The sequence below is a fragment of the Rossellomorea arthrocnemi genome, assembly GCF_904424705.1.
GTDB classification, from domain to species: Bacteria; Bacillota; Bacilli; order Bacillales; family Bacillaceae_B; genus Rossellomorea; species Rossellomorea arthrocnemi.
Window position 1 is genome coordinate 1 of the sequence record NZ_CAJGBF010000023.1, and the last position, 50,411, is coordinate 50,411.

A 50,411-nucleotide genomic window follows, 5' to 3' on the forward strand; every position below is an offset into this window, starting at 1 on the left:
TGATTTATATCCAAGATGGCCATCCAGATACTCGGTGACAAGTTTTAGTTTAAATTCCTCACTATATTTAGCCATAAAAACACCCCCAAAAGTTAGTTGTCTACTCTAACTTTTGGGGGTCGATACCTTCGCGGTCTCTTCTGGCAATATTTTTAGTTAACCTCTATGGAGTCATTTTCTTTGAAGTCATCCAAAGAGTACGAAGTGATCATGTGATTTGAAATGGTATAGAGCTGATCGTCAATATAGAGCAGTCTCTGAACCTGGTCTTCCCACTGTTCATAATACTCTTTGCTTTTACTTCCTTCATCCGTCAGCTTTGATTTCAATACAATCCCGTTTTCAGGAGTGATTTCGTAAAGGAGGGCGCCTTGATAGTCGAAATCCAGTTCATGCTCACTGCCCCCCTTTTCCTCGTAAACGGAAATCGGGAAGCCATATAGGTCTCTTGAGGGCTCATGAAGCAAGGCTTTGTGGTCCTCCAGCAAGTTAGAATGGGTCCCGGCCCCTCCGATGATTTCGGTATCGGTTTCTTTCGGATGATGAAAATCTGTAATATCAAACAGTGAAATTTTCATCCCCTTACGAGTGATTCTCGGTTCGATACTGGCTTCTTTACCATCGTTCACCACTTTCGTATCAAATCCGAATCCGATCAGGTGCTGATCATCAATCGGATGAAGATAGGTGCTGAAACCCGGAATCTTTAATTCCCCCAAAACCTTTGGATTTGTTGGGTCTTCCGTATCGATGACGAATAAAGGGTCAACTTGTTTAAAAGTGACCATATAGGCTTTGTCTCCCATGAACCTGACAGAATAGATCTTCTCCCCCCTCGCCAAATCTGTTACTTCCCCTACTTTCTTCATGTTTTCATTTAATATATAGAGAGCATTGGACGATGGTGAGTCACTGTTCCACACTTCCCCGTCCGTGGTGGCAATCCGAAAATGATCCTTGTGTTCATCCATGGAAAATTGGTTTAATACTCTCCCCTTTACATTTCCTGAAGAGGTGTAGGTGATCTTACCAGCCTGAACAGCAAATTTATATATGTCCGTGTCGGGAGAAGCCCATTTTCCCTCCTCATATTTTTCTACGGCGATATACAGGTTCTCCTTCGACATATACACTGTATCTCCACCTCCAAGATAGGATCCGACCGTAAGGGGGTCTTTCGGATTTTCCATATCCAAAGCCGTCAATAAAGTATAGTTTGGAGAAGTTGATTTCGGAAAATACTTGATGTTTTCTAATGGAATCGCCTCCATCTCATCCCCTGTCAAACTATCACTTACCCTCGGTCTTAAATCAAGGCCATCGTCCTGTTCAAGCATCCAGTAGTTTGGATACATGTTGGAAATCAAGTAGACAGTAGAATCCATTTTCCTCGACGCTTTATATTGTCCCTCAAGCTCTACTTTTCTCTGAAGGGACGGCTTATCTTTATTTGAAACATCATACAAGAACGCTACCGTCATGCCCTCTACCGGCATAATTTTAGACTGGGTTTCTTTATCACCTTCCTTAAGAGGCGGTGACCAGCTGTTTCCAATGACTAGCACTTTGTCTCCATTCAAGAAAATATGGTGCGGCTGAACATGTTCTTTGAACGTAATGGTGGATACCACTTCCATCACAGGCTTAACCTTTGTAATCAATAGCTTCCGGTCGGTCAATTGAAAGATATACTTCCCATCTGTTTTAACCGAATCCCCCTCATCAACGCCTTTAACCTGATTATTCGTTGCAGAAAAATCTGAACCAGATTGAGATGATTCACCTGATGCGCTATCCTCTGAAGACTGTGACTCCAATTTTTCTTCCCTTCCAAACAGAGAAAATCTCGTATTTTCCTTATTCAATTTTATAACTTCCTTGAAGTAGTTCGTCAGGTCTTCCCCTGATTGAATCCTCGGTAATTGAGTGGTGACAGAAAAGGGGATCTCTGTGTCCCCGGCATATGAAAGTCCCCATTTGGTTTTGACGTTTGGAGAAATATGAAGTGTGAATGCTTGAGGTTCAGAAGGGTATCCTTCTTTTGGTGCGTGCACCTGCAATGACTTCCGGTCTTTACCGAGCTTTAGAGTGACATTGACTTCACTCCCATCAGAGCTTTTGACAAAAATGTTTTGCGGCGTCACAGTCTCTTTCTTTAAAGGCGTGGAAAATTGTAAATTCCAGGAGTCATTCTCCATTAAGAGATGGTTTCCTGCCCAGCTTCCCTCGGCCTTTACAACAGGTCTTTGACTATACATAACCGTTCCGATACCGACCAGCAGTACAACACCAAGAACAATGAGCAGATACGTTTTCTTACTCATAGTATGACCCTCCTATATGTCCTATTTGTTGATTAGACGTCAAGGATTACGAATAGTTACATGGAGGTGATAGGTTAAAAAGGGCTGTTTTCGTAAACATTGTTGCTTTTGGATGTAGCGTGTGGCGGTTGATTTCCGCTAAAGGTGCTCGCTTTCCGCGGGGCTGGCGGTGAGCCTCCTCGGCTTCGCTTTTGCTGAGGAGGCTCGGCCGAACGTCCGTGGAAAGCGGGACTGTTCCCTTCACCCTCCTGCACCACAACTTAAATGACAGAGCATTCGCAAACCTTAGTTTGAATATGAATAGCAACCCTCTTTGCAAAAACAGCAAAAAAAGACCTTACACAAGCAAGGTCCGTCCCTCTATCTCATTCGTCGGGCACTGGCGTTCAGACGTGCGTTCCGGATGACCTGGTTGATGACTTCCGAGAAGATGAGCCCGATGGCGATGGAGCCTGAGATCATGAAGGCTTTGGCTGCCAGGTTGATGGCTGCATTGTAATCGTTTTGAACGAAATTTCTCATAGCATCGTACGCAAGTCCCCCGGGTACGAGGGGGATGATCCCGGCTACAGAGAAGATGATGACGGGTGTTTTGTACACTTTCGCAAACACCTGACTAACTACAGCCACGACAAACGAGGCAAGTAACGTGGCAAAAACGGTGTCTGCTTCATTTAAGCTCATGAGTATGTAAATGATCCAGCCCAGCATTCCGACAATTCCGCATTTGAAAAGGGACTGCTTTGGAGCATTGAAGATAATCCCGAATGCAGCGGCGGAAATGAAGCTGGTCACTAATTGTTCGATGATGAGCATTCCCTTTTCACTCCAATCTATTGAAAAATGATCTACCATTTATGTTAATGTAAACACGACGGCAATGCCTGTCCCAATGGCAAACGCGGTTAAAAACGCCTCCGCACCCTTTGACAGGCCCGAAACAAGATGACCCGCCATTAAATCCCGGACTGCATTGGTGATCAGGAGACCGGGAACAAGGGGCATCACAGATCCAATGATGATCTTATCCAATTCCTGACCTGCACCGAGCTGGACAAATCCGTAGGACACCATGCCGATGATAAAGGAAGCCAGAAACTCTGCGAAGAACTTTATCGGAACGAGGCGGTGTAAATAAATGAGGCTCGTAAACCCGACACCTCCTGTAATCAGAGCTGGAATGAAGTCCTTCCACATCCCCTGGAACATGATGAGAAAACATCCACTTGCGATCGAAGCCGCAGCTACTTGAATCAGGAAGGAATAAGATAAATCGGACTGATCCAGCTTCTCAAGGGCATTATATGCTTCTTCAAGGGTAAGATGCCCTTTACTGATCTGCCTTGAAATGCTGTTCACGAGGGTCACTTTCTCAAGGTCCGTAGACCTCTCATTTATGCGGATCAGCTTTGTTTTGGTCGGTTCTGAGGTTTCAATCGAGAAGATGATCCCAGTAGGGGTCACATAGCTGTGAGATTCCGATATCCCATAAGAAGCGGCGATGCGCATCATCGTGTCCTCGACGCGATACGTCTCTGCACCACTTTGCAGCATGATCTTACCCGCCAGCAGGCTAACCTCCATTATGTCATATCTTCTTATCATTTTTGCTTCCATAGAATCTCTCCACACGTGCTATTTTTTGAATAGGTCTAGTTTATAGGAAAGCAGTAGTGTAAGCAATGAAGAACGGGATGATTTTACTCATATTTAATGAAAGGAAAGGGAACTCGCCCGTTGATAAGGAAGAATGGGGAATGAAGGGAATCTGCTCGGGGGACCTTGATTAAGCTGGCAGTCTGTTTATGGGCTGATTTTCTCCTTTTATGAGCTGAGACAAAAATTTAGGAGCCAGGTTTCTAATTTATGATCTTCTTGTGGATACTCTTTAGCTTTATTCCGGATCCTTCGTGTAAAACCTTCTCTTCCCCTTCTTTTTAATAATTATATACAAACCTGTAAGGAGCACAAAACCAATCAATACAACCACTTGATAGTCTTCGATCATTTCGAGGACTGCATCTTTTTCCCCATCATATAGTTTTCCTATACTCAGAAACAGGAAAGTGGATGGAGCAATACCGAGCATCGTGAGAAGGGAGTATGCCCTCACGTCCATTTTCGCCATACCCGCAAGGATAGGGATGACGTTTCCAATATGAAGGGGACTGGCAATTGCCACGCTCCAAACCCCGTAACGTTTGAACTTATCCTGGGCTGCTTTAAGTTTCTCGAGCTTCTGTGGCTTGATCGTCTCTTCCATCTTGTCTCCCAGTTTTAAACTGATGTAGTAAGGAATATAGCTTCCTGTCGTGTATAGAAGGCTTCCCACTAAAGAAATCATCACCAATTCCATCCACGATAAATCGAGGATAAATCCCATGGTCACGATAAAAAAAGTGCCAACAAAAGGAAAAGCACTTCCTTCAATAAATAGAGAAAACAATACACCCCAAATCCCCCACTCTTCCGCTATATTCATAATCCATTCTCCCATTAGGCTCACTCCCGTACGTTATCTTATTTTTAGTATAAATAAGTTCCGTTACTTCCAACAGAAGCCCGGGAAGTAATCCTCTATCAGTCTTGAGGTGTATTGACAGAAAAAAACCGGTCCTTATGTAAAGGACCAGTCGATGTGACTTTATGATGCCTTTCGGCTGATTTCCTGATGATGCGACGGTACCTTGATTAATCTCGGTGCCATATTGACGATAATCACCAACACAATAGAACATAATAGAGCTGAGCCCAGCATTGTGATTCCATTCGCAATGAAAGAGAAGAGTAGCGGAGACATCTCATCCGGGGCATACTCGGCAAAGAAGACGAACCCCGCAATGAAATGCCAGAAATAGCGGGCAAGACTTCCTGCAAATGTCGCAATCACTACCCAGAGAATCGCTTTGGATCGTCTGTTGCTCCCTAACGTGTTCTGTATCGTCCCCGTAAACGTCCCGGCAAGACCAATGAATGCAAAGGCGATGAAGTACTCTATCACCATTTGAACCGGTGTAGCAATCCAGGCATCCCCAAGGGAAATCTGCAGGATTCCCCATACGAAGCCCCCTATCATTCCGGCTTTCCATCCCCTTCGATAGGATAATAGAAAGATCGGTACCATGGCAATTGAAATAGAGATACTTGGTGATAGCTTAATGGATGGCAGCATATCAAGTATCACGGCGAAGGCAGCCATCAATGAAGCTTCAAGCAATACGACAAGTCGAATGTTTTTCATAAAAAAATCCTCCTAATGTAATGAAACGAAACCATAAGGAGGGAGAATGCATCAATCTAAACAGGCAAGAAAATACCTATTTTCCACATCCCTACGCTAGTCCTAACTAACAGGTTCAGAGGGTCAGAACAGATTGTTCACTCTCAGCTTTCGCTCCCCTTGTGGTACCGTTTATTTAGTTGTTATGATTTATTATACATGAAGAATGATTGTTTGAAAGTGTGAAAAGTTTTTTCTTTAAGGTGTCTCACTCAGGGGGTCATGAAGGATGATGACGGGCATCGATTTAGGGGTGACCATGAATCCATATACTTTTCCATTTTTGTCCTTATACGCTACAGAATAATCTCCAAACTGGGGTGAGAATTCGACGTTTTGGTATTCAAGGTCAAGATCCTGATACTTCAGGCTTACATACAGGTTGGTGGCGATTCTTGCCGTCAGATGTTGTACAGTGGAAATCCGGTTGGCTACTATTATGAGGATGATTGCTAAACCGAGTAACATGACTTTCTTTGTCCTGGTCAATCTGATCATTCATCTAGCCCCCTTTTAATTCTTCATGACTACTATACTCTTATACTTTCTATTATATACCTATTCACTGAACCATGACAAAAGAGCTACTTTCTTTAGCAGCTCTTTTTAAATCTCTAGTGATTTCAAAAACGTTTATAACTTTCATAAGGGCTAAGTTGTTAAATTCATTGCATGGTGTTCACTGTCTTAAACAACTGTTTAAGCTATTCAGGTCAGTCCTATCAATATTTATGACTACTAATCAAACGTTTGTTTAGTTGTCTAACATCCTTATAAGTCGTGAGATTTGACTGTGTAGTTCGTCGATGGGAACAAAGCGTGCTTTTCTGAACATTTCTTTTCCATCTACAAAAACGATGATGACGGGCACGGTGAAGATGGAATATTCCCCTGCTATTTCCGGGATTGCTTCTGCATCGGCAAGGAGAGGTATCACAGATTTAAAATCCTCCAAAACCTCTTCCACCTGCGGCAGGAGTGCATGACAAACAGGGCAGTTGGGTCTTGATATGTATAGGAACACCAGCGTTTCAGCTTCCAGTTTCCACTTAATGGTTTCTAAAGAATGGACTTCTTCCACTTCCGAGTCTCCTTTCTTTGTAAAACTCTTACCGCTTGGAATCAACCTTTCCGGTCACGATACACATACACCTTACCGTTGGACGGTCTCCTAAAGGATGGTCCTGTAAACCCACGCTTTCGCAATTCCTTCCTCATAAACATCATGATTCCTCCATGACCTACAATGAGCACATCTTTTCCTTCCTGAATGACCTTATCGACCACAAGACTGATTCTCTCTTCTATTTCCCGCCTGCTTTCCGGCTGGGAACGATGATTAAACCACCAGGCGATTCTGATGATGGACAAATGAACAAAGAGTGGAAGTTTCTTTTTATAACGAAATAAAGGAGATAACCTGATCTCCCGCAGCTCTTCCAAAAATGAGATGTCCCCGTTATAAATAGCTTGAGCCGTTATTTGTGCCCTGGATAAGTCACTAGAATAACAGCTTTTCCAATCGATGTCTTTGAGATCCACTTTATTTTCTTCTACACCTGAGGCATCGTATTCTTCCACCCACTTCATCAACTCTTCACTCGTTACAAATGAAGCCGGATACCCCCTTTTCACTTTAAAGTGCCTTATGAGACCAATCTTCAATATATATCCCCTCCCCTATCCATTATACAAGTTTTTGGAAGAGAAAAAGCATGCGCTCTTTGACGCATGCTACACTTATCCTATTATCCTAAGGAAACATCAAGAATCATCATCACGACGAAGCCCAGCATAAGTCCCAGTGTCGCCAGGTCCGTACTTCCTGAAGATTGTGACTCAGGAATCAGTTCTTCGACGACGACAAATATCATCGCTCCCGCCGCAAAAGCAAGGGCATAAGGCAGAAGAGGCTGCACCATCAGCACTGCAGCGGCCCCGATCACAGCAGCAATCGGCTCTACGATGGCTGATAACTGACCATAATGGAAGGATTTCAAACGGGACATCCCTTCACCCCTGAGCGGGATGGAAAGAGCAGCCCCTTCAGGCATGTTCTGAATCCCGATTCCAATGGCTAAGCCGATGGCTCCCACTAAGGTTGCATCTCCAATACCGAGTGATGCGGCTCCAAAGGCTACACCGATGGCGAGACCTTCAGGAATATTATGGAGGGTGATCGCCAGAAACAACAGGGTGGATTTTTTGAATTGGGTTGGAGGTCCTTCGGCTTTTTCCGATTCGTTCCCCAAGTGTAAATGGGGTACGACAAAGTCTAAAAGTCTAATAAAAAGGCCGCCGAGTAAAAAGCCAATGGCAGGGGCCAACCATGGAATTTGGCCGTTTTGCTCACTGAACTCTATCGATGGAGCCAGCAGGGACCAGAACGAGGCGGCAATCATAACACCTGCCGCAAACCCGAGCATCATGTTCAATGTATGTTTTTCAATTTTAGTGAAGAAAAAAACAGTGGCGGCTCCAAGTGCAGTTAACCCCCACGTCACCAGCCCACCGAACAGCGCCTGCGTCGTCGGATTAAACCCACTTAACCAGTCTATGAACATACGAACCACGCTCCTCCGATCAAACATTTTAGAATACTACCATCTTGCATCAAGGAAACTTTCTTTGTCAAAGGAAATGTCATTCACCTATTTACCAGAGCCCATCATTTTTCTATATATATGTCATTTACTTCAAATTGTGTATGTATCGTCTATATTTCCCATTCACACATAGGGACTATACCAAAAACGCCCCTGCCTAAAAAAGACAGAGACTAAAACTCCTTATTCATCCCTAATGACTGTTTTCCATAAGATCAGATTGACGCCGAATAAAACGATAAGATAGAAAGGGATACCGAACGGAATTTGCAGAGCGAGGTAATGCAACCCCAAAAACACACCCACAATAAGATAGAATGGGAGGACCTTCCAGCTGTCGCTTTGCTGAACACCTTCGAAGCTCTCGGAAAAAGGCAGTGCTCCCCTCATTAAACTGAGACAGATAACAGTGAATATACAGGCACTAATAAAGACGATGACCATCTCAGGGATCACCCGGTAACCAAATAGAATGATAAAGACAATGCTTATCAAGGCAAACAACGGAAGGAACAGCTTCATAAGGAATGCTTTCAATGTCCCTTTGTAGATGGAAGCCCTGCTAGAAACAGGTGCTACTTTGTAAACCCATGATCCCTTGTATTTCCCTGAATAACTGAGCATCATCACTACAGTGGGAATGACGATGAAGCTTGAGTAGATGGATAAATACATACTTGAAGTCAGTAAATCTTCCCTCGATCCGTCCATTAACCCATTGAAGATGAATATAAACGGCATGATAATGGCAAATCCAAGGGCAGGATACACCTTCAACTTAAATTCCCTTTCATTTTTCATCATATAATGGGCGAAACGATAAAACGCCCGTTCTTCGTGCGACCTGAATAATACCTTCATGGTGCCATCCCCGAATTGGAAATGTGTTTTCCTCTTTTTACCTCCATGTGAAGATAATTTCTGAAGATTCTTCTCAAAGGTCGGCAATGCTTTCACGTAAACGATTAGGGAAAGAATTGGAAATAGTACCGCGATACATGAAAGAATCAGGATCATCACGTGGTGGTTACCGTTCAGCATCCATTCAAACGGCGCTGCGAACCAGATGGGAGGCAGAAAGATATTCCACCAATCTGGTGTAAAAGAAATTGTTAAATCGACAAATTCAAACGATCGTGCCACAATCTGGTATCCCACTGCAAGTCCAATGGATAATCCGATCTGAACATAGTTGATAATGTCTTTCAGCTTTTCCCCATCGAAGTATTGGAGAATGAAATAATAGAGCATGGCTGTAAACACCACAATGAGTATGTTCATCAGAATGATCCCTGAAAGGAATAATAAAAAGAATGGAAGACCATGATTGATCAACCCTACAAACAAAGGAATCGCTGTCAAAGAACCTGTCAGGAAAAACAGATAAATAAATACGTGAAGCGTTTTAGCCAGGCTGATGGTTTTTCTTTCAACAGGCTTGGTAAAGAGAATCGTATGATCCCTGATGTCCAGGATGACTACTGAGAAATCGGAAATCATGGAGGTCATCACGATGAATATGAGCACAGTAAAAGTGATACTCATTTGAAAGATGTATTGATCTCCCATCAGCATGAAGGGAATGACGAATAAACCAAACAGTGCATACACCCAAAGGGATTTAATAAAGCGGTTTTCATCCTTCCCTTTCTTCCTTCCCTGCTGCTGAAAGATCGTAGGCACGCGCCTTTGATCCATCGTAAGTTTGACTTGTAGTATTTTTCTCAATAATCGGTAATCGAATCCAAGTTTTGTAAACAACCACTGAAACCAATCCAGAAACAGAAGAGTACGAAATTCCTTCATCCCTATACCTCTTGCACAACGGAAACAATTTCCGCTGCCGTTTCCTTATGTTCATTAAACCCGGTTAATTGATTAAAAATTTCCTCAAGAGATCCTTCCATATTCTGATTCTTTAATTCTTCAAAGCTTCCATCAGCCACGATTTGTCCGTTATGGAGAAGAACGATGCGATTGCTGATTTTTTCCACAACATCCATGATATGCGAGGAATAGAATATGGTCTTCCCCTGCGTGGCAAGCTGAGCGAGCAGCTCTTTGAAAATCATAACCGAATTGGCATCCAACCCGTTGATGGGTTCATCGAGAAATAATACATCAGGATTATGTAATAAACTCGAGATGATCAGAATTTTCTGCTTCATCCCTTTTGAGTAAGACGCGATTCTCGATTCGTATACTTCAGAAAGTCCAAACAAGCCGATGAGTCTCTCCGCTTTATTCTTGGCCGTTTCCTGTTCCATTCCATATAACTCACCCATGAAAGTGAGGTATTCTTCTGCTGTCAGGTTATCATAAAGATCCGCCATCTCCGGCACATAGCCGATCCGTTTCTTGTAATCTACGGAACTTCCAGATATATCTTCACCAAATAGCATCACCTGTCCGGAATACTCCTCTTCAAGACCGAGGATGATCTTGACGGTCGTACTTTTCCCGGCACCATTCGGACCAATATAGCCGATAATCTGTCCTTTATACACATCCAACTGGACACCTTTTAATACTTCCTTGCTCCCAAATCTCTTCTTCAAGTCCTTGATCGATAAAATCGGTTCTCGTACGTCCATATGAATCCCCTTTTTTTCTTTAGATATGCCTATATGCTAACATAAATTCCATATTATGGTCAGATAATATGGAATTTACCCGCTTTACTTCGTACTCTTACACAGCACCCCATTCCGAAATAATTTTCAATTCCCCCCTTCCCAAATTGGCAGAACCTATTATATACTTTAGCTGTATTAATACGCATAGTACACTACACACAGTCGGGAGGGTGGATATGTTTGAGCTTGATTTAAGAAGCCGTAAGCCTATATATGAACAATTGGTTGATAAATTGAAAGAATTCATCATCAACGAAGTGCTTAAGCCTGACGAACAATTACCTTCCGTTCGTGCCCTGGCACAGCAACTGACCATAAATCCAAACACAATCCAAAAAGCCTACAGGGAACTCGAAACTCAAAGGTTCATTTATTCTGTTAAAGGACGGGGTAGCTTTGTTAATCCTTCAAGTCACATTCAAAACGCGGAGAAAATTATGAAAGTAAAAGAAGAATTGTCTAAACTTTTATCTGAGGCCCTTTACTTAGGAATCACAACGGAAGACTTAAAGCAGATGATTGTGGAAATCGAGGCAACGATTGGAGGTAATCAAATTGATGATCGAGATTAAATCCATAACCAAAGCCTTTGAAGGCGCGGAAATCATACATGACACCTCTTTCTCAGTTCAAAAAGCTTCGATTTACGGCCTGCTTGGATCAAATGGAGCAGGAAAGACCACATTACTGAAGACCATTGCCGGGGTGCTGAAGCCTGAAAGCGGTGAGATATTAGTAAATACACAGCCCGTTTATGAAAATCCATCGACGAAAGAAACCCTGTTTTTCATTCCTGATCAGCCGTTTTTCTTTGCTCATTATTCATTAAATCAAATGGCACGATTTTACCGGAACACTTATAGCCGATGGGATGATGATCGATTTAAGTCATTGAGCAGCTTATTTGGAATTGATCCTTATAAAAATCTTCATAAATTCTCAAAAGGTGTTCAGCGTCAGGCGGCTTTTATTCTGGCCCTTTCCACACAACCTGAAGTACTTATCCTCGACGAACCGATGGATGGCCTTGATCCGGTGGTACGAAAAAAAGTCAAGAGTGTGCTCATTACTGAAGTAGCAAACAGGGACATGACCATCATCATCTCCTCTCACAATCTCCGGGAAGTGGAAGATATTTGTGATCATATCGGCATATTGCACCAAGGAAGATTTTTACTGGAGAAAGAGCTCGATGAGTTGAAGTCAGGCATTCATAAAGTACAGCTGGCATTCAGTGGACACATTCCCGAGAAGCTCTTCGGTGAGCTCGAACTCCTGCATAAAGAGAACCGGGGAAGTGTATCACTCTGCATCGTCCGGGGGGACGAACAACATGTGAAGAGCTTGATTCAGCCTTACCATCCGGTGATCTTTGACTTGTTGCCCCTGACACTTGAAGAAATTTTTGTTTATGAAATGGAGGACGTCGGATATGCCATCCAAAACATCATGGATCAATAAGGAAGTCATCACCCTGTGCCTTCGGAATGCAGGTTGGGTGGGCATTGTCTATTTTATTGGTCTTCTTTTTTCTTTACCGGTCGATATCATCGGTCAATTATCCAACGATAATCTATCTTATCCGATTGCCATTTACGATAATCTTTTTAAAATGCAATATCCGATACAAATGGGCTTGATTCTGTTTATTCCCGTGATTCTCTCCTTGTTCCTGTTTCGGTATCTGCACGTGAAGCAAGCCGGGGACTTCATGCACAGCCTCCCGATCCACCGCAGGAAATTATTTTTTCATTTTACAGGGACGGGATTCGGACTTCTTATCATTCCGATTCTACTGAATACATTGATTTTACTTTCTCTATATTCATTTACAGAACTTCCTCAATATATTGAGGTTCAAGACATTCTAGTCTGGTGCGGCATCACGACGCTCATGAGTTTGCTCCTGTTCACCGCATCTACATTTATTGCCATGATAACAGGGCTGACCGCCGTTCAAGGTGCGCTGACCTATATCCTGCTCTTATTGCCGGCAGGGATGTTTATACTCATATGCTACAGCTTGAGAAATCTTTTATTTGGATTTCCTGAGGACTACTTCTTCGATGTTCAGATCGAGAAATACTCCCCACTCATTAAGACGGTTTACCTTGAGAACAAACTCTTCTCCAGTACAGATGTATTATTATTCATCATAATCACTCTCGCATTCTATGGTTTATCATACGTGCTATATAACGTGAGAAAAGTGGAGGCTGCCTCCCAGGCTATTGTGTACCCGTTTTTGAGACCGTTGTTCAAGTATGGAATCTCTTTCTGTTTCATGCTGATCGGAGGAATGTATTTCAATGGAATCTATCAATCTCAAGGATGGACATTATTCGGGTATTTCATTGGTTCATTCATCGGTTACTATCTCGGGGAAATGATTTTACAGAAACATTGGAGAGTGTTCCGTCACTGGAAGGGCTATATCGGATTTGTCCTGCTCATCGCTCTTCTCGGCCTTTTCATTCAGTTTGATCTATTCCACTATGAAAAGAAGGTCCCTGAACTGGCTGATGTGGAGAAAGTCCACGTGAGCAATACTTATTATTCCCTTACAGACAACCCTGAGAATCTTATTCAGGACCCCTTCATCAAGGATCCAAAAACGATTCAAGCTGTTTTGGATCTCCATGAGGAAATTGTGTCCACACAAACACATGGCACGCAGGCAAATGAGAAGATGGAGCAAATCTTTCTCTATTATAAGATGAAAGATGGAAGCAAAATCATAAGGAATTACCTGATCAATATCGAAGAAATACAATCTCAATATGCTTCTCTTTATGAAATGAAGAATTATAAGGAGAACACCGAACCAATTTATAGCGTTGATTCAAATAAGGTCGATAAACTCACCATCTATAAAGAAGTCGGCAGCAACCCCGGCATCACCATTTCCTCTCCCGAAGAAATCCGTGAAGCCATCGATATTCTAAAAGAAGAAACCTACCATGAGTCCTTTGAGAATCGTGACAGGGTCAACCTTTATAACGTTGAACTTCTTTTATCTGATGACAAGTGGGCACATGCATCCATCAGCCATGACAACAAGAAATTGATATCATGGCTACGGGAGAAAGGATATTTAAAAGATATGAAAATAGCCTCGAATATTGAGTGGATATATGTGACAGAACAAGCCAATATCAGTGAACAGTCCTCTCAAACGATTGAACAAACGATCACAGATTTGAAAAAAGAAGAAAAAGGAATCGAAATAAAGGATGCAGGTCGGATAGAATCCATTATGACTAAGCTTGTGTATGATCAGGTAAATAGTGAATACACCGTCATCATCAAGTACCAGAACGAGGGTGAGATCCGGACTTTCGGCTTACAAAAGAAAGATGCACCTTCCTATATCAAAAAAGAAGTGAATGATTGACACTAGAAAGTCGAGGTGACCAAATGGATACAATGGAAACTACATCATCTCCTCTTACACTGGAGGAGATGTATAAACAATTTCATAAGCTGATCTATCACATTGCTTATAACATCACCAAGGACGTGCATTTATCTCAGGATGTCGTCCAAGAAACCTTTTTGAAAGCTTATGTAAAATTAGATACTCTCATGGACGGGACGAAAGTCAAAGCCTGGCTTACTTCAATCGCAAGATGTACAGCCATCGACTTCATCCGCAAACGATCTACACAGAAGGAGATCTGGATCGAAGAGCAGGAGGAACGTCAACCCATTCAGGATAACCATTCTCTGGAATGTGAAATCGACGCCAGATTCCTCAAGAGCAGCATCCAGGACAACATCAAGAAGCTGCCACTGACCCAGCAAGAAGTCATGGCATTAAAAGTCACGGAAGATCTGAGCGACAGTGAAATTGCACTCAAGCTGAATCTGTCTGCTTCCACGGTCAAAACCCGTTTTCATCGGGCTCGGAAGCATTTGTATTTCATTGTCCAAACAAAAGTATCTGCATAAGAAAGAGACTGGGATATAACGAAATCGATCCAATCTAAAGACGAACCATTCATATATAGTGGTCTTTAGAATCACTTGTTACACCGCTGCCCGCTTCCGTGGAAGACTTCTTCCTCGGGCGGAAGTCGGGTCTCATAAAAATCCGAACGATTTCGAATGATCGTTCGGATTTCTCTTTGACTAAAACACGTTTGTTCCAGTCTCATTCTTTGAATAATAGGGAATATTCAAGAGGACTAAAAGATGTATATTATGTATTAGTTTAGTAGCATTTTCGGCCTAAATCATTGACAGCCTTCCCAATAGGTTTCAAAATAGAAGAATAAGCCAATTACAAAGGGAGCATTTATGGATACTCACTCTTCTCTATTATATGAATACTTAACTGATCACGCCTTAGATTTTACTGAAGACTGGCTCAAATTTCAGGGTATTAAAAAAGGATCACATTACTCTCTTGGTTCTCCGCCTGAGGTTCAGAACAAAATCAAAGAGCAAAATTCTAATTATGTGAAGATCGTTGCAAAATGTCTATTACTCTCCAATGAAGAATCGAAGGAACTGATTTCTAACTGGACAAAGCAAACAGCGGCTGATCGCAGTAAATCCAGCACGACGTTGGATGAAGTTGTACGTAATTCAGGGGTTTTCAGAAGGGTGTATTGGACGTATGTTGAAAAATTCGTTGAAGAACAGTCCGAATTAAACATCCAATTGAAAGAGGTATTTGAGTGGGAGCGCAAAATTAACTTTGCCTTGGACTATGTGTTAGAGACGTTCACTTCGACATTCCTTGGGATCTTAATGAACAGGCTTCAGGCTCAGTCCACATTGATTCAAGAATTAAGTACACCTGTTATTTCTTTAACCTCTGAAGTGGGACTGCTCCCTATCATTGGTGATATTGATACAGACCGTGCAAGAACGATCGTAGAATCAACACTGCAGCAAAGTTCCGATGCTCATTTGTCCATGCTGATCATCGACTTATCAGGTGTGGTAATGATGGACACCATGGTAGCCCAGCAAATCTTCCATCTCATCGATGCCTTGAATCTACTGGGAGTGAAGTCTGTCATCACCGGTATCCGCCCTGAAGTTGCCCAGACAGCCATCCATCTCGGACTGGATTTCTCCACCATCCATACTGAAAACTCCCTTGAACGAATCATTGCCGATGTCATTCAGGAAAACAGCTGTTTTTTGCAAATGTAAGTTTGAATAATGGAAAAGACTGATCCAATTGAGGGTGACACCCTTCCACTGAATCAGTCTTTTTATTTTTTTCTTTTTTCCCAGAGATTATTGATTTAAAAACAGTATTCAGCACTTTCCTTTTGAAAGCAACAAAGATTACGAAAAACGTTTTTATGAAAAATGATGTGAAGCCTTATAACTTGCTTTCACCATGTACTCATGCTGAAGCAATTTCACTTCGAATAGAGTGATCGGATCGAAATATCGTTCCGGATTTGCCTTCATTTTCTTCAATGATTCCTGATCGGATGCAATATCCGATTCTGTGTCTTTAATCGTTGACTCCAATTGCTTGAACGGATCCGCGAAGAATGAATGAACATCCTGCTGAAGTGATTTCTCAAACAAATCAAACTGAAGGAAAAACTTATTGACAACCGATTCCGTGATATCCTGATAGTCTTCGTTCTCCAGATAACGCTTGTATTGATTGTACAATAACGACTTATTCTGCGGTAGTACTCCAAGAATCTTCCCTGCGCTTTTCAAGAGGAACTGAGCAGGTTTAAATCGAAGAAGGATATTCTCTTTATCGATCTGCGCCCTCGTCCCCATTCTGCTGACATCCCTGCGCCAGTCGTCAACCACTTGAAAATCACATTGTAAGACCACCCTGTCTTTCCCAAAAAGTTCGTTAAACGTTTCACTCATTTCATTCAAGTAGTCTTGACTGTCCTGAAGTTCCTGCTTTGAAAAGGCAAGCCAATCCTCCAGGGATGTTACGTAACGAGGCATGAGGTCATCTTGGATATACGCTTGGATCCTTGTATTCATCGCATCATTTAATTCCATGTGAATTTGTTTAAAGTCACTATCTTCACTGATTAATTCTGAACAGCCGCTAAGAATCACCGGGATTTGTTCAGAGATTTCCTTCTTCATGGCTTCCTTCTTTTTATGGAAAGAATCCTTGATGATGGAGACCCTCTCGCTTTGCATGTCTCCCATGTAGTTCTCGAAGCCGTTTAGACGTGTGAGGATGTCCTCATTTTTTTCAATACTTTCTTTCAACTCATTCTCGCGGTTCTTACGTTTCGAGTATAAATCCCTTAACGTTTTTCTCACTAAGTAAAATAGTTTACTTCCACGTTCTCTTTTAAGTACACCATTCTTCACCTTATAATGATCCCCCAGGAACGCCTCCACATCTTTTCTCTGCAGATGAACAGCTTCCAGGGATGAATAAGGTAATACCTCTGCTTCAGGGAACCATTCCCGGGCTTTGTTCCGTGCTGATTCAATGATTTCTTCCGTTCGATCAGAATGAGATACTTTGTCCATTTTATTTAATAAGAAATGAACGTTCACCGGCTGTCCGATTTCGGTTAATTTTCTTAATGTCTGACGGTCTTCTGCGTTAAACGGGGCATCTGCATTCAGGACATATAAGAGACCATCGGCGGCAGGATAAAAGGCTGTCAGATCATCCAGATGCCTTTTCCCAGTTTGAACGTCTATGATGGCTGTTCGATTTTTCTTCAGGAACTCAGATGGCAGGCTATATTCAACAAATGCCTCCCTCTGCATCAATTCTTCAAAGTCAGCGATGCTTTCCACTTTATGAACTCCCTGATCGTGAATCTCTTTCACTTCTACCTGTTGATCATGATAGCTGTAGATGATCGTTGAATCTTCAACTTCTCCGACACTTTCACCTAAAACAGATTGAACGAAGGTTGACTTCCCGCTAGAGGCACTCCCTGCAATCAATAGATGATGTTCGTTCAGATCCATCAACTGCTCTGCTATCCATTGGGTTTTGTAACTTACAGGCGCTTCATTCCGTTCTGACCACTGGATGACCTTATTCAAGAACAATATGATTTCTTCAAAGCGTACCTGATAAGAATCTTCTTCTAAGAGAATCATTTCCGCTTCTTCCTTCAACATTGGTTCAATGCTATAGGAAAATACATCGTTCCACGCCAAAACGGCGGCTGCCGGAAATAATGGCTGTTGATCCCTGCTCACCTTCAACCAATTCGTCAGCATGCTTGGCATGAAGCCTTCCAAGTCTTTCATAAGGTAATCACCTTCAAGGAAATCGATGTATGCATCTTGGAATTGGGTAAGGATGTCCTGCCATGTTTCATTCGGAAGAACTTCCACGTATTCAAATATTGTATTGACCGTCAGCATCCATTCGATATGGGCAGCCGGGTGGCTTCTGTAACCTGCCCAGAGAGCAGATACCAGTTCTTTAAATTGTTTACGGTCTTTTTCATACACGGTAATCAACAGATCATAGAAGTAATCCGGTGCAAATGATCTCGCATAACCTTGATCGCCATAATCTCTCAGAATCATGAACCAGGCAGGGTCCTGGGTTCGGATCGATTCCTTTACAGCCAGTTCCACTGCTTTATTCCAGTCCTCCTGATTCTCATAAAAAGTTCTCGCGAGGTCTGTCACATTGGCATAATCCGGTTCTATCGATAATGCTTTCTCAATCGTACGATAAGCTGATTGAATCTTGTTTCGTTCAATATAAAGAGAGAATAACTGAAGGGATACCTCCATGGTCAAAATCATGCTTTCCGTTTGAATAGCGGTGTATACATCCTCCGCTGAGGATAGCATTCCAAGCTCATAGTAAGAATCCGCAATGTTCTTCTTAGCCCATGGTTCCAGTTCATTCAGGATGCTCTCCCATTTGAAGATGGCTCCTTCATAGTCCCGGCTGTGAAAGTAGACTTCCCCTTGAGCATAACGTATGAATGTTAAATCATACGGTTCATTTTGTTGTTCTTCCACGAATGCTTGTCCAAGCACTTCTATTGGATGACGGGTAGTATCCTGATCTACTAAAAAAGTTCGATAAAATGACTTTTCCATTAGTAATTTTTCTTCTGTCATAATGTCCTCCGTTATATGTGGATCCCCTTTACCGGAAACCTCACAGACTTGTCTATTTCTCTCATTCTAACAGAATTTCATAAGGATAAAATTTCAATTCCTTTTCAATTTCCGATTGATACTTTCTGCCGTGAACCAATGGAATCACTTCCATTACAGAAGAAAGGACTATCTGTTACCAAAGGCTAAATACGCCTTTAAAACAGATAGTCCTTTTTACTTACCACTATTATTCATCCATCAAACTATGCAGAAGTCTGATGAACAAGCTTTTTTTGTTTTCTGCCTTCAAGGATGGCAACCACAAGGGCAACAAGCAGGAACAAGCTGGAAATTTGGAATAAGACACCTGTCTCTACATACTGAGCCAGCACTCCGAATACTAAGCCGCTTAACCCGATACCTAGGTCGATGGAAGAGAAGAACATACCGTTCGCCACCCCTCGTCTATGATCAGGCGTCATAGACAAAGTCCAGGATTGAAGGGTTGGAATCAGTGAGCCAAACCCAACTCCAAAAAGAAGACCTGCTATGATAATAAGGAAATCAGAATGGGCGAAAGATAGTACCCACATTCCGATAAAGGTTACCACAATACAGAATAAAACAAGTCCTTTAGGTCCCCGTTCATCAAACCATTTTCCGGCTACCGGTCTTGATAAGGATGCCATGATTGCATTACATAAGTAAAACAGAAAAATATGCTGTATTCCACGTTCTTCCCCAAAGATGACGATAAAGGTAACGATCGATCCGTACCCAAACGTCACCATGATCGTAATGAAAGCCGGGAACCAGCTGGATTTTTCCACTAATGAGCCAAGGTAAGAGAACTTCAAGTCTTCCTTCTTCGTTTCTTTGACAACTTGAGGCGTCTGATAATGAACGATTCCCAGGAGGACAATCGCGATGACCCCCAGCACACTTGAAGTGACGATCAGATTTGTAAAGGTCGTCACCTGGAATAAATAGATTCCGAGACTCGGAGCAATGATCATTCCGATCGTTATCGACAATCCGTAATACCCCATTCCTTCGCCTAAACGGGATTTCGGAACCACATCGACGGCCGCCGTACCATTGACCGTTGTGGACCATCCCCAGGCAAGCCCGTGGACAAAACGGAATAATAGGAAAATGAAGACCACACTCGACAATGGATAAATCACCGTAATCGCGAGTAACGAGATCACACCTATCAAGACAAGAGGCTTCCTGTCCCTGTATTCCAACATGAATCCGATGAACGGACGGCTTAACACAGCCCCGATGGAAAACAGCGTCGTCACCAATCCAATCTCAAGCCCCGATGCCCCAATCGACTTAATATAAGGCGGAAGTGTCGGAATCAACATCTGAAATGACATAAACACAAACAAATTTCCCACCATCAACATAATAAAAGACCTGGTCCATAAAGGATCCTTCACCTTCATAAAAAAACCTCCTTCCCTATCTATCAAACCCCATCCTATTTGATGGGGACATTATTTCGGATTACTAAATAATAGCACATAAAACACATTTGCGATACGAATTAAAATGGGTGAAAGTGTGTAATTTTTTTACAGAATGCGAAACAAATCAATGGGATTAAATTCATTATTAAATGGAAAATGATTTTTATCTGTTTATCGGATAAAGGCGAGGGAAAAATGCAAGCACACTCACTTAGGTTCAAAGCCTTAATCTTACTTATCAATCAGCATACTTCCAAAGCTCTTATTGAAAACACTAAGAATTATACTATAATAACAATATGGCCAAAATTTCTGAATAGTCTTATTTACGTGGCCACTCATACATATTTACTTTTCATTTTCTATAAACATACAATCCCGAATGGAGGTTATTCTTTGAATTATACGTTACGGCCATTAGGCGACCACGCCGTCGTTATCCAATTAGGCAATTCAATTCAGCAGGAAACACACGAATTGGTAAAGTCGGTAACAAATTTAATCGAAAGCCAATCTATCGACTGGCTCGTAGAATTCATTCCGGCGTTTACAACCGTCACCCTTTATTACGATCCAATCAAAATCATCGAATCGCACATGCCTTTTCAAAACACCCTTCCATACTCTGTTGTCTGTTCCGAAATTAAAGACCTGCTTTCCGAACTGACAAACGATGAAAAAACAGAACCGCGAATCGTTGATATTCCCGTTTGCTACGGAGGAGAATTCGGACCCGACTTGGAAGAAGTCGCAAACCACCATCACCTTTCCACTGAAGAAGTCATCAACATACACTCAAACGGGGACTACCTCGTATATATGATCGGCTTCGCACCCGGTTTCCCCTATATCGGCGGTATGTCATCAGAAATTGCAACACCGAGAAGAAAGTCACCACGCTTGAAAATACCCGCAGGATCGGTGGGGATAGCAGGGGAACAAACAGGCGTATACCCCATTGAAACACCCGGGGGATGGCAACTGATCGGTCGTACACCCGTAAAGCTGTTCCAACCGGACAACAACGCTTCACCAAGCTTACTGAAAGCCGGGGATCGAATCCGCTTCACACCGATTTCACTTGAAGAATATAAAGCATTGGAGGAGGAACAATGATTAATGTAATCAAACCGGGCCTCCTGACGACCATTCAGGACTTAGGAAGGTACGGTTACCAAAAATATGGCGTCATTGTAAGCGGGAGCATGGATCCTCTCGCCCACAAAATCTCGAACCTGTTGGTAGGTAATGATGTAAACGAGTCGACACTGGAGATCACTCTCATGGGACCTGTCCTTGAATTCAAGGAGACAACCCTTATTTCGATTTGCGGGGGAGATCTTTCTCCGACCATTGACGGAAAGCCGGTTCCCTTAAGGAGATCCCTGTTAATCAAAGCTGGTAGTGTCCTGAAGTTCGGTGGTTGCACAAATGGTTGCCGCAGTTATCTGGCAGTCGCAGGCGGCTTCAGTGTTAAAACGGTCATGAACAGCAAATCTACATATGTGAGGGCGGGTATCGGAGGTTTGAATGGCCGTCCCCTACAGGCAGGCGACGTCTTGCAAGCAGGTACGATCCACAAGGAATCTGCCAATATGATCGACTATTTAATCCCTTATTTGGCGGATCATGATTTTACAGAAATTGACTGGTCGATTTCGTCTGAATTCATCTCTTCCTACCAGCAGAAGCAGGCGATACGAGTCATACCAGGGACAGAGTACGAGTTATTCTCCGAGGAAAGCCGTGGACAGTTTGTTAATCAGCCATTTAAAGTATCCTCCCAATCAGATCGCATGGGATATCGTCTTGAAGGTCCGTCCCTCCATCTTGAGGAGGAATTCAATATGATATCTGAAGCGGTGGTGTTTGGAACGATTCAGGTTCCGTCGAATGGTCAGCCGATCATTTTGTTGGCTGACCGGCAAACGACAGGAGGCTACCCGAGAATGGGGTACATTGCTTCAGTGGACTTTCCCCTCATTGCTCAGACGAAGCCCGGAGGAGAAGTAACCTTCACCATGATTTCCCATGAACAGGCTCAGGAGCTATACATAGATCGTGAACGACAATTAAACCATTTAAAGCAAGGGATCGCCCTGAAATTCAACTCTTAATCTAAACGACAACAAAGGAGAGAACCTCTTGAAGAAAAAATCGAATCTCAGTCTATTGTTGGGAGCGGCGTTCCTGATGGCAACATCAGCCATTGGGCCCGGCTTCCTGACTCAAACAACCGTTTTCACTGAACAGCTTGCTGCAAGCTTTGGTTTCGTCATTTTAGTTTCCATTCTTATTGATATCGGTGCCCAGCTTAATATCTGGCGCATCATAGCCATTTCGGAAAAAAGGGCTCAGGATATCGCTAATGATGTCCTGCCTGGATTAGGATACTTCCTCGCCATCCTCATCGTGGCAGGGGGCTTGGCCTTTAACATCGGAAATATTGCCGGAGCTGGACTCGGTACGAATGTCCTGTTTGGCATTTCCCCTGAAATGGGCGCGTTATTCAGTGGAATTGTCGCTGTCGGCATTTTCCTTGTAAAGGAAGCGGGCAGATTAATGGACAAGTTCGCTCAAATCCTCGGATTATTAATGATCATCCTTACGGTATACGTCATGTTTACAGCAAATCCTCCTGTCGGGGAAGCCGTGACGAAAACATTTGCTCCCGACACCATTGATTTTCTTGCAATCATCACCCTGGTAGGAGGGACCGTCGGAGGATATATTACATTTGCCGGGGGACATCGATTATTAGAAGCCGGGATAACGGGGAAACAAGCACTCCCTGAAATCACAAAAAGTTCAGTTTCTGCCATTGGTATTGCATCCATCATGCGAATTTTTCTTTTCCTGGCAGCGTTAGGGATTGTGGCTCAAGGATTTACATTGGATCCTTCCAATCCCCCTGCCTCTGTATTCCAACTGGCAGCAGGTGATATCGGGTACAAAATGTTCGGTATCGTCATGTGGTCTGCCGCTGTTTCTTCCGTTGTCGGGGCCGCCTATACGTCGGTATCCTTCATCCGTACGTTCAGCCCGCTCCTGGAGAAATATCATAAGTGGCTAATCGTCGGATTTATTACGATTTCAACTCTTGTTTTCGTGATAGTCGGAAAACCGGTTGCCATCTTGATCCTGGTTGGATCACTGAATGGGTTGATCCTGCCGATCGCCCTGGGTGTTATGCTGATCGCCGCACATAAATCTAAAATCGTCGGTGACTACAAGCATCCTGTCTGGATGACCATATTTGGTGTGTTAATCGTCGTGGCCATGTCTTATATGGGTGTGTACTCATTGATTAAAGGCATTCCTCAATTGTTTAGTTAAGCGTAATAGGAAAGCCCCCGATTCCTGGATCGGGGGCTTTTTGAGTGAATTGATTTTGTTTTAACGGGTAGAATTTGCTTGAATAGTATCAGGTACATTCATTTATGAGCTAAAAAAAGAGACCACACCGGCCTCTTATTTCTGAATGATATTCTTCACCCGGCCAACCTGTCCATCTGCTAATCGGACTTTGATGCCGTGTGGATGATTAGATGAATTGGTTAAAATATCTTTTACAATTCCCCGAGTCAGTTTGTCTGTTCTTTGGTCCTTTTTCAGGACGATGTCCACTTCAAGACCCGGTTTAATATTGGAACGCTGTTGTCCGCTCATTGTATTCTCCATTTCTTCAGTTGATTTCTGGAAGCTTCCAGGGATTAATCTTCGTCCTTCACATCGATGTCTTCGGGAATCGGTTCGCTTAAATAATCCGCAAGCTGCCTCTTCATTTTTTCCATTTGCTCGAGGTGCTGATTAAATTGATCCCGGTACACTAAATATTGTTCTCCGTCATGGACCGCCCGTATTTTCCTTTGCTGGACGAGACCTTCAATGTACGATTCAGGCAGGGACAAATACTCGGCTGTTTCTTTAATGGTGAGATACATTGCTCTTAACCCTCACTTTTCATTCAACTAATTCGACCTTCGCAACGGCTTCACAATGCATCGTCTGTGGGAACATGTCAACAGGCTGGACCTCGGTCGTCTTATATCCCCCGTCTTCCAGGATTCTAAGATCACGTGCAAGTGTTGCAGGGTTGCAGGAAACATAGACGACACGCTTCGGCTTCATGGCAAGGATCGTATTCAGAAGTGCTTCATCACAGCCCTTTCGCGGGGGATCCACAACAAGGACATCCGCTTCAATTCCTTCTTTATACCAATCAGGAATGACCACTTCCGCAGGTCCCGCTTTGAATTCCACATTCGTCATATCATTCAACGTGGCATTTTGCTTCGCGTCTTCAATCGCCTGAGGGACAATTTCGACCCCGTACACCTTCTTGGCCTTTTGAGCGAGGAATAATGAAATCGTCCCAATCCCGCAATATGCATCAATGACCGTTTCTTCTCCTTGTAAATCCGCATACTCCAATGCTTTATCATAAAGCACTTTCGTTTGTTCCGGATTCACCTGATAGAAGGATCTTGCCGAGATCGCAAACTTAACGTCCCCTATATAATCGTGGATCACTTCTTCCCCCCATAAAGTATGGGTGGTGTCCCCCATGATCACGTTTGTTCTTTTGGGATTCACGTTATGAACGACCGATTTCAATCCTTCAATATTTTCAGTAAGTGCTTCAATGATGGCTTTCTTATGTGGAAGCTCAGGCGTCCGTGTGACCAACACCACCATCACTTCACCCGTCGTATACGCCGTCCGGGTCATAATATGACGGAGGGTACCTTTATGATTCTTTTCATCATAGGGACGGACCTCCAGTTTTTCACAAATATCTTTCACTTGTTGAATCACTTCATCATTTTTTTCGTATTGAATGATGCATTTATCCATATCAATGATTTCATGACTGCGCTTTTGATAGAACCCGGCTACAAACCGCCCGTCCTTTTCCCCTACAGGAACCTGGGCTTTATTTCGATAGCGCCACGGTTCTTCCATTCCAAGGGCCGGGTGTACACTTATATCATAAAGCTTACCAATACGCTGCATCACGTCACGGACGTTCTTTTCTTTCGCTTTCAGCTGTCCTTCATAGGTCATATGCTGAATCTGGCAGCCTCCGCATTCCTTGTATATCGGACATGGGGGGGCTTGACGAAACGGACTTTCCTTCGTGCGTTCCGTCAGTCGGCCGAAACCATACCCTTTACTCGTTTTCACTACCTTGACCTGTCCTTCTTCACCTGGAAGGGCGTCAGGAACGAATAATGGATATCCATCTACCTTTGTCACACCATTCCCGTCATGGGTCAGGTCTTGAAATACGGCTTCATCTATATAATCATTTTTTTGAACGGGTGCTTTTTTACTCACGTATATCTTCCTTTACGAATTCCTTTTTAAGACTCTACTGATTGTACCATAAATGGAGAAGGAGAATGAAACGGGATGGAGGTCCGTCCCTCTCTATGTAAAAAAGCATCGAAACAGGATTGTCGATGCTTGTTGGTTCAGGAAGAAGAGGGATTTTCCCTGTCTGCGGTCCGGATGGACTTGATGGCCTGTTTCAGATAAAACGTGAAGACTTCCCCTTTTTCTGCATCGGTCTCCTCGAGGGATTCTATGATACACTTGAAATTATCGATGAGGTGATCAGATTTCATACCCCTGCTCACCAATACGCTGTTCAGCCAGAGGGCATAATCGGAAAACACCTTCGATTCGTCAGCATTGGCAGCAGACTCCAGGTAGTTGAAATGGTGAATATTATCTTCACAGCATTTTTTCCGACCAGTATCTCCGTATTTTTCATCCAATTCCGGGTATCGATCGTACAACTTTCCAACGGCTTCGTCTATGACACTCTTATACTTATTTTCCATCAGTACGCCACCACCTTGTACCGATCGATCGACGGAATGATGGATGCCAGTTCCTGATCCGGGTATTTCTTTTCCAATTCATGAATCCGCTTATAGTCTTCACTCTGTACCCACTTCATAAAGTGTTCTTTCGTATCCCATTCCATATGGACCGTGATTTCTCCCGGCTTTTTCTCATTTTGTAAGAGCAGGAATCGTTGAAACCCTTCTGCTTCGTCTACCAAACCTGAACGGGAATGATAGATAGAAATGACTTCCTCCGCCTTTTCATCAGGAACCACAAATGTTGAATGTACGATATACATTGAACTCACCCTTCTTAGTGGAACATTGTCCGACTGCTTTTTATTCACTGTAACATAGTCAGGGAGTACCGGGAAATACAAAGAGAACAGGATATGAAAATCGCTTCTATTATTTTTAAATTTATTCAAAGACAAATGTACATTTTCTAGTTATCTTGTCAAAACTTACCGCGTTTCTTCCGATACAAAAAGGGTAAAATGGTATGTGCAACAATTCTAGAAAGAGAAGGTAGATATACATGAACCCAGACTTCTTAGTAAACCTTATCCTCGTAGGGAATGTTTTTCTTGGAGTTTTATTCGCTCTCAAGTCAAGAAGGTGGTGGCTACCATATATACTAATCGGACTCACCTTTTTAACCCTGACTTTTGGATTCGGGATATCCCTTGTGCTGAATAAGGAATCGATCCTTGCTTATTTATTTGTGTTCGTGGTTGGACAATTGATATGGGTTTTTGCCTTTGTGATTGTCGCCCATCTATTGTCCTGGATTGTACGGAAGGTGCCTTTCCGTCATAAGCAGGAGATAGGCTGGGGCTTTTTGATCGGATTCCCTTTGACTTTTACTCTGTTTTTATTCGTTTACTAGAGAAACAAACATACAAAAAAGGAATGCCACAATCGTCATGGCATTCCTTTTTTCATTATATCGCTTTATCTTCCGGCCGGATCTTATCAAATGGAACGAATACTTGCAGATGACGATACAAATTCTCGAATTCGGCTGGAAGGACCCCTCCAAGCTCTCCGTCAACATTCAGCTGCACTTTTTCTTTCGCCTTGATCTTGATTCGGTTGGCTTGTGTGTAAATGACGTTCGGATCGTTCACATGCTCTCCCCGTACTGCAAGGGACGCAATGCGGATAAATTCGGCCAGATTTGTTTTCTTCAGAATCAAGAGTGAAAATAAACCGTCATTGATTGAAGCATCGGGAGCCAGTTTCTCAAAGCCTCCGACCGAGTTCGTCAATCCGATGAGGAAGAGCATCGCTTGTCCTTCAAACAACTTTCCATCATATTCGATCGATACATCGGTCGGTTTAATGGATGGAAGCATTTCAATGCCCTTCAAATAATAAGCAAGCTGTCCCATCATGGTTTTAAGCTTACTCGGTACTTCATAGGTCAATTCCGTGATTCTTCCCCCACCAGCGATATTGATGAAATAGCGTTCATTCATGCGTCCGATATCGACTGGAATGGTCTCACCCTTCGTGATCACATCAATGGCGGAGCTGATATCCTTAGGGATGTGCAGGGCACGGGCGAAGTCATTCGTTGTCCCCATCGGAACAATCCCCAGCTTCGGCCGGTAGTCCTGTTCGGCTAAACCGTTGACGACTTCATTTAACGTACCGTCCCCACCTGCAGCCACGACGATATCATATTTGCGTTCGACAGCGATTCGTGCCGCTTCAGTCGCATCCCCTTCACAAATGGTTGCGTGAACAGATGTTTCATATCCTGCCTGCTCCAATTTGATTAATACTTCCGCCAGATGCTTTTTAAAAAGCTCCCGTCCCGAAGTCGGATTGTATATAATTCGTGCTCGTTTCATACCCATCATCCTAATCTGTATTAGTTCAAAAAACTCGTCCATTTATATACCATCTTTTAACATCATATACCAATTTAATTTATTCATGCAAAAATTGTTAAGTGGGCCGGATTTATTAAAGCGTCCACCGGTCAATATCATAACTCTTTTCATAAGAAAAATCTAATGAATTATGAAATTTCTCAAGGAGTAAACCAGTCTTTTCTGCTGACTGTTACAAAATATTCATAATGAGCCCTCCCCTGTCATGATTCTTGACAAGAAGTACTTTTCCGACACTTTATTTATTAATTTTAGGATGAAGATGGCTTAAACAAACCACTCCAAACAAAAAACCGTCCAGAATATCAACCCGATATTCTGGACGGTTAAGGGAATAGTTTAATATTTCGCTTTTGTAAAAACTGGATGGATTCTTCAAGGGACCTCATATCAAAATGGTAGACTTCCCCAATAATGTCCTTCCATTTTTCCATATCCTTCATCTGATATTCCCGGATATTCCGGTAGGTCATGACCTTCAACGTCTGGTTACGGAGAAAGTAGCATTGGTTGCCCTGGAAGCGGACGGCCGTAATTCTTCTCATGGTGATGTTATCATCAGAATCCAGGTAGGATGCTTGTATGTCTGTCTCCAATTCTTCTTCCTCGAGCGGTAACCACTCGATTGTCTTTTTCACAAAAGACTTCCCGTTTGAACGACGGTCCACTTCAAATTCACGGATGTCCTTCTGGGTGAAAATGATCTCCTCCCCGAATCCATGAAGAAGATGTTTTTGTCTCGCCTCGAGCTCGACAGGCTTCATAATGGGAGAACCATATCCCACATCAACATAAAGCTTCCGGTTCTCAATCAAAATCATCAATCCAAGGTGTCCCGGATTCACTCTGACAAATTGACAATGAAAACCTAATTTTTTCAAGAGCCTTCCAAAGTTAATGTTTAACGTAAAGCAGGTTCCCCCCCATCCTTTCTGATGGAGATTTTCTGCAAATGTCTCTAATGAGGGGACGAAGGACTCTCCCTTGGAGAAGTAATAAAATTTACTGAACGTCTCATAGGGAATCCGAATCAAATGCTGCTGAATCAGCCGCTGTAAGTAGTTTAATGTAGGGAGCTCTATTTCCATATTTAAATAGTTTACATAATTTTTCACTGCTTCCAATCGGATCACTCTTTCTACTTTTTCATCAGACAGACTGTAAACTGGTGCTGAAGAGTAAACTCATGGAGAGAATCGTAACGCCTGGACAAGAAGGTATGTAAAGATTGCAGTAACCCTTCTTTCTCCGTATCCTCTAAATGAGAGAGCCAGGAAAGGGATCCCACGCGCTCGCACCAGGACTGTAAGGTAAAATCGACCATATAATAAAATGTATAAAAATCTTTCAACGTAAATTCAGCTTGCTGCCATTCTAACAACCATTCCACGGGAAAACCATTTACTTGATTGTTGGGATCAACTTTTGCTTCCGGGGGTGTCAGATCGATATATTCATTTAAAAACGTCATCGTATCCTTGACGACTTCCTGATTCGTTAAAACACTTGAGTCGCTTACAATGAACGTTCCTTTTTCCTTCAATATCCGCTTCATTTCACTTATCGCCTTCGGGCGGTCGAATAGATGCCAGCTTCTGTGGATCATCGTGATCTCATAGTATTGATCTGGAAGATTGGTTGATTCAGCTGTACCAGTGAGATAAGGAATCTCAAGGTATTGCTTGCTTTCCAATGCCTTGGCTGTTTTTCTCAGGTCGATAGAAGGCTCGACCCCGATCACCTCGGCTCCACGCTTATGGAGTTTTCTTGTCAGGGCTCCGGTACCTGAACCAATTTCAGCCACTTTTCTACCTTCCCACACAATTCCTCTTACCTTCAATGAATCAAAAAATTGATGCGGAATATCATCACAAGACGCAGCATAACGGGAGGTCACATTACCAAAATTCACTTCCATTCACTCTCTTCCCCTATCATAATTGATTTTCACTCAACTGAACGTTACGATTTCATGTCAACTCCATCACAAACCCGCCCAACACACAACACTTCATATATACTACACACATTCTGTATCCCGACCTAAAACTCCTGCCGAGGGACGGACCTCGCTTAACTTTATATCGTCATAATTCATAATCCTTTAAATGGATCGGTTACTTTAAGAAATTATCCTGTTTCGCCCGGTGATAAACCTTATAGGAAATTATATTTCTATCATTTAATAGGGGAATTCATTTAAGAAACAGAGGTCCGTCCCTCACTACAAAAAAAAACGGTCATTTGAAATGACCGTTTGGTGTGTGGTGTTCTTTAGTTATTGGCTCCTGCTGCGATCCGCTTTACGTTTTGTTCGGCGGTTTTGGTAAGGTCTGGAGTGAATCCGTTTTTCATTCGGTGATTTTCTTCATTGAAGTAGTCTTGAACTTCCTGGTCAAATTCTATTTCGATGAGATCACGAATGTCTGTAATTCTTAGGGCGATCATAATGGATACAAGATGAGCCACCGTTAAGGATTTCTTCTTGAAATTCACTAGTTCATTGATCGTCGCCACTCTTAAACCTGTTAAGCGATGAAGATCGCCTTGAGTCAAGCCTCTTTCGCGCAGGATTTCTCCCAATTTAATGTGAATTTTATGGGGAAATTTATTTAGCGCTTCTATCACAATTGTATTTGTCTTTTGGTGAATCATGATGCTTCAACTCCTCATCCTATACCATATTAACGTGAATCAGGAGATTCGTGAACCGGGAATAAATACCATGACGAAGGGTATTTATTACCGTTTCATTTCGAGCATAGAAGAGGACACCATGAACCACGTAGGAGAAGTCGGCGAAACCAGATTCCCGAAGCCCTACATCAATACGCTTTGGACCAGGCTCGTCTTCAAGCTTTCGTACACTTCCTGCCATACTTCTTTATCCTCACTATATTGAGAGTTCAAACGTTGAATCATTTCTTTTTGTTTTTCAGGGAAAAGCTCATGATCCCTTGGCGGTAGCTTCGCCCGCTCATCATCTACGATTTTCTTCACCATGGGTGCTCTTGGCCCCCACACCAGCTTTTCATTTCCTTCGCGATCGATAAAAATAAAGACCGGGATTGCTCTCGACGTCCCATTGGTTAAATATTGGTCCATCAGTTCAAGATGTTCGTCCCGCAGGATCATCCGTACATCCAGATTGGCTGCCTCAGCCACTTTGAGAAGGATCGGGACGTTCAGCATGGCATCCCCACACCAATCCTCTGTGATGGCAATCACCCGTAATGAATGGTCTCCCAGTTGGTTCAACACCTCTATATCTTCTTCCGGAATGCTAAAGTTCTTCCGGATGGTTTCCGTATTTTCTTTGTGAACACTCATATCTTCTATGTAATCTTTAGATGTCATTCCTTTATCAAACCATTGTTCTAAGTCCATTCTTCTTCCTCCTCCAGTGTTCCATCCAATCGGAATCACTGCACACTTTTCTCGGAAAATCTCTCTCTAGCATATGCATGTTCTTCGTAATCTACAAGTGAAATCCATTTAGAAACGAACCGAAATTTCAATTGTGCGATTATGCCTGTAGGAATATAATATAAGAAAAGATACTCCGTGAACAGGTTCGAATGAACTGCTCTTGGGTGATACCCTTTCACCTGAAAAAAAGGAATAGCTTATAAGGCTACTCCTCAACTATTTTTCCAGAGGGGGATGGAAACAGGTAAGTATGGTTAGAGCTATATCTTTCATACATCTTTTCTTGACAGAAAAAAAAGCTGACTCAATTGTCAGTTTCATCCTCACATTTTTTGGTTAAATTAAATGGATATAGGATTACTCTTTTAATTGACTCACCTTAAACATCCTGTGATTTCTCAATTATTTTTGCCACTTTATTGTAGTAGTAGTTCAGCTCGACTAGGCTATCTGCCTCCTTCAGTCTCTTTAGATAATGGCTCGCTTTTTCATAGTCTTCTGGTGGCAGTTCAACCTTGATTCTTTTTTTCTTCCACTTCGCCAACAGGTTTCACCTCATTATGGTTTGGAGATCCTCCCTTAGAGGTCGGTTCGAGCTGATAATGAGATAGCTCTTGAATATAGGATGCTTTGGTACTTGCTAAATTCTGTTCGATTTTTCGTGTGATAACGGAACTTCCCCCGATTCCTGATAATAAACTAATATAGATCGCATACCAGATCGGGACTGTATCGACTACCGGCAGCACTGATAAATATCCTGCTAGAATCCCTATGATAATATCCTTTGTTGAGCCAAAAAGATAATGCTTCTCCCCTTGATCATCGATAAATTTTCTTGGAAAAGTGAAATGACCATTTTTGAAAACCAGAATATGTCCTAAGCCTCCAATACCACCCATTAACATTGGCAACAAGATCACTTCGAATAAGGACATTCTATCCACCCTCTGGAATCATTTACTATTATTATACATTATTTACAGAAAATTCTGAATAGATAATTGGACGCAATTTTGTCCACTAAAGGAGCGCCATTATGAGAAAAATTGTGATGAAAGTCTCGTCAGTCGACAAACTTCGATTTCAAAACTATATGATGCAGTTAAAAAGAGCCGAATCAAAAGTTGAAGCTGATACCTATTACCGCCTTGCCAAGCAAATTCTGGAGAAGGCGAAAAGGAAAAAAATATGACTATACCACCAAAAGAAAAGAAGAGCCATCACAGCCCTTCTTTCACAAACTTATTTAGTTGACTCCAACCGCATTATACGCAGCGTTCACACTCGATACCTCAGCACTTCCCGCACCATATAAATCTGTAGCCGCCTGCACTGCCGCTGAGCGAAGCTGGCTATAATTTGAAGATGGTGTCAAGTATTGGGTCAGAGCACGGTAATAAATCTTCCCGGTCTTGGCCGTTCCGATACCCGTCACCTTCACACCATAGTGTGTGCCGCCCTGACTTAACAGATAAGCAGCTTTATTTCCGATCCCACTATTGATATGAACTCCGCCGTTGTCCTGTGTTCCTGTGTATCTTACAGAATAGTGATCAGGATCACCGTATTTTGCCGGATCAGACATGGAGCGAAGGGCATCCCCGCTCTTATTCGGTGTATAAATGTCTTCCCCAATCTCCCAATCGGGATTATTATTGGCATCATATTCTACTAATGTTCCGAAAATATCTGACATGGATTCATTGATGGCCCCTGACTCATTTTGATAGATGAGATCGGCTGTTGTATCCGTTACAGCATGCGTCAGCTCATGTGCAATGACATCAAGCCCCCCTGATAATGATACGAATGTCGATCCATCCCCATCGCCGTAAACCATCTGTTGACCATTCCAGAAGGCATTATTATAATTTCGTCCATAGTGGACAGTCGACTTTAGTGCTGCTCCGTTCCCGTCATAGCTATTACGATTATGAGTATTCAAGTAGTAATCATATGTTGTTCCGGCATAATAATGAGCATCTACTGCAGCTGCGTCGTAACCAGCATTAAATATATTATCGCTATCTGTCCACAGTGAGCCGGGAAGTCGGGTACGGTTCGACGCATCATATGTGAAAACCCCGTCCCCTCTCGTACGATCTTGTAAGTAATAAGTAGAAGAAGAAAGGTACGTATTCAGAGATTTCGTATCCCCCAATACTCCTTTACCAGAACCGACCGTGTCCGTCCCTCCACCAGCTGCTCCGCCTCCTCCTGGTTTACCTCCTCCATTTTTTGCTTCATGAATTTCATTCACTTTGTCAAGGATTCCACCAGTGGCAGCATCCACGAAATAATTCCAATTCCCCGGCTCCGGTGCAAGGAAATTATAGTTTACGAGATACGCATAATGGGCTTTCCCCTCTTTCACATAGATTACTGATTCGGATTTCGGGGCGTATTCGTAATCCGGCTGGATGCCTACCGTTTTAACAAGATCCTTTTCACCCGTTGAAACGGCTTGCTTTTTGGATACCTTCTTTGATTGTTTCAATTCCTGTTTTGCATCCAGGTTTGCTACAGGTGCCCCGGAAAACGCTGTCAGAACACCCTCCCTGTTCACATGAGCTGTCATCACAGCACCGTAGACAGGTGTCCCTTTATATACTTGCTGAATGCGAAGATATGTAAATCCTAATTCATCTTTCTGCTTTTCTTTTACTTGGAAGGATAATTTAGCGTTACCTTTAAACTTGAAGGTCTTTTGCTTTTCCATTAAATAGTCAAATACAATCGTTTCCGGAGCCTTAGAAGAAGCCTTTGTTAATTGACCGGAAATGAATTGGGGAGTACCCATTTGTGAATTGAAATTTACTTTCTCACTCACATTCGATGCTCCAAACGCTTCCTGCGCCAATACCGGACTCATCATCAACCCTGCTGTCAGCCCTAATGCAACGACATTTTTCTTCAATTACAACACCTCTTTATTAGAATTTTCAAACTATTGAAAGCATTAATCAAACTATAGTACAAGCCTTATCCATAACGAATGTGCCCAAAGACCTGCATTTCTCATTTTTCAACCTCAGGTTAAATTACCTATACAAAATAGACTAAAATCCCTCAAATCAGGAAAACTTGAACGAAAAGAGGGACGGACCTTGAAATATTTCAAGGTCCGTCCCTCTTCCCACTAAAAAAAGCCCCCTTAAAAAACAATTTTGTTTTTTCGGGGGGCTTTTATCAATTACGATTATTAGCGTTTTTGAATTTCTTGAAGCAATAGTTTGTTTACCAGGGGCGGGTTGGCCTGGCCTTTTGTCGCTTTCATGATTTGACCGACAAGGAAGCCGATGGCGCGGTCTTTCCCGTTCTTGAAGTCTTCGATGGATTGTGGATTTGCATCCAGTGTTTCCGTCACGATCTTCAATAGTGCACCTTCGTCAGAAATTTGAACAAGGCCTTTATCTTTCACGATTTGCTCAGGGTCTCCACCGTTCTCCACTAGTTCCTTGAATACTTTCTTCGCAATCTTGGAAGAAATCGTTCCCTTTTCGATTAACTCGATCATACCTGCCAATCCTTGAGGAGTCAGCTTAACATCTTCAAGTTCTTTTTGCCCGGCATTTAAATATGCTGAAACTTCACCCATCAGCCAGTTGGATGCAAGCTTCGCATCTGCACCTGCTTTAACAGTTTCTTCGAAGAAATCGGACATCTCTTTCGTTAATGTCAGAACCATGGCATCATACGCAGGTAAGCCCAGCTCTTCTACATAGCGCTTTTTACGCTCATCCGGAAGCTCAGGGATCTCTGCACGGATGCGATCCATCCACTCTTGGTCGATGTGAAGATGCAGTAGATCAGGTTCAGGGAAATAACGGTAGTCATCGGATCCTTCTTTTACACGCATAAGGATCGTCTTGCCCGTTGATTCATCGAAACGAAGCGTTTCCTGTTGAATCAATCCTCCAGATAAAAGTACTTTCTCCTGACGGACGATCTCATACTCTAACCCTTTTTTAACAAAGTTAAAGGAGTTCAGGTTCTTAAGTTCAGCTTTCGTTCCAAACTTTTCCTGACCGATTGGACGGAGGGAAATGTTGGCGTCACAACGGAGCGACCCTTCTTCCATCTTACAATCGGAAACCCCTGTATATTGAATGATGGATTTCAGTTTCTCAAGATACGCATACGCTTCTTCCGGTGTGCGGATGTCCGGCTCAGATACAATCTCAATAAGAGGAGTACCTTGGCGGTTATAGTCGACAAGGGAATAACCGTCGCCTGAGTGCGTCAGCTTTCCAGCATCTTCTTCCAAGTGTAGGCGAGTGATTCCGATACGTTTCTTTTCACCATTCACTTCAATCTCGATCCAGCCATTCTCACCGATGGGCTTGTCGAATTGAGAGATTTGGTAGGCTTTCGGGTTATCCGGATAGAAATAGTTTTTACGGTCAAACTTTGTATCCGTTGCGATTTCACAATTCAATGCGATGGCCGCTTTCATTCCGAACTCAATGGCACGCTTGTTTACCACCGGAAGAACACCAGGATAGCCAAGGTCGATGACGTTTGTATTCGTGTTCGGCTCTGCTCCGAAATGGTTCGGTGCAGGAGAGAACATCTTACTGTCCGTTTTTAATTCTACGTGGACTTCTAGTCCGATTACTGGTTCAAAGTTCATTGATTTCACCCCTTACAGTTGTGGTCTTTTTGTATGGAAATCTGTAGCTTGCTCAAACGCATGAGCTACGCGATAAATCGTGCTTTCGTCAAAATGCTTTCCGATGATTTGCAGTCCAAGAGGCAGTCCTGTTGAAGAGAATCCACAAGGAACAGAGATTCCCGGTACCCCTGCAAGATTGACTGGAATGGTTAAAATATCGTTCGCATACATCGTTAACGGATCATCGATTTTTTCACCGATTTTAAAAGCAGGAGTCGGTGTGGTCGGTCCAATAATGACATCATACTTCGCAAATACATCTTCAAAGTCTTTCTTGATCAGTGTACGGGCCTGTTGTGCTTTTTTGTAATAAGCATCATAGTATCCAGAGCTTAATGCGAACGTCCCAAGCATAATACGACGCTTCACTTCGTCCCCAAATCCTTCTGCACGTGTCTTCTTATAAAGATCAAGAAGGTTCTCTGCGTTCGGAGTGCGGTAACCGTACCGAACACCATCGAAGCGGGCAAGATTGGCAGATGCTTCAGATGAGGCTAATAAGTAGTACGTTGAAACACCGAATTTAGAATGAGGCAGTGACACCTCTTCCCATGTAGCTCCCATGCCTTCCAATACTTTCAGTGAAGCAAGTACAGCTTGACGGGCTTCTTCCCCGACACCTTCACCTAAATATTCTTTCGGCACCGCAATCTTCAACCCTTTTACGTCGCCTGTAAGAGCTTCTGCATAATTTGGAACTTCTACATTGGCCGAAGTGGAATCATTCGGATCAAGACCAGCAATTGCTTGCAGCAAGTACGCATTGTCTTCTACGTTACGAGTGATCGGGCCGATTTGATCAAGTGATGAAGCAAATGCTACAAGACCGAAACGGGACACGCGTCCGTATGTTGGTTTTAATCCGACTGTACCTGTGAATGCAGCCGGCTGACGGATAGATCCACCTGTATCAGAACCTAATGAGAATGGCACTTCCCCTGCTGCTACGGATGCTGCTGAACCACCTGAAGATCCACCTGGAACCGTTTCAAGATTCCATGGGTTGCTCGTCTTTTGGAAACCTGAATTCTCAGTAGACGAACCCATCGCAAACTCATCCATATTCAGTTTACCGATCGTAATCGTATCGGCGTTATGTAATTTATTGATAACCGTCGCATCATAAATCGGATTGAAGTTTTCAAGGATTTTACTTGCACAGGTTGTGCGAAGACCTTTTGTGACGATGTTATCTTTGATCCCGATCGGCATTCCAAAAAGAAGCCCTTTCGATTCATCCGTACCGAGCTTCGCATCCATTTCCTTCGCTTTACTGCGGGCATTCTCTTCATCCAATGTTAGAAATGCCTTTACTTTATCTTCGACGGCATCGATACGTTTGTATGACTCGTCTACAAGATCTGTGACAGATACTTCTTTCTTATGTAAAAGCTCATGAAGCTCTGATAATTTATGGTCAAATAATGACATGAGGTCCCCTCCTTAGTCCAAGATCGATGGAACGCGAACTTGTCCATCTTGTTTGTCTGGTGCGTTCTTCAATACTTCTTCACGTGGCAGTCCTTCAACGGGCTTATCTTCACGCATAACATTCTTCATATCCAGTACATGACTGGTCGCTTCCACATTTGAAGTATCCAATTCATTCAGCTGCTCGGCAAACCCGATGATTGCATCCAACTGAGTCGTAAACTTCTTCGCTTCATCCTCTGTGATGGCTAGTCGCGCAAGATGGGCAACATGCTTTACTTGCTCTTCAGAAATTCTAGACATCTTCTTCACCTCCGTATATGTTCGAACACTCACAATACTATTGATAATACCAAAATTCGCTTCATTAAAGCAACTATGATAGGAGATAACAACGGTTAGGGGCATGGCTGATTCTTGTCCATACCCACATTCATTCTACCACGAAATCGGAGATGGGTGTGATTTTGTCAGTTAAGCTGTTTAAGACTTTCCTTCCTTATAAAATGTTCCAGATGAAAGGATATATCGTCTGTTTTAGCTGGGAAGTAACTCTTGATGGTGAATCAGGGACGATTTGAAGATGGATTCTATGATCAGTTCTTCCTTCCCGGGAGAATCATGCGGAAGTTGAGGGAATTCATGCGGGATTTGAGAATATCGTGCGGGATATGAAGGTTTTATGCGTGATATTGAACTTATCATGCGGGATATTAAATAATCGTTCCGGGATGTCGAATTTTCTTTGTGTCAATTAACTCTGATGATGCCCGGTTCCTTAGACAGCATATCTTTGTTTTTTCGGGGTCCCCTTTTTGAATGTTATCACTTAAAAAATGATGTTCGGAAGAGTTCGGAGAGATTCCCGTCGTTTTAGGTTTTGATTACTCCATTTACCATAATCACCACCTCCCAATTAAAGGAATTCGCATCCTCAAAACCGAACTAATAAAAAGAGGTGATTGTATGAAAATTTACAACTTCAAACAAAATAACGGAAAATCCATAAAACAATTCAATAGTCAAAACGTGACAATCCATCCTTTGCTGAAGCATGATGATCCATTCCAGATCGGGTATTTTTATTTAGGAGAGAATAGCGTACTCGGAATGCATCCCGCCATGTGCGATCAGCTTCTGATGATTACGTCGGGAACTGGATGGGTGAGGATCGAAGGGGAAGAGAAGGTTCTGGTCGAGCCGGGCATGGCCGTCTTTTGGCAGGAGGGTGAGATACATGAATCCGGCTCAGAGGAAGGCATGACGGCGATTGTAGCAGAAGGAAGCAAGCTCGATCCCAACCGATATCTCGCTATCAACTAATGCATTCCGTTTGCTTCCTCTCCTCCATTTGATTACCTTTAAATAGAGTACATAAATTGAGAGGATTTTCAGCATGTATCCTATTCTTACAGCCTTTGCAGCAGGAGTTATTGGCGGGTGGGTGTTCACGCTCCTTCACCTTCCCCTCTCCTGGCTGCTCGGTTCCATGGTTTCTGTCTTTCTCATCAACAAATGGACAACCCTTGAGCTCGCCTGGCCATCTTATCTGAGAGATCTTGGTCTAATCATTGTCGGCTATGCCATCGGGCAATCCTTTAGTCAAAAAACAATGGTGGAAATCTTCACTCAGCTTCCTTCCATGTTCACAATGACGGTTGCCATTATTGTCTTCAGCATGTTCCTTGCTTACATCACTTCCAAAATGACAGGGATCGGACTGCCATCAACCATCACCGGCAGTATACCCGGTGGACTTTCCCAAATGGTGATCCTTGGGGAGGAGATGAAGAGTATTGACTTAACGGTTGTGACGATTCTTCAAGTCATCCGGCTCTTGTCTGTTATCTTTGTTGTACCGTTTCTTGTCTTCAGTCCTCTTTTAGCTGGAAAAGGGACGGGTTCTGGTACTGCCGCGCGTTCTTTTGAGACACCTTCCCTTCACTTGGGGTTTGTCCTCTTTTTCATGATCGCCATCGCAGCAGGGGTCCTTGCTAGAAAAATCCACTTGCCCACCCCGACCTTACTCGGCCCGATCTTACTAATCGGCGGCTTCATGGTGGCTGAATGGCCGGTCCCACATATGCCCGGTCTTCTTATTACTTTGGCACAATTGTCTTTGGGTATTTACTTTAGTTTCATGATGAATTTCTCGTCCTCCAAAACGATGGGCAAATTTATCATATGGTCGTTATTTACTTCCCTCTGCCTGCTTTTATGCTGCGCAGGCCTTAGCTTTCTATTAAGTCGCTGGCATGACATTTCATTCCTGACTGCCTTTATCAGCATGGCCCCCGGAGGCATGGCAGAGATGGCTCTTGTAGGACAAGCCGTTAATGCAGATCTTTCCATCATTACCGGGTACCATTTGTTCCGAATCCTGTTCATTCTTTTCGTCATCCCAGCGATTTTGAAAGGGCTGTTTAAACTCTCTATCTTCCAAAAGGGCAAACAATATTAGAAAAGCTTATTTTTAATCGATGAGAATAAGCTTTTCTTATTCTTTTGCTTCGGCTTTGGTTTGGCTTCAGCGGCTTTATCACTCTTTTTCTTCACATAGATCTCTTCTTGATCAATGGCATGATCATAGGCGAGAACCAGCCCGATATCCGTTTCAATGTCCTTATTGGTGACCATGGAAAACGAAACATGATACGTATCGGCAAGCTTAATGTATTTAGATAAAAAGGTGTAGCTCATGTTTCCATTTAACAGAAGCTTCGCATCCGGATGGCTCTTCAAGCTCTCCTGAACTTCTTTGTACACTCCTTTTTCCCTCACCTGACTCTGGGTAAGGGCAATGACGATCCGCTCTCTCAGGCTTCCGAGAAACTTTCTTCTCTCATCAGGCTTGGTTTGCTTTTGTCCATACATTCCATTTTCCAGATAATCATCTATGCTTGGTTTACTCAAAAACACTGCACCTCCAAAACGTCTTATTACAGTTTCTCCTACACTATATGTTTACATGTGTCCTTTTGGTTCTGTCCCATTTTCTCTTATGGAAATGGTTTCAGGCAACTAAAAGGGTCCGCTCTATAAAGAGCGAACCCGGAACCCGATACCTTCGTTAAGGTGAATTTTTATGAAAGCGAACTCTATCATAATACCGATTGCAAGATCGCCTTCTGAACATGCAATCGATTCTCCGCCTGCTGAAATACGGCGGAACATGGACCGTCTATGACAGCTGCGGTGACTTCTTCTTCGCGGTGAGCCGGCAGGCAATGGAGAAATGTCACGTCGGAAGAAGCATGATCCAATAGCTCTTCATTCACTTGATAGCCTTTAAAATCTTCAAGGCGCTTGAACGCTTCTTGCTCCTGACCCATACTTGCCCAAACATCGGTGTAAACGACGTCAGCACCCTTGACCGCTTCTACGGGGTCATAGTTGAGCGTAAAACTCCCGCCGCTCTCCAATGCCAGATCCACCGTCTTTCCGATGATATCCTCTCTGGGTTCGTACCCTTTCGGACAAGAAACGACGACATCCATCCCAAGCTTTGCACACAGGATCATGAAGGAGTGCGCTACATTGTTCCCATCCCCGATGTACACTACCTTTACTCCTTTTAACGTCCCTTTCGTTTCCAGGATCGTGAGGACATCTGCCAATGCCTGGCAGGGATGATACGTATCGCAAAGTCCGTTGATGACAGGAACACTTGAGAACGAGGCCAACTGCGTAACCTTTTCCGTCTCAAACGTGCGGATCATGATTCCATCCACGTAAGATGACAGGACACGTGCCGTATCCTCGATCGATTCGCCTCTTCCAAGCTGGATATCACGGGAATTCAGGTAGATGGCATGCCCTCCCATTTGGAGCATTCCCGCCTCAAAGGATACCCGTGTTCTCGTGGATGACTTTTCAAATATCATACCAAGGGTCTTTCCTTCGAGGCTCTTGGATCGTGGATTCTTCTTCAAGTATTGAGAAAGTTTCAAAAGCTCATGTACCTCTTCCACTGTGTAATCCAACCATGTGACAAGATCTCTTCCTTTTAAAGTTAACGTATATGGTAAAGATGCAATATTTGATTTCATTATACTCGACTCACTCCCTGCACGGATTTTGAATGGACTAAAGGCTTTGGCTGAACATTGATTGCGCTCGTACTGCGAATGAAAGCGAATAGGGTTTCCGCTTCAGTTATGACCGATATCCCTGCTTCTAATGCAGCGATTCTTCTCTTCTTCTTTTCACCCGATTCTTCATCACTGAAATAGATACAGGCACGGTCTGTTTCGATCCAGTCACTGAAAGTCTTTCCCTGAGCTGTATGGTACTGACTTAATTCGGTCAGGAGACTGTCGATATAAAGGGTTCCCCCGGCATTCACTCCCTCATGTAGATCTTCAAACACTTTATACAAAGCTTCTTCGACCGTTTCTCCCAGACACAGACCTTCTCCCGTCGACTTCATATTTGCACCTAGCGTTTGATCGATCTCCGGCAGGGCATGGGATGAAAATACGGGATACTTCACCCCGACTCCATCTACCTTGGCAGGCATCTCAAAGGCATCGATCGTCAGGTTCTCCCTGCATATCAGATCAATGGCCATATCCATCAATGAAAAGCCAAGGATCTTGCTGATAATTGGAACGGTACGGCTCGCACGTGGGTTCACCTCCAGCACATATACCGTTTGATCCTGCAGCAGGAATTGGATATTCATGATGCCTTTATACTGAAGCGCAGAGACAATCTTACTTGCATAACCTTCGATCGTCCTTTTTATTTCCTCAGACAGGGATTCAGAAGGGAAGATGGACATGCTGTCGCCCGAGTGGACCCCTGCCCGTTCTATATGCTCCATCACACCGGGAACATATGCATGCACACCGTCTCCTACAAGATCGATTTCCACTTCCTGCCCTTCTTTAAATTCATCTATCAGTATAGGAAAATATTCATCCTCTGCTTCCAGAACAAAACACTGCATTTCTTCCGGAGTCGTAACCTTCACCATGCCTTTTCCACCAATGACGTAAGAAGGGCGGCACAGAAGAGGAAAATCTAAATGACGTGCCACCTTCAGTGCCTCTTCCCTGCTATGACAGATGTCTCCATTCACCCGTGAGATCCCTTCGCCATCCAGCAATTGATAAAATCGCTCCCGGTCTTCCACCTGATCAATCGTATTTGCAGAGGTCCCAAATAATCTTACACCTGTTTCTTCCAACATCCCGGCAAGGTTCAACGCAGTCTGCCCGCCAAATTGGACAAGGACCGAATCCACTTTCTCATGTTCAATGATTGAAAGGACGGACTCAATCGTAATCGGTTCAAAATATAATCGGTCTGCCGTTTCATAATCAGTACTGACGGTTTCAGGATTATTGTTCACCATAATGGTGGTGTACCCATGCTCTTTTAAGCGTTGGATTGCCTTAACAGCACTGTAGTCAAATTCGACTCCCTGACCGATCCGGATAGGCCCCGCCCCGATGATCAGGACTTTCTTCTCTCCAGTGAGTGGCCCGATTTCATTGGTCCCATAATAGGTTGAGTAAGCATAGTTGGTGATAGCTTCAAACTCGCCGGCACACGTATCCACCATTTTAAAGACAGGGAGGATTCCTTTTTCCACTCTTAGATTGGTGATAGACCCTTCAGTCTTTCCAGTGAGTCCGGCAATGGTTTTATCCTCAAACCGGAATTCCTTTGCTTTTTTCAAAAGCTTTGTGGAGAGCGTCGTATTTTTGAGCTCATTTTCTATGCAAACTAGGTTGCTCATAATCGACAAGAAGAGCTTGTCGATCCCGGTCTTTCTGTGAAGTGAATCGATCGAACGTCCCCTTCTCATCAATTCCATCAGTTCAAAAAAACGGGAATCCGTCGGTATACCTACCTTTCTTTCCAGGTCTTCCAACGAAAGCTCAGACATTCCACCATACAGACTCTCAAGGGGGAGGTCCAAAGATTGAAGTGCTTTTTGAAAAGCAGCCTCTAATGAGCGCTCAATCGACATCACTTCACCCGTCGCTTTCATCTTTGTGCCAAGTACCCTGTTCGCTCCAGGAAACTTATCAAACGGCCATCTTGGAAACTTCACCACTACATAGTCAAGGGCCGGTTCAAAGCTTGCATAAGTGGTTCTTGTGAGCGGATTGATGATTTCGTTTAATGTGTATCCGACAGCAAGCTTCACCGCGATCTTGGCAATGGGATAGCCCGTTGCCTTGGATGCCAGGGCAGATGACCTGCTTACACGGGGATTCACTTCAATCACATAGTACTGTTTGCTGTTAGGGTCTAAAGCAAATTGTATATTGCATCCTCCCACTACCTTAAGGGCACCGACAATATTAAAAGCTGCTGTACGGAGCATATGGAACTCTTGATCCGTCAAGGTCTGGGATGGAGCGACCACGATGGAATCCCCCGTATGGACCCCTACCGGATCAAAGTTTTCCATATTACAGACCGATATACAATTTCCTTTCGAATCTCTCATTACTTCGTACTCGATCTCTTTGAATCCAGCGATGCTTTTTTCCACTAGGACCTGACGAATGGGACTCGCTTTCAAACCGGACAGGACAAGCTTTCTGTATTCCTCCATAGTAGAAGCGATACCCCCGCCTCTTCCCCCTAACGTATAAGCTGGACGAACAATGATCGGCAGGGCGATCGTTTCAGAGAATATCAGGGCTTCTTCCAGATTATGAACGATACTGCTTTCAGCTGTGGGATGCCCCAATGAATCCATTAAAGAACGGAACTTTTCTCTGTCTTCCCCTTTTTGGATTGAATCAACGGAAGTACCGAGCAGTTCCACACCGTACTTCGCAAGTACCCCTTTTTCATCCAGACCGACCGCAAGATTCAAGGCGGTCTGACCTCCAAGACTGGCTACCAGCCCCTGGGGGCGTTCTTTTTTGATGATGGCGGTCAGGGTCTTTACCGACAGTGGTTCACAATACACTGTGTCAGCGTACGCAGTGTCGGTCATGATTGTGGCCGGATTATGATTCACAAGGACTACCTCATAGCCTTCTTCCTTCAGGGCAAGACACCCTTGGGTACCGGAGTAATCAAACTCAGCCGCCTGCCCGATGATGATGGGTCCCGATCCGATGATCAGGATTTTTTTAATACGAGAATCTTTAGGCATACATTTTCTCTCTCCCTGGTTGTTTAATCGATTGATAGAATTGTTGGAATATCCACGAAGCATCTTCCGGTCCAGGACGTGCTTCGGGGTGGAATTGAACGGAAAGGATCGGCTTATTTTTATGTTCCAGTCCTTCAAGTGATCCATCATTGACGTTTATAAACCGTGGCTGAAGGCCGGTGTCAATCAAACTCTCTTTATTGACGACATAATTATGATTTTGTGATGTGATGAAAACTTCGCCCGTTTGGTTGTCCATGACCGGATGATTCGCCCCTCTGTGCCCGAATAACAACCGGTCCGTGTCCCCTCCAAGTGACAAAGCGATCAATTGGTGCCCCAAACAAATTCCAAGCGTCGGAATCTCCAAGATTTTCTCTTTCAGTTCCGGTAAATAATGAATCATTTCCTTCGGGTCTCCTGGTCCGTTGGATAATACCAGTCCATCGACGTTCAACTGATCCAACTGCTCCAGTTGGTGAAAGGGGATGACCGTCACGCGACAATCCATTTCCAATAGACTCGATACAATTGATTTTTTCACACCAAAATCGACAACAGCGATATGCTTGCTCCCGCTCCCTAATTGATGTATGTGTGAAAGAGCAACTTTTTCGATTTGACCTGTGAGTTTTTCTTTCTCAGGAAACACTTTTGAATATGATATACAGGCATTTTGACTTCCCCCATCACGGATCACCTTTACCACTTCTCTCGTATCCACCCCTGTCATGTAAGGGATCTTCCACTTATGAAGATAGTCTTCAAGGGAAAGGGTGGCCTGATAATGGGAATACAGGTCTGGTGTACTGAGCATGATAACCCCCTTCACCTGGGGCTGACCGCTTTCGAAATCGTCCTCATTCACACCGTACTGGCCGATGAGGGGATAGGTGAAAACGACGATTTGGTCTTTGTAGGAAGGATCCGTCAGTACTTCCTGGTACCCTGTCATACCCGTAAAAAATACAATCTCACCCTGAATGGGATCATCCTCATCCATAATGACTTCTCCTTTAAAGCTGGTGCCGTTTTCCAAACATAAGTAACCTGTCATGGGATGACCTCCTGTTTATGAATAAATAATTATAATTAAGCATTTTTATACATTCTACACTAAAAAAATTTAGTAAACTTCGACTGATTGGTGATGCTTGATGGTACTGACCAATATATGAAGAGCCTGATCCAGTTCGTCATAGGTAACCGTTAACGGTGGTAATAACCTGACCACATGAGTGCCTGCAGGAAGGGTCAATAATCCGTTGTGACGAAGCTCCGTGATGATGTCTTTCACTTCTGTATCGAATGAAATACCGATCATAAAACCAGCCCCTTTTATTTCCTTGACGATTTGGCATTCTTGGAGCTGAAGGGTCATTTTATTCATAAAATACTCCGATTTAAGTTGAACATCCTTCAGGAATCCCTCATCAAAAATCGTTTCCATGGTCGCCTTCGCTGCCGCCATTGCTAACGGATTCCCTCCGAATGTCGATCCGTGAGTCCCTGGTGAAAATGAGGGGATCAGTGCTTCCTTCCCCATCATGGCTCCAACGGGAAACCCGCTTCCAAGTCCCTTCGCAGCCGTGACGATATCCGGATTCAGGGAGTAATGCTGATAAGCAAACGGTCTACCTGTCCGTCCTGCACCTGTCTGTACTTCATCGATGATGAGGAGTGCATCCAGCTCACGGCACTTTGCTTCCACTGCCTGTAAAAAGGAAGGGGTCCCCGGGTTTACTCCCCCTTCACCCTGGATCACTTCCAGCATGATGGCTGCAACATCCTTATCCTTCACTTTTGAAAGGGCGTGCTCATCGTTATATGGAAGATATTCAAAGGTCGGCAGCAAAGGACCGAATCCGCTATGAATCTTCTCTTGCCCTGTCGCACTCATTGTAGCGAAGGTGCGGCCGTGAAAAGATTGCTTGAAGGTCAGGATTTTCGTTTTCCCCGTGTGCTTTTTCGAAAGCTTTATTGCTGCTTCATTCGCTTCTGCCCCGCTGTTACAGAAAAAGACGGCATCAAGACCGCTTGCGGAAGTAAGAAGCGTCGCTGCCTCTTCCTGCTTAGTGATCGGAAACAGGTTCGATACATGCCAAAGGGTATCCAGTTGTTTTTCCACTGCTTCTTTTACAACAGAAGGGGAGTGACCTAAGTTACAGACCGCTATACCTGAAATGAAATCCAAGTATGTTTTTCCATTTTGATCCTTTACCTCCGTGCCCTTCCCCGAAACCAATTCAATGTCTAACCGATTATACGTAGGGAATACCTGACTCATATCACTTGAACCTCTTTTCCTTCTGTTATTCGGGTACCAACCATTTCTCCGTCCTGAATAATGGAGTCCTGACACCCGACAATCATCACCTCATGTATATTCTCGTTCAAAACCGATAAGGCTGCCTGAACTTTCGGAATCATTCCACCGTAGATTATACCGGATTCAATATAATGATGAATCGCCTCTTTTGTTACACGTGAAACAAGTTCACCGTCTTTCAAGATTCCCGGCACATCCGTGACAAACACCAATTTCTCCGCTTTCAGTGCTTTAGCGACGGCTGAAGCGGCCAGGTCCGCATTCACGTTCACCCTCTCTCCTCCGTTGGTGACAGCAAGGGGAGCGATGACCGGTAAGTAGTGTAATGAAAGTAGATTGTGCAGCAACGTAAGATTGACCTCATCAATTCTGCCGACAAACCCCAGAGACTCTTCATCTACGAATCCCGCCTTTAGTAACCCGGCATCGTACCCGCTCAATCCGATGGCACTTACTCCTTGCAGGTTGATTTGATGGACCAACGCGCTATTCACCTTGCCCTTTAGCATCTGTTCAGCAATACTGAAAACTTCCTTCGTAGTTTTACGCTGGCCGTTTATGAACGTAGACTCGATCCCAAGCTTCTTGAGTGTAGCCGTAATGTCCGGTCCCCCACCGTGAACAAGAATCACATGATAGTGCTGTTGTAGATCTTTTATGCTTTTATAGAAAAGGGATGATAGCTTAGATAGGACACTCCCTCCCAGCTTCAGAACAATCACAGGCTTATGTTCGGTAACTTGCATTGATTTTGACGTAATCATACGTAAGGTCGCACCCCCAGGCTTTTCCTATCCCTTCTCCGCCATGTAGCGTTACAGAGATGATCACATGTTCAGCTTGCATGTACTGACTGACTTCTTCACCATCGAATGGTTGAGGAGTGCCGTTGGAAAATACGAGTGTGTCGCCGATGCAGATATCACAATGATGTGGATTGAGGTCGACCCCACTATGTCCCATGGCACCGACGATTCTTCCCCAGTTAGGATCTCTTCCAAACAGGGCAGTCTTCACTAAGTTGGACCCGACGATTTTTTTGGCTAAAAGATTGGCTTCTTGATGGGAATGGGCGCCAGTCACATTCACTTCCACCAGTTTGGTTGCGCCTTCTCCATCTCTCGCGATTTGCTTGGCCAGATCTTCACATACAAGAGTCAATCCCTCTTGAAAATGTGACCAGTCAGGGTGACCTTCGTGAAGTGCCTCATGCTCCACCATGCCATTTGCCAAACTGATGACCATATCATTGGTGGATGTTTCCCCATCTACTGTGATTTGATTAAAGGATTGATCGATGGCTGTTTTAAGGGCATTCTGTAGAACCTCTGATGAAATCGTAGCGTCTGTCGTAATAAAGCCGAGCATCGTCGCCATGTTGGGATGTATCATCCCCGACCCTTTACCACATCCTCCTATGGTGACTGTTTTTCCATCGATCATTACCTGATAACAGGCCGTTTTCTCGACTGTATCCGTAGTGAGGATGGCCTGTTGGAAAGAATGTGCAGCTCCCATATTCGCCTCTACTTGGATTTCGTTACAGCCCCTTTCCATCTTACCCATCGGGAGCCATTCTCCGATGACACCTGTGGATGCAACGGCTACGTACTCTTCAGGAATCTGAAATCGTTTGGCGATCCACTCCCTCGTTTGAAACGCATCCTTCAACCCTTGTTCACCCGTACACGCATTTGCTATGGCACTGTTTACGACGATTGCTTGAAGTTTATGAGATTGAGAGATACTTTCCTGAGTGACTTTAAGGGGAGCCGCTTGAAAATGACTTTGTGTATAGACCGCTCCACATTGTGCAGGTTTCTCACTGTAAATCACCCCGAAATCCTTCTTTGCATATCGAAGTCCGGTGTGCATCCCCCCTGCCTTGTATCCGAGAGGTGACAGAATCGTTCCTCCCTTGATTGGTTTAACCGTATGTTCTTTTACCAGTTTCATTGATTCTCCCCCTCTTATGGATAAATTGGATAGTGATGAAGTCCAATCGTTTCGTCTAATCCAAGCATTACGTTCATATTTTGAACTGCCTGACCCGCCGCCCCTTTCACCAGGTTATCGATCACTGACACTATCGTCACCCGATTCGTCCGTAAATCGGCTTTGATTGATAGATCACAGAAATTCGTGCCGAAAACTTCTTTCGTACTTGGGAACTGTCCTACTTGGCGAACACGGATGAAGGGGCTCCCTTCATAAAAGTTGTGATAGAGGCTATGTAACTGCCCGGTAGTCCAGCTGTCCTTTAAGTCTGCGTACATCGTCACCATGATCCCCCGGGTCATGGGAATGAGATGGGTCGTAAAGGTGACCGGTCCCGCTTCACTGTTCCACTCCTTCAACTGCTGTTCAATTTCAGGGGTGTGCTGGTGTTGTTGGACTTTATAGATTCGTAGATTTTCCTGGGTCTCGGAAAAGTGACTGGATTGAGTCGCTTTCCTTCCCGCTCCGGATAATCCCGTTTTGGCATCGATGATCAGGGAGTGAGGGTCTATAAGATCCTGATGATAGAGTGGAGCCAACCCCAGCAGTGTCGCCGTCGGGAAGCAGCCCGGGTTGGCAATCAGGTCCGCTTCCCCGATTGCGTGTCTATTCATTTCAGTCAGACCATAAACGGCTTTGTCCAGAACGTCCTGTGGAGCGGATTCTCCTTTATACCACTCTTCATATTGACCCGGGTCCTTTAAGCGCAGGTCGCCTGAAAGATCTATTACTTTTGCCTTTTTCCCTATGAGCTTTTGAGCCAGATCCTTTGATACTCCCGAAGGCACAGCCAGGAAAACGAAATCAAGCTGTTGCATCTCCCCAATCATGATGGGCTTTACTCTTTCAAGGGAGAGTCCGGCCAAGTGTGGATATTGTTCCGCATATGGAGTCTCCCCTAAAGAAGATGAATACAAAATGCATTCATTCACATTTGGATGCTTTGAAAGAAATCGATACAATTCCACACCACCATACCCAGTACTACCAACAATACCAACATTCAATACCATTCACCTCAAAGAATAAATTTAAATTAGGTCTAATTATATGAGTGTATATTAATAAAATCAATAGTATATTTATAAAATTTTCTATAAAGTTACTCTATTCACAAATTCACTTCAATAGTACTATGAAGCAAACCGAATAAAGGTCCACCCCCTTTTTAAAATGTACCCTATAGAGTAGACAATCAAAAAAAGTCTACCTATAGGGTACTTTTTTGTATAATGACAAATAGACAACAATGTAGAAACTGGGGAAAATTATGAGTAAAAAGACATTTACAGAT

At 43.6% G+C, this 50,411-nt stretch carries 49 protein-coding genes and 1 riboswitch; of the genes, 12 read left to right on the forward strand and 37 right to left on the reverse strand.

Going from position 1 to position 50,411, the window contains the following annotated elements:
• Positions 1-152 precede the first annotated feature (152 nt).
• The 11 genes from BAA9072_RS20390 to BAA9072_RS20440 form a co-directional block, all read right to left on the reverse strand.
• Positions 153-2,324, reverse strand: a complete 2,172-nt coding sequence (locus BAA9072_RS20390; protein ID WP_201716488.1) for a beta-propeller domain-containing protein — start codon at positions 2,322-2,324, stop codon at positions 153-155.
• A 360-nt stretch (positions 2,325-2,684) separates the two neighbouring features.
• Positions 2,685-3,140, reverse strand: coding sequence for a threonine/serine exporter family protein (locus BAA9072_RS20395; RefSeq protein ID WP_201716489.1), 456 nt, complete (start codon positions 3,138-3,140; stop codon positions 2,685-2,687).
• A 39-nt stretch (positions 3,141-3,179) separates the two neighbouring features.
• On the reverse strand, positions 3,180-3,941 hold the full coding sequence (locus BAA9072_RS20400; protein ID WP_201716490.1) for a threonine/serine exporter family protein: 762 nt from the start codon (positions 3,939-3,941) through the stop codon (positions 3,180-3,182).
• Positions 3,942-4,218: 277 nt separating this feature from the next.
• On the reverse strand, positions 4,219-4,821 hold the full coding sequence (locus BAA9072_RS20405; protein ID WP_201716491.1) for a DedA family protein: 603 nt from the start codon (positions 4,819-4,821) through the stop codon (positions 4,219-4,221).
• Between the two features lie 147 nt (positions 4,822-4,968).
• Positions 4,969-5,565, reverse strand: coding sequence for an energy-coupled thiamine transporter ThiT (thiT, locus tag BAA9072_RS20410; protein ID WP_201716492.1), 597 nt, complete (start codon positions 5,563-5,565; stop codon positions 4,969-4,971).
• A 71-nt stretch (positions 5,566-5,636) separates the two neighbouring features.
• A riboswitch (TPP riboswitch) is annotated at positions 5,637-5,735 on the reverse strand.
• A 67-nt stretch (positions 5,736-5,802) separates the two neighbouring features.
• Positions 5,803-6,102: a hypothetical protein gene (locus tag BAA9072_RS20415; protein ID WP_201716493.1), complete on the reverse strand. Its 300-nt coding sequence runs from the start codon at positions 6,100-6,102 to the stop codon at positions 5,803-5,805.
• Between the two features lie 256 nt (positions 6,103-6,358).
• Positions 6,359-6,685 carry a thioredoxin family protein gene (locus tag BAA9072_RS20420; protein WP_201716494.1) on the reverse strand — a complete coding sequence of 109 codons (327 nt, stop codon included), beginning with the start codon at positions 6,683-6,685 and terminating at the stop codon, positions 6,359-6,361.
• A 41-nt stretch (positions 6,686-6,726) separates the two neighbouring features.
• A complete protein-coding gene (locus BAA9072_RS20425; RefSeq protein WP_201716495.1) occupies positions 6,727-7,269 on the reverse strand; it encodes a histidine phosphatase family protein in 543 nt (180 codons plus the stop codon).
• An 83-nt stretch (positions 7,270-7,352) separates the two neighbouring features.
• Positions 7,353-8,168, reverse strand: a complete 816-nt coding sequence (locus BAA9072_RS20430) for a ZIP family metal transporter (RefSeq protein ID WP_201716496.1) — start codon at positions 8,166-8,168, stop codon at positions 7,353-7,355.
• A 225-nt stretch (positions 8,169-8,393) separates the two neighbouring features.
• Positions 8,394-10,016: a hypothetical protein gene (locus tag BAA9072_RS20435; protein ID WP_201716497.1), complete on the reverse strand. Its 1,623-nt coding sequence runs from the start codon at positions 10,014-10,016 to the stop codon at positions 8,394-8,396.
• A gap of 2 nt (positions 10,017-10,018) precedes the next feature.
• A complete protein-coding gene (locus tag BAA9072_RS20440; RefSeq protein WP_201716498.1) occupies positions 10,019-10,804 on the reverse strand; it encodes an ABC transporter ATP-binding protein in 786 nt (261 codons plus the stop codon).
• Between the two features lie 218 nt (positions 10,805-11,022).
• On the opposite strand from BAA9072_RS20440, the gene BAA9072_RS20445 reads away from it, so the two are divergent.
• The 5 genes from BAA9072_RS20445 (at position 11,023) to BAA9072_RS24635 (ending at position 16,012) form a co-directional block, all read left to right on the forward strand.
• On the forward strand, positions 11,023-11,418 hold the full coding sequence (locus tag BAA9072_RS20445; protein ID WP_201716499.1) for a GntR family transcriptional regulator: 396 nt from the start codon (positions 11,023-11,025) through the stop codon (positions 11,416-11,418).
• On the forward strand, positions 11,405-12,307 hold the full coding sequence (locus BAA9072_RS20450) for an ABC transporter ATP-binding protein (RefSeq protein ID WP_201716530.1): 903 nt from the start codon (positions 11,405-11,407) through the stop codon (positions 12,305-12,307). The genes BAA9072_RS20445 and BAA9072_RS20450 overlap by 14 nt, the downstream gene beginning before the upstream one ends.
• Entirely contained in the window at positions 12,279-14,240 is a 1,962-nt protein-coding gene (locus tag BAA9072_RS20455) for a DUF6449 domain-containing protein (protein ID WP_201716500.1), read from the forward strand. The genes BAA9072_RS20450 and BAA9072_RS20455 overlap by 29 nt, the downstream gene beginning before the upstream one ends.
• A 23-nt stretch (positions 14,241-14,263) precedes the next feature.
• Entirely contained in the window at positions 14,264-14,797 is a 534-nt protein-coding gene (locus BAA9072_RS20460) for an RNA polymerase sigma factor (protein WP_201716501.1), read from the forward strand.
• Between the two features lie 348 nt (positions 14,798-15,145).
• Positions 15,146-16,012: an STAS domain-containing protein gene (locus tag BAA9072_RS24635; RefSeq protein WP_201716502.1), complete on the forward strand. Its 867-nt coding sequence runs from the start codon at positions 15,146-15,148 to the stop codon at positions 16,010-16,012.
• Between the two features lie 153 nt (positions 16,013-16,165).
• Here BAA9072_RS24635 and BAA9072_RS20470 read toward each other — a convergent pair whose 3' ends face one another.
• Together BAA9072_RS20470 and BAA9072_RS20475 are read right to left on the reverse strand one after the other, a co-directional pair.
• Positions 16,166-18,910, reverse strand: coding sequence for a GTP-binding protein (locus BAA9072_RS20470; RefSeq protein ID WP_201716503.1), 2,745 nt, complete (start codon positions 18,908-18,910; stop codon positions 16,166-16,168).
• A 245-nt stretch (positions 18,911-19,155) separates the two neighbouring features.
• On the reverse strand, positions 19,156-20,346 hold the full coding sequence (locus BAA9072_RS20475) for an MFS transporter (RefSeq protein ID WP_201716504.1): 1,191 nt from the start codon (positions 20,344-20,346) through the stop codon (positions 19,156-19,158).
• A gap of 420 nt (positions 20,347-20,766) precedes the next feature.
• Between BAA9072_RS20475 and pxpB the strand changes: the two genes are divergently transcribed.
• The 3 genes from pxpB (at position 20,767) to BAA9072_RS20490 (ending at position 23,706) form a co-directional block, all read left to right on the forward strand.
• Positions 20,767-21,486 (forward strand): 5-oxoprolinase subunit PxpB, encoded by a 720-nt coding sequence (gene pxpB, locus BAA9072_RS20480; protein WP_230980957.1) that lies wholly within the window; start codon positions 20,767-20,769, stop codon positions 21,484-21,486.
• Entirely contained in the window at positions 21,483-22,487 is a 1,005-nt protein-coding gene (locus BAA9072_RS20485) for a 5-oxoprolinase subunit C family protein (protein WP_201716506.1), read from the forward strand. Before pxpB ends, BAA9072_RS20485 begins: the two co-directional genes overlap by 4 nt.
• A 76-nt stretch (positions 22,488-22,563) precedes the next feature.
• A complete protein-coding gene (locus BAA9072_RS20490; RefSeq protein ID WP_201716531.1) occupies positions 22,564-23,706 on the forward strand; it encodes an NRAMP family divalent metal transporter in 1,143 nt (380 codons plus the stop codon).
• A gap of 135 nt (positions 23,707-23,841) precedes the next feature.
• Here BAA9072_RS20490 and BAA9072_RS20495 read toward each other — a convergent pair whose 3' ends face one another.
• From BAA9072_RS20495 to BAA9072_RS20515, 5 genes are all read right to left on the reverse strand, one after another.
• Positions 23,842-24,039 carry a YwbE family protein gene (locus tag BAA9072_RS20495; protein ID WP_201716507.1) on the reverse strand — a complete coding sequence of 66 codons (198 nt, stop codon included), beginning with the start codon at positions 24,037-24,039 and terminating at the stop codon, positions 23,842-23,844.
• Positions 24,040-24,083: 44 nt separating this feature from the next.
• The gene (locus tag BAA9072_RS20500) at positions 24,084-24,314 is read right to left on the reverse strand and encodes an excisionase family DNA-binding protein (protein WP_201716508.1); all 231 of its coding nucleotides are present in this window, start codon (positions 24,312-24,314) and stop codon (positions 24,084-24,086) included.
• 19 nt (positions 24,315-24,333) lie between these two features.
• Positions 24,334-25,710, reverse strand: a complete 1,377-nt coding sequence (gene rlmD, locus BAA9072_RS20505; protein ID WP_201716509.1) for a 23S rRNA (uracil(1939)-C(5))-methyltransferase RlmD — start codon at positions 25,708-25,710, stop codon at positions 24,334-24,336.
• A 137-nt stretch (positions 25,711-25,847) separates the two neighbouring features.
• Positions 25,848-26,219, reverse strand: coding sequence for a hypothetical protein (locus BAA9072_RS20510; RefSeq protein WP_201716510.1), 372 nt, complete (start codon positions 26,217-26,219; stop codon positions 25,848-25,850).
• On the reverse strand, positions 26,219-26,524 hold the full coding sequence (locus tag BAA9072_RS20515) for an antibiotic biosynthesis monooxygenase family protein (RefSeq protein WP_201716511.1): 306 nt from the start codon (positions 26,522-26,524) through the stop codon (positions 26,219-26,221). Before BAA9072_RS20515 ends, BAA9072_RS20510 begins: the two co-directional genes overlap by 1 nt.
• A gap of 239 nt (positions 26,525-26,763) precedes the next feature.
• Between BAA9072_RS20515 and BAA9072_RS20520 the strand changes: the two genes are divergently transcribed.
• The gene (locus tag BAA9072_RS20520) at positions 26,764-27,114 is read left to right on the forward strand and encodes a hypothetical protein (protein ID WP_201716512.1); all 351 of its coding nucleotides are present in this window, start codon (positions 26,764-26,766) and stop codon (positions 27,112-27,114) included.
• Between the two features lie 55 nt (positions 27,115-27,169).
• On the opposite strand, the gene BAA9072_RS20525 is transcribed toward BAA9072_RS20520, so the two are convergent.
• The 7 genes from BAA9072_RS20525 to BAA9072_RS20555 all read right to left on the reverse strand — a co-directional run bounded on the left by BAA9072_RS20525 (position 27,170) and on the right by BAA9072_RS20555 (position 32,493).
• Positions 27,170-28,084 carry a diacylglycerol kinase gene (locus tag BAA9072_RS20525; RefSeq protein WP_201716513.1) on the reverse strand — a complete coding sequence of 305 codons (915 nt, stop codon included), beginning with the start codon at positions 28,082-28,084 and terminating at the stop codon, positions 27,170-27,172.
• A 368-nt stretch (positions 28,085-28,452) separates the two neighbouring features.
• Complete coding sequence (locus BAA9072_RS20530; protein ID WP_230980959.1) at positions 28,453-29,241, reverse strand: arylamine N-acetyltransferase; 789 nt, start codon at positions 29,239-29,241, stop codon at positions 28,453-28,455.
• Between the two features lie 23 nt (positions 29,242-29,264).
• Positions 29,265-30,044, reverse strand: coding sequence for a class I SAM-dependent methyltransferase (locus BAA9072_RS20535; protein WP_201716514.1), 780 nt, complete (start codon positions 30,042-30,044; stop codon positions 29,265-29,267).
• Between the two features lie 356 nt (positions 30,045-30,400).
• Positions 30,401-30,781 carry a helix-turn-helix domain-containing protein gene (locus BAA9072_RS20540; RefSeq protein WP_201716515.1) on the reverse strand — a complete coding sequence of 127 codons (381 nt, stop codon included), beginning with the start codon at positions 30,779-30,781 and terminating at the stop codon, positions 30,401-30,403.
• A 165-nt stretch (positions 30,782-30,946) separates the two neighbouring features.
• The gene (locus tag BAA9072_RS20545; RefSeq protein WP_201716516.1) at positions 30,947-31,513 is read right to left on the reverse strand and encodes a thioredoxin family protein; all 567 of its coding nucleotides are present in this window, start codon (positions 31,511-31,513) and stop codon (positions 30,947-30,949) included.
• A gap of 421 nt (positions 31,514-31,934) precedes the next feature.
• Positions 31,935-32,099, reverse strand: a complete 165-nt coding sequence (locus BAA9072_RS20550) for a hypothetical protein (protein ID WP_201716517.1) — start codon at positions 32,097-32,099, stop codon at positions 31,935-31,937.
• Entirely contained in the window at positions 32,065-32,493 is a 429-nt protein-coding gene (locus tag BAA9072_RS20555; RefSeq protein ID WP_201716518.1) for a DUF4257 domain-containing protein, read from the reverse strand. Before BAA9072_RS20555 ends, BAA9072_RS20550 begins: the two co-directional genes overlap by 35 nt.
• Before the next feature lie 101 nt (positions 32,494-32,594).
• On the opposite strand from BAA9072_RS20555, the gene BAA9072_RS20560 reads away from it, so the two are divergent.
• Positions 32,595-32,750 (forward strand): hypothetical protein, encoded by a 156-nt coding sequence (locus BAA9072_RS20560; RefSeq protein WP_201716519.1) that lies wholly within the window; start codon positions 32,595-32,597, stop codon positions 32,748-32,750.
• Positions 32,751-32,804: 54 nt separating this feature from the next.
• On the opposite strand, the gene BAA9072_RS20565 is transcribed toward BAA9072_RS20560, so the two are convergent.
• From BAA9072_RS20565 to gatC, 4 genes are all read right to left on the reverse strand, one after another.
• Complete coding sequence (locus BAA9072_RS20565; RefSeq protein WP_201716533.1) at positions 32,805-34,433, reverse strand: M4 family metallopeptidase; 1,629 nt, start codon at positions 34,431-34,433, stop codon at positions 32,805-32,807.
• 327 nt (positions 34,434-34,760) lie between these two features.
• Complete coding sequence (gene gatB, locus BAA9072_RS20570; protein ID WP_201716520.1) at positions 34,761-36,191, reverse strand: Asp-tRNA(Asn)/Glu-tRNA(Gln) amidotransferase subunit GatB; 1,431 nt, start codon at positions 36,189-36,191, stop codon at positions 34,761-34,763.
• Positions 36,192-36,203: 12 nt separating this feature from the next.
• Positions 36,204-37,664, reverse strand: a complete 1,461-nt coding sequence (gatA, locus tag BAA9072_RS20575) for an Asp-tRNA(Asn)/Glu-tRNA(Gln) amidotransferase subunit GatA (RefSeq protein ID WP_201716521.1) — start codon at positions 37,662-37,664, stop codon at positions 36,204-36,206.
• Positions 37,665-37,676: 12 nt separating this feature from the next.
• The gene (gene gatC, locus BAA9072_RS20580; protein ID WP_034760864.1) at positions 37,677-37,967 is read right to left on the reverse strand and encodes an Asp-tRNA(Asn)/Glu-tRNA(Gln) amidotransferase subunit GatC; all 291 of its coding nucleotides are present in this window, start codon (positions 37,965-37,967) and stop codon (positions 37,677-37,679) included.
• Positions 37,968-38,630: 663 nt separating this feature from the next.
• Between gatC and BAA9072_RS20585 the strand changes: the two genes are divergently transcribed.
• A complete protein-coding gene (locus BAA9072_RS20585) occupies positions 38,631-38,987 on the forward strand; it encodes a cupin domain-containing protein (RefSeq protein WP_201716522.1) in 357 nt (118 codons plus the stop codon).
• A 73-nt stretch (positions 38,988-39,060) separates the two neighbouring features.
• Positions 39,061-40,125, forward strand: coding sequence for an AbrB family transcriptional regulator (locus tag BAA9072_RS20590; protein WP_201716523.1), 1,065 nt, complete (start codon positions 39,061-39,063; stop codon positions 40,123-40,125).
• Here the strand turns inward: BAA9072_RS20590 and BAA9072_RS20595 are convergent.
• The 8 genes from BAA9072_RS20595 to argC form a co-directional block, all read right to left on the reverse strand.
• Complete coding sequence (locus BAA9072_RS20595; protein WP_201716524.1) at positions 40,122-40,577, reverse strand: YueI family protein; 456 nt, start codon at positions 40,575-40,577, stop codon at positions 40,122-40,124. The genes BAA9072_RS20590 and BAA9072_RS20595 overlap by 4 nt on opposite strands.
• A gap of 188 nt (positions 40,578-40,765) precedes the next feature.
• Entirely contained in the window at positions 40,766-41,713 is a 948-nt protein-coding gene (gene argF, locus BAA9072_RS20600) for an ornithine carbamoyltransferase (RefSeq protein ID WP_201716525.1), read from the reverse strand.
• Positions 41,713-44,790, reverse strand: a complete 3,078-nt coding sequence (locus BAA9072_RS20605; protein WP_201716526.1) for a carbamoyl phosphate synthase large subunit — start codon at positions 44,788-44,790, stop codon at positions 41,713-41,715. Before BAA9072_RS20605 ends, argF begins: the two co-directional genes overlap by 1 nt.
• Positions 44,783-45,847, reverse strand: coding sequence for a carbamoyl phosphate synthase small subunit (locus BAA9072_RS20610; protein ID WP_201716527.1), 1,065 nt, complete (start codon positions 45,845-45,847; stop codon positions 44,783-44,785). Before BAA9072_RS20610 ends, BAA9072_RS20605 begins: the two co-directional genes overlap by 8 nt.
• A gap of 69 nt (positions 45,848-45,916) precedes the next feature.
• Positions 45,917-47,077 carry an acetylornithine transaminase gene (locus BAA9072_RS20615; protein ID WP_201716528.1) on the reverse strand — a complete coding sequence of 387 codons (1,161 nt, stop codon included), beginning with the start codon at positions 47,075-47,077 and terminating at the stop codon, positions 45,917-45,919.
• Entirely contained in the window at positions 47,074-47,883 is an 810-nt protein-coding gene (argB, locus tag BAA9072_RS20620; RefSeq protein WP_230980958.1) for an acetylglutamate kinase, read from the reverse strand. The genes BAA9072_RS20615 and argB overlap by 4 nt, the downstream gene beginning before the upstream one ends.
• Positions 47,846-49,075: a bifunctional ornithine acetyltransferase/N-acetylglutamate synthase gene (gene argJ / locus BAA9072_RS20625; RefSeq protein WP_330999320.1), complete on the reverse strand. Its 1,230-nt coding sequence runs from the start codon at positions 49,073-49,075 to the stop codon at positions 47,846-47,848. The genes argB and argJ overlap by 38 nt, the downstream gene beginning before the upstream one ends.
• A gap of 14 nt (positions 49,076-49,089) precedes the next feature.
• Positions 49,090-50,124: an N-acetyl-gamma-glutamyl-phosphate reductase gene (gene argC / locus BAA9072_RS20630; protein ID WP_201716529.1), complete on the reverse strand. Its 1,035-nt coding sequence runs from the start codon at positions 50,122-50,124 to the stop codon at positions 49,090-49,092.
• Positions 50,125-50,411 lie beyond the last annotated feature (287 nt).

Bases quoted from the DNA above. Each gene is read 5' to 3' on its own strand.
- BAA9072_RS20390 (WP_201716488.1), bottom strand. From the start codon at position 2,324: ATGAGTAAGAAAACGTATCTGCTCATTGTTCTTGGTGTTGTACTGCTG.
- BAA9072_RS20395 (WP_201716489.1), bottom strand. From the start codon at position 3,140: ATGCTCATCATCGAACAATTAGTGACCAGCTTCATTTCCGCCGCTGCA.
- BAA9072_RS20400 (WP_201716490.1), bottom strand. From the start codon at position 3,941: ATGGAAGCAAAAATGATAAGAAGATATGACATAATGGAGGTTAGCCTG.
- BAA9072_RS20405 (WP_201716491.1), bottom strand. From the start codon at position 4,821: ATGGGAGAATGGATTATGAATATAGCGGAAGAGTGGGGGATTTGGGGT.
- thiT (WP_201716492.1), bottom strand. From the start codon at position 5,565: ATGAAAAACATTCGACTTGTCGTATTGCTTGAAGCTTCATTGATGGCT.
- BAA9072_RS20415 (WP_201716493.1), bottom strand. From the start codon at position 6,102: ATGATCAGATTGACCAGGACAAAGAAAGTCATGTTACTCGGTTTAGCA.
- BAA9072_RS20430 (WP_201716496.1), bottom strand. From the start codon at position 8,168: ATGTTCATAGACTGGTTAAGTGGGTTTAATCCGACGACGCAGGCGCTG.
- BAA9072_RS20435 (WP_201716497.1), bottom strand. From the start codon at position 10,016: ATGAAGGAATTTCGTACTCTTCTGTTTCTGGATTGGTTTCAGTGGTTG.
- BAA9072_RS20440 (WP_201716498.1), bottom strand. From the start codon at position 10,804: ATGGACGTACGAGAACCGATTTTATCGATCAAGGACTTGAAGAAGAGA.
- BAA9072_RS20445 (WP_201716499.1), top strand. From the start codon at position 11,023: ATGTTTGAGCTTGATTTAAGAAGCCGTAAGCCTATATATGAACAATTG.
- BAA9072_RS20450 (WP_201716530.1), top strand. From the start codon at position 11,405: ATGATCGAGATTAAATCCATAACCAAAGCCTTTGAAGGCGCGGAAATC.
- BAA9072_RS20455 (WP_201716500.1), top strand. From the start codon at position 12,279: ATGCCATCCAAAACATCATGGATCAATAAGGAAGTCATCACCCTGTGC.
- BAA9072_RS20460 (WP_201716501.1), top strand. From the start codon at position 14,264: ATGGATACAATGGAAACTACATCATCTCCTCTTACACTGGAGGAGATG.
- BAA9072_RS24635 (WP_201716502.1), top strand. From the start codon at position 15,146: ATGGATACTCACTCTTCTCTATTATATGAATACTTAACTGATCACGCC.
- BAA9072_RS20470 (WP_201716503.1), bottom strand. From the start codon at position 18,910: ATGACAGAAGAAAAATTACTAATGGAAAAGTCATTTTATCGAACTTTT.
- BAA9072_RS20475 (WP_201716504.1), bottom strand. From the start codon at position 20,346: ATGAAGGTGAAGGATCCTTTATGGACCAGGTCTTTTATTATGTTGATG.
- BAA9072_RS20485 (WP_201716506.1), top strand. From the start codon at position 21,483: ATGATTAATGTAATCAAACCGGGCCTCCTGACGACCATTCAGGACTTA.
- BAA9072_RS20490 (WP_201716531.1), top strand. From the start codon at position 22,564: ATGGCAACATCAGCCATTGGGCCCGGCTTCCTGACTCAAACAACCGTT.
- BAA9072_RS20495 (WP_201716507.1), bottom strand. From the start codon at position 24,039: ATGAGCGGACAACAGCGTTCCAATATTAAACCGGGTCTTGAAGTGGAC.
- BAA9072_RS20500 (WP_201716508.1), bottom strand. From the start codon at position 24,314: ATGTATCTCACCATTAAAGAAACAGCCGAGTATTTGTCCCTGCCTGAA.
- BAA9072_RS20510 (WP_201716510.1), bottom strand. From the start codon at position 26,219: ATGGAAAATAAGTATAAGAGTGTCATAGACGAAGCCGTTGGAAAGTTG.
- BAA9072_RS20515 (WP_201716511.1), bottom strand. From the start codon at position 26,524: ATGTATATCGTACATTCAACATTTGTGGTTCCTGATGAAAAGGCGGAG.
- BAA9072_RS20520 (WP_201716512.1), top strand. From the start codon at position 26,764: ATGAACCCAGACTTCTTAGTAAACCTTATCCTCGTAGGGAATGTTTTT.
- BAA9072_RS20525 (WP_201716513.1), bottom strand. From the start codon at position 28,084: ATGAAACGAGCACGAATTATATACAATCCGACTTCGGGACGGGAGCTT.
- BAA9072_RS20535 (WP_201716514.1), bottom strand. From the start codon at position 30,044: ATGGAAGTGAATTTTGGTAATGTGACCTCCCGTTATGCTGCGTCTTGT.
- BAA9072_RS20540 (WP_201716515.1), bottom strand. From the start codon at position 30,781: ATGATTCACCAAAAGACAAATACAATTGTGATAGAAGCGCTAAATAAA.
- BAA9072_RS20545 (WP_201716516.1), bottom strand. From the start codon at position 31,513: ATGGACTTAGAACAATGGTTTGATAAAGGAATGACATCTAAAGATTAC.
- BAA9072_RS20555 (WP_201716518.1), bottom strand. From the start codon at position 32,493: ATGTCCTTATTCGAAGTGATCTTGTTGCCAATGTTAATGGGTGGTATT.
- BAA9072_RS20560 (WP_201716519.1), top strand. From the start codon at position 32,595: ATGAGAAAAATTGTGATGAAAGTCTCGTCAGTCGACAAACTTCGATTT.
- BAA9072_RS20565 (WP_201716533.1), bottom strand. From the start codon at position 34,433: ATGATGAGTCCGGTATTGGCGCAGGAAGCGTTTGGAGCATCGAATGTG.
- gatB (WP_201716520.1), bottom strand. From the start codon at position 36,191: ATGAACTTTGAACCAGTAATCGGACTAGAAGTCCACGTAGAATTAAAA.
- gatA (WP_201716521.1), bottom strand. From the start codon at position 37,664: ATGTCATTATTTGACCATAAATTATCAGAGCTTCATGAGCTTTTACAT.
- gatC (WP_034760864.1), bottom strand. From the start codon at position 37,967: ATGTCTAGAATTTCTGAAGAGCAAGTAAAGCATGTTGCCCATCTTGCG.
- BAA9072_RS20585 (WP_201716522.1), top strand. From the start codon at position 38,631: ATGAAAATTTACAACTTCAAACAAAATAACGGAAAATCCATAAAACAA.
- BAA9072_RS20590 (WP_201716523.1), top strand. From the start codon at position 39,061: ATGTATCCTATTCTTACAGCCTTTGCAGCAGGAGTTATTGGCGGGTGG.
- argF (WP_201716525.1), bottom strand. From the start codon at position 41,713: ATGAAATCAAATATTGCATCTTTACCATATACGTTAACTTTAAAAGGA.
- BAA9072_RS20605 (WP_201716526.1), bottom strand. From the start codon at position 44,790: ATGCCTAAAGATTCTCGTATTAAAAAAATCCTGATCATCGGATCGGGA.
- BAA9072_RS20610 (WP_201716527.1), bottom strand. From the start codon at position 45,847: ATGACAGGTTACTTATGTTTGGAAAACGGCACCAGCTTTAAAGGAGAA.
- BAA9072_RS20615 (WP_201716528.1), bottom strand. From the start codon at position 47,077: ATGAGTCAGGTATTCCCTACGTATAATCGGTTAGACATTGAATTGGTT.
- argB (WP_230980958.1), bottom strand. From the start codon at position 47,883: ATGATTACGTCAAAATCAATGCAAGTTACCGAACATAAGCCTGTGATT.
- argJ (WP_330999320.1), bottom strand. From the start codon at position 49,075: ATGAAACTGGTAAAAGAACATACGGTTAAACCAATCAAGGGAGGAACG.